Below are 54,132 nucleotides of genomic sequence, written 5' to 3'. Positions count from 1 at the left end.
ATCCTGCTGAGCCGCCTGCCCCTGCTGGAAGGGGCGGAGGAGGCGGTGACGCGGTCGCTGCAGGACAATGTCGATGTCGTCCTCGGCCTGCAGGCGTCGCTGGAACAGATCGAGCCGGACATCCTCGCCCTGCAGCCGGGCGACACGGCGCGCCTGACGCGGGTCGAAGCCGCGGTCGAGGAGGCCGACCGGCTGCTGACCCAGATCAACCTGGCCCTGCACCATGAACGGCGCCAGGCGGTGGAGCAGGCGCGCGCCAGTTCCCGCACGCTCAGCTGGTTCTTCCTGGCCAGCCTGGCCGGGCTGCTGCTCAGCCTGGTCGTGCTGATCCTGCTGACGCTGCGCGGCGCGCGCCGGGCGGCGGAGGCGGAGCACACGCTGCGCGTGCTGATGGATGCGCTGCCGGTGGGCCTGGCCGCCTACGACACGGCCGGCCGGGTGGTGCTGATGAACCGCCTGGCGCTGCGGCTGCTGGGCCTGGAGCGGGAGGCGGAGGCGATCGGGCGTCGGTCCAGCGACTTCGCCGGCATCAACGATTCCGAGGCCGAGATCGCCCGGGTGGTCGCCACCGGCCAGTCCACGCCGCCGCGGGAGACGGTGCATACGGGCGAGGATGGGCAGGAACGCACGCTGCTGATCTCCACCGGCCCGGTCTTCGGCCCGGATGGCCGGCTTTCCCGCATCGTGCGGGTGGGGCTGGATGTGACGGACCAGCGCCAGGCGGACCGCCGCATCCGCCACCTGGCGGAACACGACACGCTGACCGACCTGCCCAACCGCCTGCTGTTCGGCAGCCGGCTGAAGACCCTGCTGGGGCGGGCGGAGCCGGGGCGGATGGTGGCGGTCCACTGCCTGGACCTGGACCACTTCAAGGAGGTGAACGACAGCCTGGGCCACCCGGTGGGCGACCAGCTTCTGCTGGCCGCGACCGCGCGGATGCGCGCCGCGATGCGGGAGGGCGACATGCTGGCGCGCCTCGGCGGCGACGAATTCGCCGTGATCCAGCCCGGCCTGGCCGCGACGGCGGAGGCGGAGGCGCTGGCGCGGCGGCTGACGGAGGTGCTCGGCCGCCCCTATCGGCTGCAGGGCTACACGCTGCGCTCGGGCGCCAGCATCGGCACCGCCGTGGCGCCACAGCACGGCATGACCGCGGAGGCGCTGCTGAGCCGGGCGGATATCGCGCTGTACCGGGCCAAGGCCGAGGGCCGCGGCCGTGCCGTGCTGTTCCGCATGGAGCACGAGGCCGGGCTGCGCGAACGCCGGCGGATCGAGGCCGAACTGCTGGTGGCGATGGAGGCGGGGCAGCTCTACCTCGCCTACCAGCCGAAGTTCAGCCTGGCCAGCGGCCGGGTGAAGGGGTGTGAGGCCCTGCTGCGCTGGCAGCATCCGGAGCGCGGCCTGATCTCCCCGGGCGTCTTCGTGCCGGTGGCGGAGGAGACCGGGCTGATCCACCCGATTACCCGCCTGGTGCTGGAGCTGGCCTGCCGGCAGGCCATGGCCTGGCGCGCAGAGGGGCTGGAGATGCCGGTGGCGGTGAACCTCTCGGCCGGGCATTTCGGCGCCGAACAGGGCGTGCGGCTGGTGGAGGAGGCGCTGGCCTCGACCGGCTGTGACCCGGCGCTGCTGGAGGTGGAGGTCACGGAAGGCGTGTTCCTGCGCAGCACGGAAGCCGCCAGCCGCAGCTTCCGCGCGCTGCGGGCGATGGGGGTGCGGGTGGCGCTGGATGATTTCGGCACCGGCTATTCCTCGCTCAGTTACCTGCAGCACCTGCCCTTCGACGTCATCAAGGTGGACCGTGCCTTCATCGCCGGGCTGGACGAGCCGGGCAGCACCGGCATCGGCCCGGGCCGGCGCATCGTCGACGCCATCGTGCGGCTGGCGCATGGGCTGGGGGCGGAGGTGGTGGCGGAAGGGGTGGAAAAGCCCGGCCAGCTGGCCGTGCTGCGCGAGCTGGGCTGCGACCATGTGCAGGGCTTCCTGCTGGGCCGGCCGATGCCGGCGGAGGCGCTGGCCGAGCTGGCGCAGCGGGCGCCGGATGCGAAGCTGGCCTGCAGCGCCGCCTGAGGCGAGGGCGGGTGGCTTGACCGGAGTCCCGCCCCGTTCCAACAATGCATGCGTTAGCCGATCCATTGACGCGCCCGCGGGCGCGCCGGGCGGCACCGGAAGGCGGGCAAACCGCCGCTGCATGGGGGAGACCATCCGATGACCACCCGTCGCGCCTTGCTCGGCGCCACCCTGGCGCTGCCCGCCCTGTCCACGGCCCGGGCGCAGGATGCCTGGCCGGAACGCGCGGTGCGCATGGTGGTGCCCTTCCCGCCGGGCCAGGCGGCGGACATCTTCGCCCGCGTCATGGCCGAAGAACTTTCGAAGCGCTGGCCGCAGCGGGTGGTCGTGGAAAACCGCGCCGGCGGCGCCGGGGCCATCGGCATGGATGCCGTGGCCCGCGCCACGCCGGATGGCTACACGCTGGGCATCGGCACCTCCGGCACGCTGGGCGTGAACCCTTCCGTCATGGCGCGCCTGCCCTATGACGCGGAGAAGGATTTCGCCGCCATCACCAACATCTTCACCCTGCCGCTGGTGTTCGTCGCGCATCCGAGCTTCGAGGCCAGCGACATGGCCGGGCTGGTGGCGCTGGCCCGGGCGCAGCCGGGGATGGTGCAGTATGCCTCCGCCGGCCCGGGCACCGCGCAGCACATGACGGCGGAGATGCTGGCGCACCGGCTGGGGCTGCGGATGCAGCACGTGCCCTATCGCGGCAGCGGCCCGGCCATGGCGGACCTGATCGCCGGCAATGTGAAGGTGATGGTGGACAGCCTCGCCTCCGCCCTGCCCAACGTGCAGGGCGGGCGGGTGAAGGCGCTGGGCGTCACCGGCAGCCGCCGCACGCCGCAGATGCCGGATGTGCCGACGGTGGCCGAGACCGTCTCCCCCGGCTTCCAGGCGCTGGGCTGGTCCGGCATCGTGGCGCCCGCCGGCACGCCGCAGCGCATCATCCGCAAGGTCAACGCCGATGCGGTGGCGATCCTGCGCGACCCGGCCATCGCCGCCCGTATGGTGCAGCTCGGCGGCTTCCCCGACCCCGGCACGCCGGAGGAATACGGCGCCTTCATCCGGGCCGAGATCGCCAAGTGGCGGGAAGTGGCGCGGGCGGCGAATGTGCGGCTGGATGGCTGAGTCCGGCGCCTGAACCGGCCCGCCGGCGCCCGCTTCGCGGCGCCGGCGCGGCAAGTTCATCCCGGTGTTGGTTGACGTCATGGCGGGCCGGGCGCGTGCTGGCGGCATGCGCCTGTTCCGTCTGTTCGAGTCCGCCGTGAACCCGGTGGCGCCGCCCGGCGCCACGGCCTCCGCCTGGCTGGGCGTGGCGGTGCCGGAGACGGCACCGCCGCCGCACCTGCTGGGCTTCTACTGGCATTTCGCCCGCCAGGCGCGGGCGCTGTTCGGCCTGCTGTTCGCCAGCGGCCTGGTTGTGGCGCTGCTCGACCTGCTGATTCCCGTCTTCGTCGGCCGCGTCATCGGGCTGCTGGAGGCGCATGGGCCGCAGCGGATCTGGGCGGAGGCCGGCGGCACGCTGGCCGTCATGGCGGCGGTGCTGCTGTTCGCCCGGCCCACCGCCATCCTGATGCAGAACCTGGTGACGCAGCAGGCGATCATCCCCGCCGTCACCGCGATGATCCGCTGGCAGAGCCACTACCAGGTGATCCGCCAGGGCTGGGCCTTCTTCCAGGAGGATTTCGCCGGGCGGATCGCGACGCGGGTGATGCAGGCCGGCCCGGCGCTGCGGGAAAGCGTGGTGCAGTCCGTCAGCGCCGTCTGGTACATCCTGGTCTATGGCACCGGCGCCGTGCTGGTGCTGGCCGCCACCGACTGGCGGCTGGCGCTGCCCATCCTGTGCTGGTTCGCGCTCTATGCCACGCTGCTGCGGCTGATCGTGCCGCGGATGCGCGACCGGTCCCGCCGCGCCAGCGAATCGCGTAGCCTGCTGACCGGCCGCGTGGTGGACAGCTACACCAACATCGTCACGGTCAAGCTGTTCGCCCGCGCCGCGCAGGAGGATGGCTGGGTACGCGAATCGGTGGAACAGCTGAACCGGGACTTCGCCCGGCAGACCCGGCTGGTGACGCTGAACGGGCTGCTGCTGTCCAGCCTGAACGCCGCCATGCTGGTGGCCACCGCGGGGCTCGCCATCCTGCTGTGGTCGCGCGGCGAGATCCCGCTGGCGATGGTGGCCGCCGCCCTGCCCATGGCCTGGCAGATCGCCAACATCTCCGGCTGGGTGGCCTTCAACGTGGCCGGCATCTTCGAGAATATCGGCGTTGTGCAGGAAGCCATGGGCAGCATCGCCGTGCCGCCCACGGCGCCCGACCCGCCCGGCGCGGTGACGCTGGCCGTGCCGGCCGGCGCCATCCGGTTCGAGAAGCTCCGCTTCGGCTATGGCCGCGACACCGAAGGCGCCGCGGGGGTGCGGCGGGCCGCCGTGCTGCATGATTTCGACCTGGCGATCGCGCCGGGGGAACGGGTCGGGCTGGTCGGGCAATCCGGTGCCGGCAAGACCACGGCGATCAACCTGCTGCTGCGCTTCTTCACCCCGGAATCGGGCCGCATCCTGGTGGACGGCCAGGACATCGCCGGGGTGACGCAGGAAAGCCTGCGGGGCGCCATCGGCGTGGTGACGCAGGACACCGCCCTGCTGCACCGCTCGATCCGGGAGAATATCCGCTACGGCCGGCCGGAGGCGACCGAGGCGGCGGTGGTGGCGGCGGCGGAACGGGCGGAGGCGGCGTCCTTCATCGGCGACCTCTCCGACTGGCGCGGCCGGCGCGGCTACGAGGCGCATGTGGGGGAGCGCGGGGTGAAGCTGTCCGGCGGCCAGCGCCAGCGCATCGCCATCGCCCGCGTGCTGCTGAAGGACGCCCCCATCCTGGTGCTGGACGAGGCGACGAGCGCGCTGGATTCGGAGGTGGAGGCGGCGATCCAGGAGAGCCTGGAGCGGCTGATGCAGGGCAAGACGGTGATCGCCGTGGCGCACCGCCTGTCCACCCTGCAGCGCATGGACCGGCTGGTGGTGCTGGCGGAGGGGCGGGTGGCCGAATCCGGCACGCATGCGCAACTTCTGGCGGCTGGCGGCGTCTATGCCCGTCTGTGGCAGCGCCAGTCGGGCGGCTTCATCGGCGACTGAGGGCGGTATCCGGCCGGCCGGCCGGCCTTTCGCCGGCGTGAACCATGTTGCACCGCGTTCATTGCCTTGACACCCAGGCCCCCGCACCGTAGGAGCGGGCCGCCTTCCGGGCGGGGCAACCGCAGGGGAGAGCTTCGGATGGCGGAAGACGACGGCTTCGAGCAGCGGCTTCGGCAGGCCCGGACACGGCAGGGGATGGACCCCCCGCCGACGTCCAGCGGGGGCCTGCCCAGCGGCAGCACCTGGGGGGTCGGTTTCCGTGCGGGTGTCGAGGTCGTCTCGGCGCTCATCGTGGGTGTCGCGGCTGGCTGGTTCCTCGACCGCTGGCTTGGCACCTGGCCGTGGCTTTTCCTGTTGTGCTTCGTCTTCGGCAGCGTCGCCGGCGTGCTGAACGTCTATCGTTTGTTCACACCACGCAACGTCGCCAGGAAGTAAGGCACAGGTTCAGGCCGCCGCGCCGCGGCGAGCGGGAGATCGAGAGTGGCCGCCGAAGACAAGACGATCGACGCGCTGAGCCAGTTCGAGCTGGGCACCGTGCTGGGCCCGATCGGGGCTTCGGTCGGCTTCTCGCAGTCCAATGCGCATATGCTGCTGGCCGCCGGGCTGATCACCGCGCTGATCATGTTCGGCATGTCGGCGCGCGCCGTGGTGCCGGGCCGGCTGCAGTCGCTGGCGGAATCCTCCTACGAATTCGTGCACGATCTGGTGGTCGGCCAGGTGGGCGAGGAGGGCAAGCGCTTCTTCCCCTTCGTCTTCACGCTGTTCATGTTCGTGCTGTTCGGCAACATGCTGGGCCTGCTGCCCTATGCCTTCACCTACACCAGCCACATCGCGGTGACCTTCGGCCTGGCGGCCATCGTCTTCGTGCTGATCACGGTGGTGGCGCTGATGCTGCATGGCCGCAAGTTCTTCGGCTATTTCTTCCCGGAAGGCGCGCCGCTGTGGCTGGCGCCGATCATCATTCCGGTGGAGATCGTCTCCTACCTGTCGCGGCCGGTCAGCCTCTCCATCCGACTGTTCGCGAACATGGTGGCCGGGCACGTCATGCTGAAGGTGTTCGCCACCTTCGTCGTGCTGCTCGGCGGGCTTGGCGCCGTCGGTCCGCTGGTGGCGGTGCTGCCGCTGTCGGTCAACATCGCCCTGGTCGGGTTCGAAGTGCTGGTGGCCTTCCTGCAGGCCTATGTCTTCGCCATCCTGACCAGCATCTACCTGCACGACGCGGTGCACCTGCACTAAGGGCCACACCGGCCCGGATCGCGTCGCTCAGCTCCACCCAACCCGGTTCATACAAGACGGAAGGATTACCCAGATGGAAGTGGCTGCCGCGAAGGCCCTCGGGGCTGGCATCGCCGTGATCGCGCTGTTCGGCGTGGGCCTCGGCATCGGCAACATCTTCTCCTCGCTGATCACCAGCGTGGCGCGCAACCCGGCGGCCCGCGATGCGGTCTTCCCGATCGGCATCCTGGGCTTCGCGCTCACGGAAGCGGTCGCGCTGTTCGCGCTGCTGATCGCCTTCCTGATCCTGTTCGCCTGATCCGGCGCCGGCCCCCGCGGCCGGTCCGGTTTCGCGACGCGCGCCGGCCCCCCGCCGGCGCGTGCAGGAGAAGTTGACGAGGAACACCATGCCGCAGCTCGATTTCGGCAACCCGCTGATGATCGCCCAGATCGTCTGGTTGTTCATCATCTTCGGGGTCCTCTATTTCGTGCTCTCCGCCTATGCGCTGCCGCGCGTGGCGGAGGTGCTGGAGGATCGCCGGCGCCGCATCGAGGGCGACCTCGAAGCCGCGCAGGCAGCCAAGGCCGAAGCCGACGCCGCCATCGCCGCGCACCGGGAAGCGACTGCCCGGGCGCGCGCGGAAGCGCAGGCGGCGATCGCCAGCGCCATGCAGCAGGCCCAGGCCGAGGCGACGACCCGGGCCGATGCCCTGGCGGCGCGGCTGGCGGGGCAGATCGATGCGGCCGAGATGCGCATCGCCGCGGCGCGCGACGCCGCCATGGGCGCGCTGCGCCAGGTCTCCACGGAGACCGCGGAGGCGCTGCTGCAGCGACTGACCGGCGAGGCCGACCCGGCCGCGATCGGCGCTGCGGTCGACCGTGCGCTGGCCGCGCGCGGCCAGGCATAAGGACCCGCCGCCATGGAACACCACTACGAGCATTTCTGGCTCGACCCGAAATTCTGGGTCGCCGTGTCCTTCGTGCTGTTCGTGCTGCTGGTCGGCAAGATGGCCTGGACCCGCATCACCGGCATGCTGGACGCCCGCGGCGCCCGCATCCAGGCCGATCTGGCGGAGGCCGCCCGTCTGCGCGCCGAGGCCGAGGCGCTCCGCCAGCAGGCCGTGGCCGACCGTGCCGCAGCGCTCGCCGAGGCCGAGGACATGATCGCCCGTGCCCGGGCCGAGGCTGGCCGCGTGGCCGAGGCCGCGGCGCTGGAGGCCGAGCAGGCCGCCAAGCGGCGTGAGCGGATGGCGCTGGACCGCATCGCGGCCGCCGAGGCCGGGGCGCTGGCCGATGTGCGCAACGCCGCCGCCGAGGTCGCCGTGACCGCGGCGCGCGAGGTCCTGGCGGAGAGCATGGATGCGGAGCGCGACGCGGCGCTGATCGACCGGGCGGTGGCCGACCTGCCACGCGCGCTGCGCGCCGCCTGATCTTCATCGCGCAGGGCCGCCGCCCCGCGCATCACGGACGCATGACGGGGGGCCGCAAGGTCCCCCGTTTTGCGTGGGGGCGGTTTTGCAAACCGCCGTCCGGGCGTAGTGTGCGGCCAGATTCGTTCAGGAGATGACCTTGCGCCGCAGCCTTCTTGCCGCCGTGCTTCTGGCGGGCACTGCCCTGTCCATCCCGGCCCGGGCGGAAACCTTCCGCTGGGCCAATGACGGCGACGTCAATTCGATGGACCCCTACGCCCGGCAGGAGACCTTCCTGCTGTCCTTCAACAGCAACATCTATGAACCGCTGGTCCGCCGGAACCGTGAACTGAAGGTGGAGCCGGCGCTGGCCGCGCGCTGGGAACAGACCAGCCCGACCGTCTGGCGCTTCCACCTGCGCCAGGGTGTCACCTTCCAGGACGGCACGCCCTTCACCGCCGACGACGTGCTGTTCTCCATCGAGCGCGCCCGCGGCCCGGGGTCGAACATCGCCGGCAGCCTGGCCAGCATCAAGGAAGCCCGGAAGGTCGACGACCACACGGTGGATGTGGAGACCAACAACCCGGACCCGATCTTCCTGGAGCAGATCACCGGCTTCGGCATCATGTCCCGCGCCTGGGCCGTGGCGAACAACGCCCAGCGCAGCGCCGATCTGACGACGCGGGAGGAAAATTTCGCCACCCGCAACGCCATGGGCACCGGCCCCTTCAGGCTGGTGAGCCGGGAGCCGGACCGCCGCACCGTCATGGCGCCGAACCCCGACTGGTGGGACCGGCCGGAGCACAACCTGACGCGCGTCGAGTTCAACGTCATCTCGAACGACGCCACCCGCGTCGCCGCGCTGGTCAGCGGCGAGGTGGACATGATCTACACCGTGCCGCCGCAGGACACGGCGCGGCTGTCGCGCACCAATGGCGTGCGCATCCACCAGCAGGCGGAACTGCGCACCATCTTCCTGGGCTTCGACCAGCAGCGGCCGGAACTGCTGAAATCCGATGTGCGCGGCCGCAACCCGTTCCAGGACCTGCGCGTGCGCCAGGCCTTCGACCAGGCGATCGACCGCGCCGGCATCGTGCGCACCGTCATGCGCGGCCAGGCGCGGGCCACCGGGCTGATGATCGGCCCGGGCGTGAACGGCTTCGCCGAGGCGAATGACCGCGTCACGCCGCTGAACGTCGATGCGGCGAAGCGCCTGTTGGCAGAGGCCGGCTACCCGCAGGGCTTCGGCGTGACGATGGACTGCCCGAACGACCGCTATGTGAACGACGAGGCGGTGTGCACCGCCGTGGTCTCCATGCTGGCGCGCATCGGGGTGCGGGTGACGCTGAACGCGCAGACCCGGGCGCGCTACTTCGCCGAGATCCTGGGCCCGCGCTACAACACCAGCTTCTACATGCTGGGCTGGACGCCCAACACCTACGACGCCCACAACACGCTCTACAACATCATGGCCAGCCGCCAGGGCAACCGCGGCATGTTCAATGTGGGCAACTTCACCAATGCCCGCTTCGACGAGCTGGTCGGGCTGATCGCCGTGGAGACCGACGCCGCCAAGCGCCAGTCCATGATCAACGAGGCGATGGCCATCCATCGCGACCAGGTGGGCCACCTGCCGCTGCACCAGCAGACGGTGATCTGGGCGGCGCGCGGCAACATCGAGCTGCAGCAGCTGGCGGACAACTACTTCCCGCTGCGCTTCGTGCGGGTGAACCGCTGAACCCTGGCCGGCATCGCTCCGCCGGCTGCGAAGGCCCGCCCCCACCGGGGCGGGCCTTTTGCATGCCGAGCCTCTTACGGCAGTAATGCTGACCTTTCATGCCCCGCACGCATGGGTGCAATGTTAGCTCTGCTGGCTCCCACGCGCATTGCTGTTGCGGTAGCATCCTGGCAGACGCAATAAAAACCGAGAGCGACAGGCACCATGACCCAGTCCTTCCCCACGACCCTCACCCGCACGCCGAAGCCGCGCCAGGCGGATTCCGCCCTGTCCTTCGGCCGCAGCTTCACCGACCACATGTTCATCATGGAGTATGAGGAAGGGCGCGGCTGGCATGATGCGCGCATCGTCCCCTACGCCCCGCTGACGCTGGACCCGGCGACCACCGTGCTGCACTACGCCCAGGCGGTGTTCGATGGGCTGAAGGCCTTCCGCGGCGCGGACGGCACCATCCGGCTGTTCCGCGTGCAGCGCCATGCGGAACGCCTGGGCCGGTCCTGCGCCGGGCTCTGCATCCCGCCCATCCCCGCCGATCTGGTGCGTCAGAGCATCGAGGCGCTGGTCGCCGTGGACCATGAATGGGTGCCGTCGACCGAGGGCACCTCGCTCTATATCCGCCCGACGGTGATCGCGACGGATGTGATGCTCGGCGTGCATCCCTCGCACCGCTACACCTATTTCGTCATCTGCTCCCCGGTCGGCGCCTACTACAAGGAAGGCGTGAAGCCGGTGCGCATCCTGGCGACGGACAAGCATGTGCGCGCCGTGCAGGGCGGCCTCGGCGAAAGCAAGGCGGCCGCCAACTACGCCGCCTCCCTCTCCGCGCAGCAGGAGGCGGAGCGCCAGGGCTTCACCCAGGTGCTGTGGCTGGATGGCGTGGAGCGGCGCTGGATCGACGAGGTCGGCACCATGAACATCATGATGAAGATCGGCGAGGAGATCGTCACCCCGCCGCTGGCCGGCACCATCCTGGACGGCGTCACCCGCAATTCCATCCTGACCCTGCTGCGCGACTGGGGCCACACCGTGTCCGAACGCCGCATCAGCATCGAGGAGGTGATGCAGGCCGGGCGGGAAGGCCGCCTGACCGAGATGTGGGGTACCGGCACCGCCGCCGTCGTCTCCCCGGTGGGGGAGCTGGGCTACAAGGAGGAGCGGATCAGCATCGGCAATGGCGGCACCGGCAGCCTCACCCAGAAGCTCTACGACAGCATCATCGGCATCCAATACGGCAAGCTGCCGGATGCGCATGGCTGGACCAGCGAGGTGAAGCTGCCCGTCACCGCCTGACGGCCTGGCTGCGCCGGCGCCTCGCAATTCGCAGGGCGCCGCGCAGCTTGCGGCGACCGGCCCGGGCGGGCTGCACGCCCCGGTTGTAGCGGGGGGGCTTTTCCCGCAATTTGCATGGCACGCCGGTCGCAACGGCCTCTCCGACCCCGAATTGGAGATGGCCTTCATGATCACCCGCACCGGCACCGCGCAGCGCGACACCCTCATCGGCCAGGCCGGCGACGACCTGATGTTCGGCAATGGCGGGCGGGATCTGTTCGAGGCCGGTGCCGGCGACGACGCGATGCATGGCGGCGCGGCCTCCGACACCATGCGGGGCGGCGCCGGCAACGACGTGGCCTATGCCGGCGGCGGTGCCGACAGCGTCGAGGGTGGCGAGGGCGCCGATCGGATCTATGCCGGTTCGGGCAACGACACGGTGCATGGCGATGCGCCCGGCCTGATCCGCGCCGCCGGCGTCTCCTACGACGACCTGATCGAGGCCGGCGCGGGCGCCGACCTGGTCTTCGGCGGCTTTGGCAATGACGAGATCCAGGGCGAGGGTGGCGACGACACCATCAGCGGTGGCCAGGACGATGGCCGCCTGGTCTGGACCGGTGGTACGCCGGCCGGCGAGACCTGCCTGCCGGGCGACGACAAGGACGGCGACAAGGACGACGACAAGGACGGCGGCAAGGACGACGACAAGGACGGCGGCAACGGCGCGGAAGCCACCCGCATGCTGTCCTTCGAGATCGGCCGGACGCATGACGGCAGCAAGCCCGGCAACCCGGTTGTCGCGGTGCAGGTGACGGAAGCCGAAGGCGGCGTGCTGCACTTCACGCTGGTGGTGCAGCCGGAAGGCAAGAACGTCGCCGACCTGCGCGGCCTGTTCTTCCAGATCGACGACGAGAAGATGGCGCAGTCGCTTTCCGCCGAGGGCGACTGGGTGACGGGCTTCGCCGGCGGCGAGGACAAGATCTCCAAGCTCAGCGGCGGCGTGACGGTGGAGGGCGTGAAGTCCGGGCCCTTCGATTTCGGCCTGTCCTTCGGCACCTCCGGCATCGGCAAGGATGATGTGCGGGAAGCCAGCTTCACCCTGTCCTCATCCAAGGGCCCGATCGGGCTGGACCTGCTGGAGGACATGGACTTCGCCGCGCGCCTGACCTCCTTCGGCGCCGAGGGTGGCAAGCGGGAAGGCAGCCTGAAGCTGGTGGGCGATGCCGGCGACATCATCGAGACGAAGGACGAGGATGACGCCGGCGACGACGAGACCGGGGACGACGACGCCGGTGCGGATTGCGGCTGCACCCCGGTGCCGGAAGCCGGCCCGCTGACGCTGGCCGAGGTGGTGGTGGGCGACAACCTTTATGGCAATGGCGGTCGCGACACCTTCCTGTACGAGGCTGGCGACGGCGTCGACATGATCTGGGACTTCGCCGCCGGCCAGGATCTGCTGGTGGTGAAGGGCTATTCCATCGCCGATGTGGACGCCTTCACCTTCGTCACCACGGTGACCAATGCCGGGCGGGACGGCGCCAACCCGCTGGATGCCGGCAGCCATCAGAAGCTGGCCATCATCCTGGATGCCGGCGGCGATGCCATCCTGTTCAACGATCTGGGCGACCGCGCCAGCAGTGCCGCGGCAGTGCGCTTCGACGATGGCGCGCTTTCGGTGCAGGACCTGCTGGCCCGCGCGGCGCCAGAGACGGCGGCCACCGCCGGGCCCGCCCCGGCACCGGCGGATGAGGTGGAGGCGGTGATCGCCGTGACGAATTCCTGGTGGGGCGGCTTCCAGGGCGAGATCAAGGTGACCGCCAAGGCGGCGGTGACGGATTGGGACGTGCTGCTGGGCACGAGGTTCAATCTGACCAGTGTCTGGGGCGCGCAGCGCGGCGAGACCACGGGCGTGGCCGGTGGCAAGCTGGTGGATCTGGACGATGCCGGCTGGAACGGCAGCCTGGCGGCCGGCGGGACCGCGACCATTGGCTTCACGGCGGAAACCGGCCAGGCCGGCGTGCTCGGCGCGCAGCAGATCCTCGACGGTCTCTGGATCGGCTGAGCGCGCTGCCGGCTTCCCAAGGGGGCTACGCGAAGCGGCCATGCGAAGCGACCGTTTGGCCTGATCCGCGCGCGGCGGTTGGCATGGGGGGGCGCGGCGGGGTAGAACCCGCCGCTTCATCCTCTGCGCCGGAATTCGAGCAAATGCCCGCCTGGCAATACGTCTACGTCATGAAAGACCTCACCAAGTCCTATCCGGGCGGGCGAGAGGTCTTCAAGGGCATCACCCTGTCCTTCCTGCCCGACGTGAAGATCGGCGTGCTCGGCCCGAACGGCGCCGGCAAATCCACGCTGATGAAGATCATGGCCGGCCAGGACAAGGAATTCGGCGGCGAGGCCTGGGCCGCGGAAGGCGCCAAGGTCGGCTACCTGCCGCAGGAGCCGCATCTCGATGAGACCAAGACGGTCGGCGAGAACGTCATGGAAGCCTTCGCCGAGCTGACCGGCCAGCTCCGCCGCTTCAACGCCATCTCCGACAAATTCGCCGAGGAGATGACGGAGGACCAGATGAACGACCTGCTCGCCGAGCAGGCCGAGCTGCAGGAGAAGATCGAGGCCGCCGAGGGCTGGGAGCTGGACCGGCGCATCGAGATCGCCCTCGACGCGCTGCGCTGCCCGCCCTTCGACAGCCCCGTCGCCCATCTCTCGGGCGGTGAGCGGCGGCGCGTGGCGCTGTGCAAGCTGCTGCTGGAAAAGCCCGACCTGCTGCTGCTGGACGAGCCGACCAACCACCTGGACGCGGAATCGGTCGCCTGGCTGGAACAGACGCTGAAGGACTACAAGGGCGCCGTGCTGATCGTGACGCACGACCGCTACTTCCTGGACAACGTCACCAACTGGATCCTGGAGGTCGATCGCGGCCGGGGCTTCCCCTACCAGGGCAACTACTCGGCGTATCTGGAGCAGAAGCGCAAGCGCCTGCAGCAGGAGGAGCGCGAGGAGAGCGCCCGGCAGCGACAGCTGGCCAAGGAACAGGAATGGATGGGCCGCAGCCCCGCGGCACGCCAGGCCAAGTCCAAGGCGCGCATCGCCTCCTATGAGGAGATGCTGGCGAAAAGCCAGGAGAAGACGAGCGGCGAGGCCGAGATCGTCATCCCGCCGGCGCCCCGCCTGGGCAACACCGTCATCGTCGCCGATGCGCTGCGCAAGGGCTATGGCAACCGCCTGCTGATCGAGGACCTGAACTTCAAGCTGCCGCCGGGCGGCATCGTCGGCATCATCGGCCCGAACGGCGCCGGCAAGTCCACGCTGTTCAAGATGATCACCGGCGTCGAGACGCCCGATGGCGGCAGCCTGGTGGTGGGTGAGACGGTGAAGCTGGGCTATGTCGACCAGTCCCGCGACAGCCTGGATGACAACCGCACCGTCTGGCAGGAGATCTCCGACGGGATGGACCAGATCACCATCGGCAAGCGCACCATCCCCTCCCGCGCCTATGTCGCCGCCTTCAACTTCAAGGGCGCCGACCAGCAGAAGCGCGTCGGCGTGCTGTCGGGTGGTGAGCGGAACCGGGTGCATTTGGCAAAAATGCTGAAGCGGGAGCACAACGTGCTGCTGCTGGACGAGCCGACCAACGACCTCGACATCGACACGCTGCGCGCGCTGGAAGATGCGCTGGAGGAATTCGCCGGCTGCGCCGTGGTGATCAGCCACGATCGCTGGTTCCTCGACCGCCTGGCGACCCACATCCTGGCCTTTGAGGGCGACAGCCACGTGGAGTGGTTCGAGGGGAACTTCGAGGCCTACGAAGCGGATAAGCGACGTCGACTCGGCGCGGCGGCAGACCAGCCGCACCGCATCAAGTACCGCCCCCTGGCGAGGTAGGGAGCTGGTCGTCTCCCGCCTGGCGGAAGGCAATGGCATCACCACGCCGCGCCTTTCGCTGCGCCCGGTGGCGCCGGAAAACCTGCCGGACCTCATCGCCCTGAAGGGCGACGAGGCCGCCTTCGGCCTCATGCTCCACGGCACCCGCACCCCGGAACGGGCGCGGGAGGAGCTGGAGGACGACATGGAGTTCTGGCTGGTGCGTGGCTACGGCAGCTGGGCGGTGTATGAACGCGAGACCGGGCAGTTCCTCGGCATCACCGGGCTGATGGAACGCCCGGACGGGCGGGGCATCGCGCTGCGCTACGCGCTTTGGCCCTCCTGCCGCGGCAAGGGTTTCGCCCGCGAAGCGGCACGCGCGGCGCTGGCCTTCGGGTTCCGGCGGGGCCTCGCCCGCATCATCGCCGTGGCGTGGGAGGCGAACCAGGCCTCCCGCGACGTGGCGTGCGACATCGGCATGCGGGAATGCGACGAATTCCAGCATCGCGGCCGCCGGATGCTGGTCTTCGAGGCGCTTGCGCCGGCCGGGGGGTAGCGGGGCCGCTGAAGCATCTTCAAGCCTTGCGGCTCCGCAGATCGAGCCCGAACAATAGGCCGGCGCCGCTTCGCCGCCCTCGCCTTCGGTGCTCAGGAGCACGAACCGCGCTGAAGGAAGCGCAGAGCATGCTCCATCCCCTTGTTCCCGCGCCTTGTCCGGGTCGGCGGGCGAGCCCGCCTGACCGGCGAATGCTCTATTCCACCCGGATCCCGGCGCGCTCGATCACCGCGCCGTAGCGGGCGCGTTCGGCGGCGATGAAGCTGGCAAAGGCTTCCGGGGCCATCGGCGCCGGGATCATCACCTGGGCCTGCATCCGGGCGACGATGGCCGGGTCGCGCAGCACGGCCTGGATGGCCTGCGACAGCCGATCGACGATCGCGCGCGGCGTGCCGGCCGGGGCGGCGAAGCCGTGCCAGGGGGCGACCACGGCGTTGGGCCAGGTCTCCGCCAGGGCCGGCAGGTCGGGGGCGAAGAAGGCACGCTCCGCCCCCGTGGTGGCCAGCGCCCGCAGCGCGCCGGATTGCACATGCGGCCAGGCGACGGCGGCGCCATCCACCGCCAAGTCGATCTGCCCGCCGATCAGGTCCGTCATCATCGGGCCGGACCCGCGATAGGGCACATGGGTGGCGGCCAGGCCGGCGGCGGCCAGGAAGGCCTCCATCGCCACATGGATCGCCGTGCCGGCGCCGGAGGAGCCGTAATTGGCGCGGCCGGGATTCGCCTTCATCCAGGCAACCAGCTCCGTCAGCGTCGTCGCCGGGATCCTGCGCGGGTTCACCACCAGCACATTGGGCGTGATGGCGCCGTTCGACAGCGGCGCGAAGTCGCGCTCCGGGTCGAAGGGCAGGCGGCCCTTGTAGAGCCAGGGATTCAGCCCGAGGGTGGTCAGGCTGACGATGCCGATGGTGTGGCCATCCGGCGTGGCGCGGGCCAGCACGCCGACGCCGATATTGGCTGCGGCGCCCGGCCGGTTCTCCACCACCACCGGCCGGCCGAGGCGCGGGGCCAGGGCCTCCGCCACCATGCGGCCGATCATGTCCGTGGCGCCGCCCGGGGCGAAGGGCACGATCAGGGTGACGGGGCGGGTTGGGAAATCCTGCTGCGCCCGGGCGACCGTGGCGAAGGGCAGGGCGAGGCCGGCGGCAAGCGCGGCGCGGCGGGTGGTGCGGCTCATGCGTGTCCTCCTGGAAGGCGCCCGATCTGTCCGATGGCGTCGAGCTTGTCGTTCGAGAGATAGCCGTAGCGGTTGACGAAGACGCGGCCGCCGGAAGCGGTCCAGGCGGTGCGGAAGCGCGCCGCCACATCCGCCAGCGGCCCATAGGCATGGGCATAGGCGAGCACCGGCGTGGCGCCGGCGGCGGCGCGGGCGGCGGCGATCTTGCGCGCCTGGGCGGCGAGGCCCACCGGGTGCGCTTCCTCCGGCTCCGGGTAGCGGAAGCGGGCGGGGTCGATGGGGCCGTCCACCAGGTCCAGCGCCCCGGCCAGGGCGGCGAGCACCGCCGGGTCCTCGGCCGCTCCCAGGGCGCCGGCCCATTCCCAGAGCATCATCGGCCAGTGCATGGTGTAGAACTTCACCCCCATGGCCGGCACCAGCTTCGCCACCGCCGCGAAGTCGAAGCCGCTGGCGAAGCTGAAGGGCGGCGGGAAGGCCTGCGGGATCAGGGCGATGCGCCCCAGGCTGGCCTCGGCCAGGGTCTCGGCCATGGCGGCGAGGTAGCGGGTGGTGACGGCCGCCTTGAAGCGGGCGAGTTCCAGCAGGCCGGGCCGGGCGGCGAACAGGCGCAGCGCCGCCTGGGTGGCGCCGCCCGCCATGGCGGCGACCAGGGCGCGGGCGGCCGCGCCACTGGTGGCGTCGTCCAGCACGGCCTGCGCGTCGCGGCGCATGGCGTCGAGGTCGAAGCCCAGCCGCCGCGCCAGGTCGCAGGCCGGCGCCGAGAAGTCGAAGAACAGCGACCGGAAAGCGTAGGGCGGGTATTCCGGCCAGTCCAGGCGGATCGCATCCACCATCGGATAGGCCCGCGCCAGGTCGCGCAGCAGCGCCCGCTGGTAGTCCAGCACGGCGTCGGCGGCGAGGGAGGCGTTGAGGTCGACGCGGCCCGGCACCTCCGACCCATCCGGCAGGCGCGGCCGGTCCTCCGGCAGCGGGCCGCCGAACTGCACGCGGTAGCCGGGCGGGATCGCCGCCTGCACCTGCAGGTGCACGGCAAGCCCCCGGCGCTTCGCGGCGGCGATGGCGGCCGCCAGGCGCGGGCCTTCCGCCGCGGTCAGCGCATCGGGCTCGGCCGGCTGGTAGCGCAGGCCGCGATACAGCGCGCGGTCCGGCACGAAGGCCGGTGCGGTGCGCACCCACAGGGCGCGACGGCCCCAGAGCGGCCGGTCCAGCAGCCGCACCGCGCCCGCCCCGCCATCGATCGGCGGCTCCCGCCCGCCCTCGCCTTCCGCCGCCTGGGCCAGCACATAGGGGGAGGTGGCGATGGCGGTGGCGCCGGCACGGTGCTGGAGGTTGTCCAGCACCGCCTCCGCGCCCTCCACCTGAAGGTATTCGGGCATCACGGTGATGCCGAGCATCCGATCGGGGAAGCTCATGCCAGCCAGCCCGGATGCAGCCGGCCCAGGGCCGCCAGGTCGGCGGCATTGGCGCGGACATGGGCGGCCATGGCGGCGCGGGCGCCGGGCGGGTCGGCGGCGGCGATGCGGTCCAGGATGGCGGCATGGGCGGCGATGGCGGCCTCGGCGCGCGCCAGATCCGCCACCGCCGCGTGGTGCACACGCTCCAGATGCGCGCGGGCGGCGCGGCAGGCGGACCACATCAGCGGCAGGGCGGCGGCGGCGAAGATCTGCGCGTGGAAGGCATCGTCCAGCGCATAGACCCGGTCGCGGTCGCCTTCCGCCGCGGCGGCGCGCTGTTCCGCCAGGATCCGGCGCAGCAGCGGCAGGGTGGCGGAGCCGGGGTTGGCGGCCAGGCGGCCCACCGCCTCCGCCTCCAGTAATTCGCGCAGCGCCACCGCCTCATCCAGCTGGGCGACGCTGAGGCGGGAGACGAAGCTGCCGAGGTTGGGGAAGATGTCGACCAGCCCCTCCTCCCGCAGCCGGCGCAGCGCCTCCCGCACCGGGGTGCGGCTGACGCCGGCCTGGGCGGCGATGGCCGGTTCCGGCACCGGCGCGCCCGGCGGCAGGTCCAGCCGCAGGATGGCGGCGCGCAGCGCGCGGTAAAGCTGGTCTGGCGCCGGCCGGCTGCGGTCCGGCGGCGGCAGGTTGAGAAGCGGCGGGTCGAGGGCGGCGAGGCGGGGACGCGGCATGGCGGAAGGCTAGGCTGCGGCACGGTGCACCGCAATACCGGTGTACCGGTTTGGCGCAGGAAAGGGCGGCGCCGGGGCGTGCCCGGCGCCGCCAGGCGCTTCAGCGGCGGTTGAAGAACGCGACCACGGCGGCGGTCAGCGCGGCGCCGATGGCGCCCTTCTTCAGGTTCTGGCTGCGCAGCAGCGGCGCCAGGATCATCGCCTGCGCGGCGGTGTCGCCCATCTGGCGCATCGCGGCGTGGCGCAGCGCCAGGGCTTCCTCGGCCACCGCGTCGCGCGGCGGGTTGCGGGCGGCCAGGGCCAGACCACCGGCCAGCACCAGGTCGCCGGCAGCCACCACCAGCGCCGCGCCGATCGGCCCCAGCCCGTCCAGCAGCGCCAGGAAGGCGGCCAGGTGCAGCATCACCAGCATCAGCAGGGCGAAGACGCCGGCCGCGATGGCCAGCGTCATCTGGATGGCGTAGCCGCGGCCGCTGCGCCGGAGGTACAGGCTCTCCGCCTGCCAGGCGGCGCGGGCCAGGCTCAGCAGGCGCATGCGGCCGGCCTTTCCTTACTTGCGGTCCGGGTAGACGTAGGTGCGGTTGCCCATCAGCCGGCCCAGCACATAGCCGCCGAAGGCGGCCGCGGCGACGAACAGCAGCGGCTGCGCGCGGACCGTGTCGGCCATGGCGGTGGCGTTGTCCTCGATGCTGTGGCGGGCGCGGCGGGTGTAGTCCTCCACCGTCTCCGCCGCATTGCCGAGCGCCGGGGTCACCCGTTCCTCCATCAGCCGCTCCACCTGGCTGCGCAGACGGGCGAGTTCGGCCCGCGCATCGTCGGCCAGCCGGCCACCGGCCGCGGTCGCGTCATCGCGGATGTTCCGCATGTCGTTGCCCATCTGGGACATGATCGTTTTCCTTTCGAGATCGTAGGCTGCGGGTCGAACGCGGCAAACCCGGGCCGGTTCCAACGCGGCAGCGATTGACAGCGCCGGGCCGGACAGCCTCCGCTGGCGTCATGCAGGACGCGCTGGTGCGGTTCGAATCGGTCTCCAAGGTCTATGCGCCCGGCGGGCCGGCCGCGCTGGCGCCGCTCGACCTGACCGTGGCGCGGGGGGAATTGCTGACGCTGCTCGGCCCCTCCGGCTCCGGCAAGAGCACCACGCTGATGCTGCTGGCGGGGTTCGAGGCGCCGAGTGCCGGGCGCATCCTGCTGGAAGGCCGCGACATCGGCGCGCTGCCGCCGCACCGGCGCGGCATCGGTGTGGTGTTCCAATCCTATGCCCTGTTCCCGCACATGACCGCGGCGGAGAACATCGCCTTCCCGCTGGAAGCCCGCTTCGTGCCGAAGCCGCAGCAGGCGGCGCGGGTGGCGCGGGCGCTGGCGATGGTCCGGCTGGAGGGTCTGGGCGATCGCCGGCCGGCGCAATTGTCCGGCGGCCAGCAGCAGCGCGTGGCGCTGGCCCGCGCTTTGGTGTTCGAGCCGCCGGTGGTGCTGCTGGATGAGCCGCTGGGGGCGCTGGACAAGGCGCTGCGGGAGGAGATGCAGGCCGAGATCCGCGCCCTGCACCGCAGGCTGGGCGTGACCATGCTCTATGTGACGCACGACCAGGCGGAGGCGCTGGCGCTGTCTGACCGCATCGCCGTGTTCCGCGCCGGGCGGCTGCACCAGCTGGCGCCGCCACGGCGGCTGTACGACCAGCCGGCGGATGCCTTCGTCGCCGGCTTCATCGGTGAGAGCAACCTGCTGCCCGGCATCTGGGAGGCCGGCGGGCGGGTGCGCCTGGCGGCCGGGCCGCTGGTGCCGGCGCGGCCGGGCGAGGCGCTGGCCGATGGCGCGCCCTGCCTGCTGCTGCTGCGGCCGGAGCAGTTGGCGCTCGATGCGGCCGGGCTGCTGGCGGCCGAGGTGGCGGAGCTGGTGTTCCAGGGCGACCATGTCCGCCTGCGCCTGGTGCTGGCCGATGGCGCCCCGGTCTCGGTGAAGGCGCCGCTCGGCGCCCGCCTGCCGGCACCCGGCGAAGCCGTGCGGCTGACCTGGCCGGCGGGCGCTGCTCTGGCCTTCCGTGCCGGGGCGTTCGGGGACTAGCATCGAGGCTTCCAGGAATGAGGGAGGCCGCAGGATGCTCGGGCTTCGGGGATGTCTCGCCGCGCTGGCGCTGCTGCTCGCCGGCGGCGTGGCGCAGGCGCAAGGGGCGCGCGACCTGACCGTGGTCTCCTGGGGCGGCGCCTACCAGGACGCCCAGCGCGACGTCTATTTCCGCCCCTGGATGACGGAGCGCGGCGCCCGGATGCTGGAGGAGACCTGGGATGGCGGCGTCGGCGTGCTGCGCGCCCGCATCCAGTCCGGCACCAATACCTGGGACCTGGTGCAGGTGGAATCCGAGGAACTGCTCATCGGCTGCGAGGAAGGCCTGTTCGAGCCGATGGACTGGGCGGCGATCGGCGGCCAGGGCGCCTATATCCCGCAGGCGGTGCAGGAATGCGGCGTCGGCGCCATCTACTACGCCTTCGTGCTGGCCTGGGATCGGGCGCGTCTGGCGACGACACCGCGCGGCTGGGCGGATTTCTTCGACACCGCGCGCATCCCCGGCCGCCGGGCGCTGCGCCGCGGCCCGAAGACGACGCTGGAGATCGCCCTGATGGCGGATGGCGTGCCGCCCGACCAGGTCTATCCCCTGCTGGCGACGGAGGCCGGGGTGGACCGCGCCTTCCGCAAGCTGGACAGCCTCCGGGGCGATCTGATCTGGTGGGAACGCGGGTCCCAGCCGCCGCAATGGCTGGCGGCCGGGGAAGTGGCGATGACCAACGCCTATAATGGCCGCATCGCCGCCGCCAATGCGCAGGATGGCCGGGATTTCGGCATCGCCTGGCAGAACAACCTCTACACGCTGGACAGCTGGGTCATCATGCGCGGCAGCCCCAACCGGCAGCGGGCGCTGGATTTCCTGGCCTATGCCGGCCAGCCGGCGGTGCAGGCGCAGCTGCCACAGCGCATTCCCTATGGCGTCACCGCGCTGGGCGCCAATGCGCTGCTGCCGGCGCCGGTGCTGGCGCAACTGCCGACGGCGCCACGCCATGCGGAAACCGCGCTGCGCATCGACGACCGCTTCTGGCTGGACAACCTGGACCGGCTGAGCCAGCGGTTCAGCGCCTGGGTCGGGCGGTAGCGCCACCCGGCGGGTCGGCCCCGCGCGCGCCATGCCACGCCGCCTGGGCGCCTTCCTGCTGGTGGCGCCGCTGCTGGCCGGGCTGCTGCTGGGCTTCCTCGGGCCGATCGCCGGCTTCCTGCTGCGCGCGGTGCGGGATGTGGAGGTGGCGGCGGCGCTGCCGGCCACGCTGCGCAGCCTGCGCGACTGGGACGGCGGCACCGTGCCGGACGAAGCCTTCGCCGCGCTGGCCACCGATCTGCGTGCCGCCAGGCTGCGCGACCGCGCCACCGGCGCCGGCATCCTGGCCCGCGCCGGGGCCAGGCTGAACCATGCGGCGCCCGGCCTGCGCAGCCTGCTGCCGGCCACGGCGCGGCGGGTGGCGGAGCCGGGGGAGGATCGGGCGCGCATCCTGGCCGCCGGCGCCGCCTGGTCCAGCCCCGCCACCTGGGCCGCGATCCGTGCCGCCGGCGGGCCGCTGACCGACCTGCACCTGCTGGCCGCCTTCGACCTGCGGCGCGGCGTGGCGGGCATCGAGGCGGTGCCGGCCGAGGCCCGGCTGTACCGCCAGGTGGTGCTGCGCACCGTCGCCATCGGCGCCAGCGTGACGCTGGCCTGCCTGCTGCTGGGCTACCCGCTGGCCTGGCTGATCGCCACCGCCCCGCCGCGCGCCGCGCCCTGGATGCTGGGCGCCGTGCTGCTGCCCTTCTGGACCAGCCTGGTGGTGCGCAGCGCCGCCTGGATGGTGCTGCTGCAGCGGGAGGGGGTGGTGAACGCCACCCTGCTGCGCGCCGGGCTGGTGGAGGCGCCGCTGCCGCTGCTGTTCAACCGCTTCGCCGTGCTGGTCGCCATGGTGCACATCCTGCTGCCCTTCATGGTGCTGCCCATCCTGGCGGCGCTGCGGGAGATCGACCCGCGCCTGCCGCGCGCCGCGGCCTCGCTCGGCGCCGGGCCGGTGCGGGTGTTCCGGCGCGTGGTGCTGCCGCTGTCGCTGCCCGGCGTCGGCGCGGGCTGCCTGCTGGTGCTGGTGCAGGCGCTGGGCTTCTACGTGACGCCGGCCCTGCTGGGCGGGCCGGAGGACCAGATGCTGGCCTGGTTCATCGGCTTCAACGCCAGCCGGACCGTGAACTGGTCCATGGCCGCGGCGCTGTCGCTGGTGCTGCTGGCAGCCATCGCGCTGCTGGTCGGGCTGTATGGGCGGCTGGTGGGCTTCCAGCGGGTGGCGCCGGCATGAGGGTGCTGCTGTGGGCCTTCGGGCTGGCGGTGCTGCTGTTCCTGCTGCTGCCGGTGCTGGCGATCCTGCCGCTGTCGTTTTCCGCCGGCGGCTTCCTGCACTACCCGCTGCCGGGATTCTCGCTGCGCTGGTACCGGGATTTCCTGGCCTCCGATTTCTGGCTGCCGGCGCTGGGGAATTCGCTGGTTGTGGGGCTGGGCGCCTCGGCGCTGGCGGTGGCCTTCGGCACGCCGGCGGCCTTCGGGCTGTGGCGGGCGCGGCTGCCCTTCCAGGGCGCGATCCTGGCGGTGCTGCTGGCGCCGCTGGCGGTGCCGGGCATCGTCGTCGCCGTGGCGCTGCTGCTGGCCTTCGGGCGCTGGGGGCTGGCCAACAGCCATGCCGGGCTGATCCTGGCGCATGCCATGCTGGGCGTGCCCTTCGTGGTGGTCAGCGTGCTGGCGTCCCTCGCGCAGTTCGACCCGCTGCTGCTGCGCGCCGCGGCCAGTTGCGGGGCCACGCCGCTGCACGCCTTCCGGCGCATCTGCCTGCCGCGCATCGCGCCCGGCATCGCCGCCGGCGCCCTCTTCGCCTTCGCCACCAGCCTGGACGAGGTGGTGGTGGCGCTGTTCCTTGGCGGGCCGGGGCAACGCACCCTGCCACGGCAGATGTTCGCCGGCCTCGGCGACCAGATCAGCCTGACGGTGCTGGCCGCCGCCTGCGTGATGGTGGCGCTATCCGTGCTGCTGCTGGCGCTCGGCACGCGGTTGCGGCGGCGGTAGTGTTCTCAGCGCGGCGCGAACCAGCCCGGGGCGAAGACGGTCAGCCCGTCGCGCTGGCCCAGCAGGTCGCGCGCCGGGTCCAGCCGCGGCCGCACCAGCGCCTCGGTTGCCGCGTCGCGCAGCACGTACAGCGTGCCCGGCTCCCACCGCCCCGCGGCGAGGTCGGCCAGGGTGCGGGCGTTCAGCGCCTCGATCAGCGCCGGGTCGATGCGGGAGAGGTAGACGGCGTCGGTCGGGATGTGGCGCGGCGCGGCGAAGCGGGCGATCTCCTCCCAATGCAGCGCGAAGTTGCCGGCGGGCACGGCGCGCACCCGGCTGTAGCGCAGCGCCGCCTGCGGCCAGAACGGGTCTGGCAGCCGGTCCGCCGCCACCCGGGGCGCCTGCGCCACCAGGTCGCGGAAGCGGCCCATGCCGGCCTCGATGTCCCCCAGTTGCAGCAGCAGCGCGCCGGCCAGCACGGCGCGCGCCGGCTGCAGCGGCAGCCGCCGCGCCACCAGGGCGGCGGCGGCGAAGATCAGCGCATAGCCCAGCGGCCAGAAGAACCGTTCCGAGGCGCGCAGCATGTCGGCCAGGCGCAGCAGGGCGTGCGGCACCTCGAACAGCGGAAAGACCTGGCCGGCGATGGCCAGGCGGTTGGAGATGGCGAAGCCCAGCATGGCCAGCAGCATCGCCAGCAGCGGCAGGCGCCGCCCCAGCACCGCGCCCAGCCCGGCCGGCGCGCGCAGCGCCAGCACGCCGGCCAGCGCCATCAGTGCCAGCGACCCGGCGCCGAGATAGGACCCGCCCACCTCCCAATGCCGCAGGCCCGGCAGTTCCGGCAGCAGCCTGCCCCATTCCAGCGCGTCGAAGGGCGCCGTGAGGTCGAACTGGGAATAGCCGTAGTGCAGCCCGACCGGCATCACCTCTCCCCCCAGGGAGAAGAACCCCGCGAGCCAGAGCGAGCCCAGCGTCACCCCCGGCACCGCCACCGCCTGCACCAGGGCTGCCGGGGCACCCGGGCCGCGCCAGATGCGCCCCTGCCAGGCGCGGTTCACCCAATCCGCCGCCCAGACCAAGCCGCACATGGCGGTGATGTAGGCGTTCATCAGCGCCGCCAGCCCCAGGCAGGCCACCCACAGGGCGCCCTGCCGCCGCGGCACCGGGCGGATGGCCAGCCACAGCGCCCACAGCACCGCCCATTGCGCCACCAGCGGGAAATGCCCGCCCATGCGGTTCAGCAGCATCGGCTGGAAGGCCAGCAGCACGGCGCCGAGCCCACGCGCCACCGGGTCCTCCACCGCCTCGCCCAGCAGTTTCCAGCCGAAACCGGCCTGCAGCGCGCTGCACAGCACCATCCAGGGGCCCCAGTATTGCGGCACCTCCAGCACCGGCCGCAGCGCCTTGGCCAGGAAGGCCAGCAGCGGCACCGCATCGACGTAGAAGATGGCGCTGGACAGCTCGATCCCGTAGTCCGGGTTCAGCCCCGGCGGCCAGGACCAGGGGGAGGTCGCCAAGTATTGCCAGGCGACCAGATAGGCCACCGGGTCCGGCCCCAGCGTGCCATGCAGCAGCCAGCCCAGGTCCCTTATGTCCAGGATGCGCGGGCCGAGCGTGACGATGGCGGCCAGCGCGCCGCCCAGCAGCGCCAGCGCCAGCGCGAGGCGTCGGGTGCCGGCGGCAAAGCGCGGCGCGGCGACGTCGCTTTCCGTCACCCGGGTCAGCATCCGGGCGTCCCGATCCGGCGCCTCTTCTGCATCCGGCGCAGGCCGCAGCGCCGCGTCCGTCGCGCGGCGCGGGGCATGCGGCGTGAGCCGGCCGGATGCCCGGCGTTTTGTTGCTTTTTCCCAAGCATCCATGAAATCTTCGATCTAGCCGCACCCTACGTCGCGATTTCGTGAGCCGCAACCCGCCGCCGCCCGGTCACGTCGCCGTGCCCGGCATGGCGCCTTGGCAACGGTCCGGCTGCACGCCACCTCCCCGTCATCCATGCTCCGAGGATACCCGCCCATGCGCCTGCTTCCCCGTCGCGGCCTGCTGGCCGCCGCTGCCCTTGCCGCCGCCCTGCCGGCGCCGCGCGCCGCCCGCGCCCAGGCTGCGCCGGCCTCCGCCGGCCCGCATGTCCAGGCACCCTTGCCCTACGCCTATGGCGCGAACGAGGCGGCGATCGATGCGCGGACCATGGAACTGCACTACCGCTTCCACCATGGCGGGCAGGTGGCCAATCTGAACGCGGCGCTGCGCAACCACGGCCAGCTGGCGGAACAGCCGCTGGACCGGCTGCTGATGAACCTGTCCCAGGTGCCGGAGGCGGTGCGCAGCGCGGTGCGCAACAATGGCGGCGGCCATGCCAACCACACCATGTTCTGGGCGATCATGGGCGGGCAGGGTGGCGAGCCCTCCGGCCCGCTGGCCGCGGCCATCGCGCGGGACTTCGGCGACTTCGCCAGCTTCCGCAGCCGCTTCAACGCCGCCGCCAACGGCGTCTTCGGCAGTGGCTGGGCCTTCGTGACGGTGACGACGGCGGGCCGGCTGGCGATCGCGACGCGGCCCAACCAGGACACCCCGCTGTTCGACGGCCAGCGCGTGCTCATGGGCAATGATGTGTGGGAGCACGCCTACTACCTGCGCTACCAGAACCGTCGCGCCGACTACACTGCCGGCTGGTGGAACGTGCTGGACTGGCAGCGCATCGCCGCCCGCCATGCCGCCGCGCAGGACGGCACGCTGGGCGTCTGATCAGCCCTTCGGAAGCGCGCTGAAGAAGCCGGTGGGGCGCAGGATGCGGTTTTCCATCTTCAGCAGCAGGCCACGCGCCCCGGCCTCGGCCAGGTAGTCGCCCCAGGCGGGGTCAGCCGCCATGGCGGTGCGACGGCGTTCGCGGTCGCCCTGGTCGGCATAGCCCCACATATGCACCACGGTGTTCAGCGCGCCCTCCACCGTGGTGTACCAGCCCAGGCAATTGCCCAGGTATTGCAACTGCAGGGGCCAGGCCTTGGCCTCGTACAGCGCGACGAATTCCGGCAGCCGGTTCGGCAGCGTGGTGTAGATGCGCAGGTCGACGATCATGGCGTGGGTCCTTGTCCCGTGCAGGCTGCGGCAGGATGGGCGGCCGCGCCGCTCCCGCCAAGGGCGCGCTGCGGGCCGGCGCAGACGGCCCGCGCGGACCTGCTGCGGCGCAGCATCTGAAATCTTTTCATCATATTTGTGTCATGTAGACGTCACCCGGTGCTTGTATAGCGCGGCTAACGAAAGGCTGCTTGCATGCTGGAGCTCCAGGGGCTGACGCGGCGCTTCGGCGCCGTGACGGCGGTTAACGACGTCAATCTCTCGATCCCGGACGGGCAGATGGTGGGCGTGATCGGCCGCTCCGGCGCCGGCAAGTCCACCCTTCTGCGGATGATCAACCGGCTGACGGAGCCTTCCGAGGGCCGCATCCAGTATGGCGGGCGCGACGTGACGGGCCTGCGGGGCGGTGAGCTGCGCCGCTGGCGTACCGATTGCGCGATGATCTTCCAGCAGTTCAACCTGGTGCAGCGGCTGGATGTGCTGACCAATGTGCTGGTCGGCCGCCTGAACCACCGCCCCGGGCTGATGGGCACCGTGACCAGCCTGTTCAAGATGTTCACGGCCGCCGAGCGTGCCATGGCGATCCAGGCGCTGGACCGCTTCGATCTGGCGGAAGTGGCCCTGCAGCGCGCCGATACGCTCTCCGGCGGCCAGCAGCAGCGCGTCGCCATCTGCCGTGCCCTGCTGCAGCAGCCCCGCCTGATCCTGGCCGATGAGCCGATCGCGAGCCTCGATCCGCGCAACGCCAAGACGGTGATGGACGCGCTGCGCCAGGTGAACCGGGAAGACGGCCTGACCGTGCTGACCAACCTGCATCACCTGAACACAGCCCGGCAGTATTGCGACCGCATCGTCGCCATGCAGGCCGGCCGCGTGATGTTCGACGGCACGCCGGCCGAGCTGACCTCGGCCCGGGTGCAGGAGATCTACGGCGTCACCGAGGATGAATTCGAGGAACAGGCGCAGGAGGCGGTGAACCCTGCCGCCCGCCCGCCGCTCCGCACCAAACCCGGCCTGGCCGTCGCCTGACGGCGGCTGCGCGCCCGGCCGACCACCCCCAAGAAGCCGCCCTGGAGAGAACCCCCATGATCACCCGCCGCCTTCTGGTTGCCGGCGCCGCGATGGCGCCCTTCGCCGCCGCCGCCCAGAACGCCACCATGCCCGCCCCGGGCCGCCGCGCCTGGGCCGCGCAGGTCCCGCAGATCCGGATCGGCCTGCTGGGTGGCGAGAACGAGGCCGACCGGCTGGGCCGGTACGAGGCCTATCGCGCGCTGATGGAGACGACCTTCGGCGTGCCGGTGCGGCTGTTCCCGGCCGCCGACTACGCCGGCGTGATGCAGGCCTTCAGCGCCGGCCAGATCGAGGGCGCGGGCATGGGCGCCTCGGCCTATGCCGGCGCCTGGCTCGACACCAACGGCGCGGTGGAGCCGCTGTGGGTGGCGCGGGAGGCCGATGGCGGCATCTCCTACGTCTCCGTCATGGTGGTCCGCAGCGACAGCGGCATCACCGGCCTGCCGCAGATGCGCGGCAAGTCGCTCGCCTGGGCCGATGCCAACTCGACCTCCGGCTACCTGGTGCCGCGGTCCGAGCTGCGCAGCGCCGGCATCGACATCAACACCTACTTCTCCCGCACCGGCTTCGGCGGCGGGCATGAGCAGGCGGTGGTCGCGGTGCTGCAGCGCCAGTACGACGCGGCCGTCACCTGGGCCTCGGGCCAGGGCGAGGTGAGCCAGGGCTTCACCCGCGGCAACCTGCGCGCGATGGTGCAGAAGGGCATGCTGAACATGGCCGACCTGCGCATCATCTGGACCTCGCGCCCGATCCTGAACGGCCCGATGACCGTCCGGAAGAACCTGCCGGACGCCTTCAAGGCCGACTTCACCCAGTTCCATCTGGCGCTGGCCGCGGCCCACCCGCAGATCTACGCGCAGATCGAGCGCGGCGGTGGCCAGGGCTACGCCCAGGTGACGCACGAGATGTTCGAGCCGATCGTGCAGCTCCGCCGCGAGGAAGCGGCCGAGCGGCGTCGCCGGTCCTAAGCCGCACCATGGACACCGCGCTGCCCGGGCCCGCCTCCGCCGCCGTCCTGCGCGGAGAATCGGATTTCCAGGCGGCGCGGCGGCATCGCCGGCGTGCCAGCCTGCTGTGGCTGGTGATCCTCGCGCTGTGCCTGCTGCTGGCGGCGCGGCTGTCGGAAATGACGCCGCAGGCGCTGGCCGACGGCGTGCCGCGCATCGGCGAGTATTTCTGGCGCATCCTGCCCACCCTGCGGTGGGAGGTGCTTTTCGCGAACTGGGAGACGGACGGCAGCTTGGCCGCCTGGTTCTACCGGCTCGACAAATGGGCCTGGCTGATCTTCGAGACCAGCCAGATGGCGCTGCTGGGCACCTTCTTCGGCACGCTGATCGCCTTCTGCCTGTGCTTTGCCGCGGCGCGCAACCTGGCGCCCACGCCCTGGGTGTTCCACCTGGCGCGCCGCTTCCTGGAATTCTGCCGCACCGTGCCGGAGATCGTCTTCGCGCTGATCTTCGTCTGGGCCTTCGGCATCGGCCCGCTGGCCGGCATCCTGGCGATCATCATCCACACCGCCGGCGCCAACGGGAAGCTGTTCGCCGAGGTGGTGGAGAATGCCGAGACCTCGGCGATGGAGGGCGTGCGCGCGGCGGGCGGCAACTGGTTCCACCGGGTCCGCTTCGGCGTGCTGCCGCAGGTGGCGCCGAACTTCCTGAGCTACGCGCTGCTGCGCTTCGAGATCAATGTGCGCGGCGCCAGCGTGCTGGGCTTCGTCGGCGCGGGCGGCATCGGCGAGGAGCTCTACCACGTGATCTCGTTCAACTATTACGAGGAGATCAGCGCCATCGTCGTGCTGATCATCCTCAGCGTCGCCATGATCGACCTGGTCTCCGAACGCCTGCGCCACGGCCTGATGGCCGGCGGCGCGGCGCGGGGCTGAGCGCGATGGGCCTGCCAACCCCCACCCCCGGCCAGATCCTGCAGCTGCGCGCCCGCATGCCGGCCGCCTTCGGCATCACCGCGCAGCAGCGCGCGCTGCGCTGGGCGATGGGGCTCGGCGCCCTGGCCTGGTTCGGCTTCCTGTTCTGGTGGTTCAACATCACGCCGCTGCGGCTGTGGAACGGGCTTTCCGGCCTCGGCACCATCCTGGTGCTGATGATCCCGCCTTCGCCCGGGGCGCTGTGGGTGGATATCCTGAAGGGCATCGCGGAAAGCGTCGCGATGGCCTTCCTCGGCACCTTCATCGCCGCGGTCATCGCCGTGCCACTGGGCTTCCTCGGCGCCGGCAACGTGGTGGTGAACGCGCTGGCGCATTTCTCCATCCGCCGGGTCTTCGACGGCTTCCGCGGCGTGGACCAGCTGATCTGGGCGCTGGCCTATGTGCGCGCCGTGGGCCTCGGCCCGCTGGCTGGCGTGCTGGCCATTGCCACCGCCGACATCGCCGTGCTGGCCAAGCTCTATGCCGAGGCGATCGAGAATGCGGAGCGGCGCCAGGCGGAGGGGATCGAGGCGGCGGGCGGCGGGCTGCTGATGCGCACGCGCTTCGGGCTGCTGCCGCAGGTGCTGCCGGTGATGCTGGCGCAGGCGCTGTACTTCATGGAAAGCAACACGCGCTCCGCCAGCGTGCTCGGCATCGTCGGCGCCGGCGGCATCGGGCTCGCCATCGCCGAGCGCATCAAGGTGCGCGCCTGGGACGAGGTGGCCTTCATCATCATCCTGATGCTGCTCACCGTCGCGGCGATCGATTTTGTCTCCGCCCGCATCCGCCGCCGCCTGATCGGCGGGCGCGAGGCCGTGCCGGCGCGCTGAGCCGGTCCGGGGCGGGCGGCCTCGCCTGGCGGCGCGGAAAGCGCGCGCGCCATGACCGCCACCGCGCCAACCCGGCGCAACGTCGCGAGCGCCACGCATTCGCACCCGCGGCGCCGAAGAGGCGCCGCGGGATGCCGCTTCAGCCCTCGCGTTCCGCCTGGGACTGGGCGGCCAGGGCGCGGGCCATCTGGCTGAGCGCTTCCTGGTGCTTCTCATTGTCGATCAGCGCGAAGTTGCGGGCCAGCTCCAGGCACATCCGCTGGCGCGGCGACGCCTCGATGCCGGGACCCTCCACGGTCAGCCCTTCGAAGAACCAGGAGACGGGCACGCCCAGCACCTGGCCGATCTCGAACAGCCGCCCGGCGGAAATCCGGTTCAGCCCCCGCTCATACTTGTGCGCCTGCTGGTAGGTCACGCCGATCAGCTTGGCGAGCTGCTGCTGCGACAGGCCCATCATCACCCGCCGCTCACGGATGCGGGCGCCCACATGCCGGTCCGCCGCATTCGCGCGCTGCCCCGGCCGTTCGCCGGGCGCAGAAGCGCCGGCCTGATCCTCGGTTTCGATCGTCGACATGTCCCCGATCCCATCGCCGCCCGGCGGATAAGCCAAATCCGACCAAGGCCGCGTCACCTTTGCCCGCCGGGCGGCGTGAAGCCTCACGCGCCATGCGGTATCCCCTGTTCCGCAACGCCATGCAGGGCCAGGCCCGGCATCGCGCCCCGTCAACGGCGCCGGGCATCCTGCCCCGTCGCGCGCGTTCCGCAGCCCGGGCGCGCCGGCTGCCGCGCCCGCGTTCCCTGTCGCGCCTGGCGCGCCGGCCGCGGGTTGCCCCGGCCGCGCGCCTCGGACGCGTATCGCCGCGCCGATTCCCGGTCGCGGCGCCGTCATGACAAGCCATCCCGGCGCGATTCCCGCCTGGCAGATGGTCATGCGTTCGCCTCCTGCGCGCATGACAACGGCGTGAGTATCGCTCCCGGGGCCGCGTGGCCACCTGCCGCGGCATCACAAAGCGCGGACCGGCCCTTACCAGGCGGCGACGAGCCCAGGGTCCGGCCCCGGGCACCGGCGCCCCACGAGACTCGAGGGCTGGGGATCAGCCCTTCTCGTTCCGCGCCGTAGCGGCCTTGTACTGCTCCAGCTGCCGGCGCAGCGCCTCAAGCTCTGCCTGCAGGGCGGCGACGCGGGCGGCCTCCGGGCTGGTCTCGCTGGCGTCGGCTTTGGGCGGGAAGGGGGAGAACAGGGTCATGGCGCGTTCCATCATCGCCATGTTCTGCTTGCCCATTTCCTCCAGGTTGGTGAAGGGCATGAAGCCGCCCATGGTGTTCTCCACCGTGCGGCGGACCTGGTCGTGCTGGCGCGAGAAGGCGCCCATCATGGTCTCCAGGTAGCGCGGCACCAGCGACTGCATGCTGTCGCCGTAGAAGCCGATGATCTGCCGCAGGAAGGAGGTGGGCAGCAGGTTGCGACCCTTGGCCTCCTCCTCCACGATGATCTGGGTCAGCACGCCGCGGGTGATGTCCTCGCCCGACTTCGCGTCATAGACCACGAAGTGCCGGCCATGCCGGACCATCACCGCCAGATCCTCGAGCGTGACGTAGGAGGAGGACTCCGTGTTGTAGAGGCGACGGTTGGCGTATTTCTTTACCACCACCGGCGGCTGCGCCGGGGCATCCTGCGCCTCGCCAGGACCCGACCCTGTCTGCCCGGCACCTGCTTGGATCGTATCCTGCGCCATGCGTCTTGTTTCCCCTGGCGGCCCAGCCGCTGCCATGATGCTAACATGCGCTGCATTGCAGTGCGAAAGACCTGATTCCACGCCTCCGTCAGGTTTTTGTCACGCTGCCCCTGGCCGGCCGGCCGGCCGGCGTTATGCTCCGCGGCCGCGCTTCCGGCCGCTCGAGGATGCATGATGCAGGGGGACGACCCCAGGGAAGGCGATCCGGCCGCGGAGCTGGAACGCCTGGCGGAGGATTGGATCGCGCTATGGCAGAGCGAGATCGCCGGCCTGGCCGCGGACCGCGAGATGGCCGAGGGCTGGGCCGCGATGGGCGCGGCCTGGGCGGCTCTGGGTGCGGCGTGGCTGCGCGCCGCCGCCGCCCCGCCCTTCGGCCGCGCCCCGCCCGGCTTCCCCCCGGGCGCCCCGCCCGGCTATCCCCCGGGCGCCCCGCCCGGCTTCGCCTACGCCATGCAATCGCCCTGGTGGCCGCCCGCCGATGACCGCCCCGCTGCGCCGCCGCGGGCCCCGGCCGCTGCCGCTGCACCTGATCCTGGGGGCGAGCCGGGGGATGGCGGCGATCGCCAGCGCGGCGATGCCACGCTTGCCCGACGGGTCGCCGAGCTGGAGCAGCGCCTGGCCGGGCTTGAACGGGGCGGCGCCCCGGATCTCCCCGGCGGGGCTGGCGGAAGCGCGCCGGATCGGCGCCGCCCTCGCCGCCGCAAACCAGCCGGCTGAGGCCTTCCAGGCGGCGGTGATCCGCCGGCTTCTGCGCGCCGACCGCGCCCTGCTGGCCGGCATCGCCGCCTATCGCCGCCACCCCTACATGCGCACCCTGGCGGACCCGCCGGTGATCTGGGCGGAAGGCGGCAGCCGGCTGCTGGATTATGCATCCGGGGCGCCCGGGACGCCGGTGCTGTTCGTGCCCTCCCTGATCAACCGGGCGGAGGTGCTGGACCTGATGCCGGGCCGGTCGCTGCTGCGCCACCTGGCCGCCCAGGGCCAGCGCCCGCTGCTGCTGGACTGGGGCTGGCCCGGGGAGGTGGAGCGCGGCTTCAACCTGACCGACTACATCGCCGGAAGGCTGGAACGCGCCCTGGCGGCGCTGCCGGGGAAGGTGGTGCTGGCCGGCTATTGCATGGGTGGGCTGCTGGCCCTGGCCGCCGCGCAGCGCCGGCCGGACCGCGTCGCCGCGCTGGCACTGCTGGCCACGCCCTGGGATTTCCACGCCGAGGATGCGGACCGCGCCCGCACCGCCGCCGCACTGCTGCCGGGGTTGGAGCCGGTGCTCGCCGCCACCGGCACCCTCCCGGTTGATGCGATCCAGACCCTGTTCGCCGGTATCGATCCCTTCGGCATCCCGCAGAAATTCCGCGCCTTCGCCCGGCTGGACCCGGCCAGCGAGCGGGCGGCCCAATTCGTCGCGCTGGAGGATTGGCTGAATGACGGCGTGCCGCTGGCCGCCCCCGTGGCGCGGGAGGCACTGGGCGGCTGGTATGGCGCCAATGCGCCGGCCCGCGGCGCCTGGCGGGTGGCGGGGGCGGCGGTGGATCCGGCGGCGCTGGCCATGCCAAGCTTCATCGCCATGCCCGCCCGCGACCGCATCGTGCCCCCCGCTTCCGCCCGTGCCCTGGCCGAGCGGCTGCGTGCGCCCACGCTGCATGTCGCCGCCGCCGGCCATATCGGCATGGCCGCCGGCAGCAGGGCGGAGGCGGCGCTGTGGCGGCCCCTACTGACTTGGCTTCGCCGCTTGTAGGCTTTGCCGCGGCGCACCACACTCCGGCCAACCTCCAGTCCACGAGCCAAGGAGCCCCAGGGCCCATGTCTGCCAGCACCTCCGACATCGTCATCGCCTCCGCCGCCCGCACGCCGGTCGGCTCCTTCAACGGCGCCTTTGCCAGCCTGCCGGCGCATGTTCTGGGCACCGTCGCCATCCAGGCGGCGCTGTCCCGCGCCGGGCTGACGGGCGCGGAGGTGGACGAGGTGATCCTCGGCCAGATCCTGACCGCCGGCGCCGGCCAGAACCCGGCCCGCCAGGCGGCGGTGGCCGCCGGCATCCCGGTGGAACGCACCGCCTTCGGCATCAACCAGCTCTGCGGCTCCGGCCTGCGGGCGGTGGCGCTGGCGGCGCAGCAGGTCGCCTGCGGCGACGCGTCCATCGTCGTGGCCGGCGGGCAGGAGAGCATGACCCAGGCGCCGCACGCGGCCAATCTCCGCGCCGGGCAGAAGATGGGCGACCTCGCCATGGTCGATACCATGATCAAGGACGGGCTGTGGGACGCCTTCCACGGCTACCACATGGGCACCACGGCGGAGAATGTGGCGCAGAAGTTCCAGCTGACGCGGCAGGAACAGGACGAATTCGCCGCCAACAGCCAGCGCAAGGCCGGCGAGGCGATGAAGGCCGGCCGCTTCAAGGACGAGATCGCGCCGGTCACCGTGAAGGGCCGCAAGGGCGACGTGGTGGTGGCCGAGGACGAATACCCCCGCCCGGAGACCACCTTCGAGGTGCTGGCCAAGCTGCGCCCGGCCTTCAGCAAGGATGGCACGGTGACCGCCGGCAATGCGTCGGGCATCAATGACGGCGCCGCGGCGGTGGTGGTGATGAGCGCGGCGGAAGCCGAGAAGCGCGGCATCACGCCGTTGGCGCGCATCGTTTCCTGGGCCACGGCGGGGGTCGATCCCGCCATCATGGGCACCGGGCCGATCCCGGCCAGCCGCAAGGCGCTGGCCAAGGCGGGCTGGGACGTGGCCTCGCTGGACCTGATCGAGGCGAACGAGGCCTTCGCGGCGCAGGCCTGCGCGGTGAACAAGGATCTCGGCTGGGATCCGGCGAAGGTGAACGTCAATGGCGGCGCCATCGCGCTGGGCCACCCGATCGGCGCTTCCGGCGCGCGGGTGCTGAACACGCTGCTGTTCGAGATGCAGCGCCGCGACGCCAAGCGCGGCCTGGTGACGCTGTGCATCGGCGGCGGCATGGGTGTGGCCATGTGCGTCGAGCGCGGCTGAGCCGCGCCGCGGGGGAAGCCGGCGCGGCTGAGCCGCGCCGCGGGGCGTCCCGCGACACCGTGTTTCGAGCCCGCAATCTTCGGCTTTACGGGCCACGCAGCCGGATTAATCTTATCCCGCCACCAAGCAAGGGCCGCCGTGGCGGGGAGACGACGTCATGGCGCTGTTTCGGATCAATCCGCTGACGGGCGGGCCGCTGCTGCTTGATGGCAGCGAGACCGCGGATGTCTTCGTGACGCTCGGCACCGGCGATCTGATGGCCCCGGGGCTTTCGGTGCAGGCCGGCGGCGGGGCGGATACGCTCCGCATCCTGGACTCCGGCCCGCTGGCCGTGCTGGACGCCGCCTTCACCGGGCTGCGGGGCTTCGAGGCCGTGGTGCTGCGCGCCACCGGCAGCGCCAGCCTGGCGCTGGGCGGCCTGGCGGAGGCCGCGCTCGGCCCCGCCGCCACCATCACCCTGGCCAAGGTCGCCACCGCCGACCTGACGGTGCAGGCTGAGGGCCTCGCCACGGCCTTGCGCCTGGTCGGCCGCGCCGGAGACGACCTGCTTGCCGGCGGGCTGGGCAACGACACCATCCTCGGCGGCGCCGGCGCCGATACGCTGTCCGGCGGCGGTGGGCTGGACCGCCTGACCGGGGGCGAGGGTGCCGATGTCTTCCGCCTCGGCCCCGAGGCGGGGGAGGTCGTGGTGGTCGACTTCACCGCCGGGGAGGATGTGCTGGATTTCACGGGCTTTGTCGGCCTGACGGCGGCCGGACTGCTGGGCGCGGCACGGCAGATCGGCAGCGTGGTGCGCCTCGACCTCGGCGGCGTGCGGGTGACACTGCGGGAGACGATGCTGGCCGACCTCGCCGCCGGCGCCCTGCTGTTCGGCCCCGCCGCGGAGCCGCTGCTGGTGGAGGAGGATCGGGAGCGGATCGGCGCCCAGGGGGCGGCGGGCGCGGCGGGCGAATCGATCGACGCGCTGCTGTTCGGCGCCGCCGACCTGCTGACCGGCAGCCTGGGCAGCGACGTGGTGGAATACTTCGGCTTCGTGGAGGGCGGCGCCGGCGGTGCCGGGGCGGATGGCGCGGCGGGAATGGATGCCGAGCCCACCCTGCTGTTCCGGGCGCCGCAGAATATCCGCACCACGCTGCCCGGCGGCGATGGCGCGGCGGGCCAGGCGGGTGGCGCGGGGGGCGATGCCGCGGCGCGGGCCGAGGGCGCCGGCGCGCGGCTGCTGGGCGCGGTGGCGACCCCGGATGAGTCGACGCTCGCCCTTGAAGCCGTCGGCGGCGAGGGCGGCTCGGGCGGCCGCGGCGGCGATGGCGGCAACTCCGCGCTGCAGGCCAGCAGCGCGGTGCTGGATGGGGAGGGCCAGCCGGTCTCAGGCCTGATCGACACGGCCAGCCCGGGCGGCGCCGGCGGCGCCGGCGGGGCGGGCGGCGAGGGTGGCGAGGCGCTGGCCAGCATCCTCGACTTCATCGCCGATCGCTCCCCGGGCGCGGTGCTCTGGCTGGACACCAACGCCGAAGCGGGCGCGGGCGGTTTCGGCGGTGACGGGGGGGATGGCGGCGACGGCATCTTCGATGCGGATTTGTCGGATGGGCCGGATGGCGGGGAAGGCGGCGCGGGCGGGGCCGGTGGCGCCGGCGGGGCGGCCGCCGCGCGGATCAGCTTTCTGGTCGCCACCTCCGCGTTCGCGGAGCTGGACCTGGCCGTGGTGGCGGCTGGCGGCGAGGGCGGGGCGGGTGGCGCCGGCGGCGCGGGCGGCTTCGGCAGCACCGGCAGCGTGGAGGAGTTCGACGGCATGCTCAGCGGCTTCCGCGACGAGCGCTGGGACCGGGGCGGCGCCGGCGGCGCCGGCGGTGCCGGCGGTGATGCGGTGGCGGAGATCAGCGGCAACCGAATCGAGGCGGCGGGGGAGGCGGCGACCCTGGTCAGCCTGGACGCCGAGGCCACGGCCGGGGCGGGCGGCCTCGGCGGTGATGGCGGCCTGTCCGGGGAGGCGGTGGAGACCGGGACCTTCGAGGAGGGGGGTGTCCTTGTCACCGTCCATCCCGGCCAGGATGGGCCGGCGGGCGCGGCGGGCGCGGCGGGCACCGCGCGGATCATCCTGCGCGACAATCTGGTGGCCCTGGGCGGCGGCGATGATGCGCTTCAGCTCTCGCTCTTCATGGAAGGCGCCGCGACGCTGCTGGATTTCGCCGATAACCGCCTCGATGGCGAGGCGGGGCGGGACACGCTGGACCTGACCGGGGTGGATCTCTCCGGCGCCGTGGTGGATGTGGCGGCCGGGCTGCTGACGCTTGGCGGCCAGGCGGGCGCCACCATCGCGCGCTTCGAGGACTTCGTCGGCACCGAGCAGGCGGACCGCTTCGTCGATGGCGCGATGGAGCAGGTCTATTTCGGCGGCGGCGGCGCCGATGTCTTCGTCTTCGCCCCCGGCCATGGCCAGGACAGCATCAAGGATTTTCAGCGGGGCGAGGATCTGCTGGACCTCAGCGCCTTCGGCTATGCGGATTTCGCGGCGCTGGAGCTCGCCGGCAGCCCGCCGGACTATGAATTCCCCTATGTCGTGGTCATCACCTCCGGCGGCAGCGGCATCAGCCTGAGCTTCGCCGAGCCCACCATGCTGACGGCGGCGGATTTCATCCTGTAGCGCGGCTCAGAAATCGTCCAGCAGCGCATCGATGGCGGCCTGGGCCAGGTCGCCGCCGGCCGGGGTCTCGACGGTGCGGATGGTGGTCGCCACCCGCACCTGGGTGCGCTGGACCTCGGGCAGGGCACCATCCGGGATCATGGTCTCCAGCATCGTCTCCACCTGCTGCAGGTGCTGGATGGCGCGGCGGATGCGCTGGCCGGTCACGTCCTGGAAGCTGCAGGCCTCGAAGATGGAGTTCACCCGGGCGGCGATGGCGGCGACCGCATCCTTGTCCTGGCCGCCGCTGGCGATCCATTCCTGGATTGCCTCCGCCGCTTCCATGATGGTGTTGGCCGCCGCCTCCGTGGCCTGCACCACCGCCTCCAGCTCCAGCCCGCTGTTGCGGGTTGCGGCGGCGGGCATGGCGACCAGCTGACCGATCTGGTCGTGGATCCGCGCCAGCTCGGCCCGCATCTGCTCCTCGCCCATGTCGGCGATCTCGACGCTGGCGCAGAGCTCGGCCGACAGCTCCGCGATGCGGCGGTCGACAAAGGCATGCAGATCGGCCAGGGCGGGCCGCAGCTCCGCCCGCACGGCCTCGCGCATCGTCTCGATCGGGCTGGTCGTGTCGGCCATGCGCCATGTTCCCCGGCACCGCCCGCACCGCGCGGCCGGCAATCCGCCGGATCATGCCTGCGGCCGGTGAACGTTCCGTTGCGGTGAGGCCGCCTGGGGAAGCACCGACCCGCGGCCCGCCGCCGCTGCGGCGAAGCCAGGCCGGCGCCCAGGGGCCGGGAACCGACCTCAGGCCGGCAGCACCATGCGGCGGCGCAGCGCCGGGGCGCCGGCCGGCACCGCCGCCAGCAGATCCTTCCGCGCCTCCACGATCGCGACGCCGGCCAGGCGGGGGCACAGCGCGCGGCCTAGCCGCTCGCACGGGGCGGCGGTGGCGGCCAGGAAGCGCAGGCCGAGCGGCGGCAGGAACAGCGCTGCCTCCCGCCGTTCGGCCATGAACAGGTGGCGTGCCAGCAGCCGGGCGATCTGGCCGGCGGAATAGGGCTGGCCATGGCCGAAGGGCGTGCGTTCCAGCTGCGCCCACAGCCCCAGGCGGTTCGGCACCACGACGATGATGCGGCCATCGTCGCGCAGCACGCGCCAGGCCTCCCGCAGCAGGCGCCGGGCATTCTCCGCCGCCTCCAGCCCGTGCACCAGCAGCACGCGGTCGAAGCTGGCATCGGCGAAGGGCAGGGTGTCCTCCTCCGCCAGCAGGGCGGCGGAGCGGGGCGGCGGGGCGCCGGGCGCCGCGGGCGGCCAGGGCGCCGCCTGCGCGGTGCCGCCCTGGGAGGGCGTCAGCGCGATGCAGCGCGCCGCCTCCCGCTGCCACAGGCCGAGATAGGGCGCGGCATGGCCGATGCCGAGCACGGACTGCCCGGGCAGCAGCGGCCACAGCACGGCCAGCCGGTCCCGCACCAGCCGCGCCGCGACGGCACCACCGGGCGAGGCGTAGAACGCCAGCAAAGCATGGACCTCGACCGTCATGCCGGGGATATAGGGTGGATCGCCCCGGTTTGGACCGGGGCTGTGCTGGGGAAGGTGGCGCGCATGTCGGTGAAGGTGGAAGCGGTTCCCTGCCTGGAGGACAACTACCTGTGGCTGCTGCGGGACGGGCCGACGGGTGCCATCGGCATCTGCGACCCGGGCGAGGCCGCACCGGCCATCGCGGCGGTGGAGGCGGCCGGCGGCAGGCTGGACGCCATCCTGCTGACCCATCACCATGGCGACCACATCAATGGCGTGGCGGAGCTGCAGGCCCGCTTCCCCGGCGCGCGGCTGATCGGCGGCGCACCGGACGCGCATCGGCTGCCGAAGCTGGACGAAGCGGTGGGGGAGGGTGACACCGTCGCCTTCGGCGCCGCCCAGGCCAAGGTGATGCACCTGCCCGGCCACACCACCGGCCACATCGCCTTCCACTTCGCCGCCGACCATTTTCTTCTCTGCGGCGACGTGGTGTTTGCGCTGGGCTGCGGCCGGCCGCTGGAGGCGGGGGGTATGGAGGCGCTGTACAGGTCCTTCCAGCGCCTGGCCAAGCTGCCGCCGAACACGCGCTTCTGCTGCGGCCATGAATACACGGAAGCCAATGCCCGCTTCGCCCTGACGGTGGAGCCGGGCAACAAGGCGCTGCGGGCGGAAGCCGAGGCCGCCGGCGCGCTGCGCGCCGCGGGCCGCCCCACCGTGCCCACCACGCTGGCGCAGGAACTGGCGGCCAACCCCTATTTCCGCGCCCGCGACCTGGCCGAATTCACCGCGCGGCGGGAGGCGAAGAACCACTTCCGCGGCTGAAGGCGCCGCGCAACATTTCCCCGGCCGACCGATCCTGCCATGCTGCGCCGCACAGGGCGCCGGGATCGGTCGGGCCCGCCGCCAGGGAATTCGCGCCATGAAACTGCACTTCGCCCATGCCAGCCCCTTCGCCCGCAAGGTCCTGGCCTGCGCCATCCTGCGCGGCATCGAGGGCCGCATCGACCTCGTCATCACCGACCCGCACGCCTCGCCCGAGGCGCTGCTGCAGGACAACCCGCTGTCCAAGGTGCCGGCGCTGGTGACGGATGACGGCCGCCCGGTCTTCGACAGCCGGGTGATCTGCGAATACCTGGACACGGTCGGCGAATTGCCGCCGCTGTTCCCGCCCACCGGCAGCCTGGCCCGCCTGGCGGCGCAGATCCGCCACGCCCTGGCGGATGGCATCATGGACGCGGCCGTGGCGCGGCGGATGCGCTTCGGCAAGCCGATGGACGACACCCGCCTGGCCTTCGTCGCCCGCCAGAAGGCCGCGGTGGAGCGCGGCCTGGCGGCGCTGGAAGCCGACCCGCCGCAGGGCCTTGCGGATGTGGGAGAGGTCGCGGTGGCCTGCGCCCTGGGCTACCTGGATTTCCGCTTCCCGGACGAGCCCTGGCGCGGCCAGCACCCGCGCCTGGCGGACTGGTTCACCGAGGTCTCCCGCGCCCCGGCCCTGGCCCGCACCGCACCGCCGGGCTGAGCGTTTCTGCGTTGGAGCGACCCCATGGACCTGAGTGACCCCCGGCTGGGCGCCGCCGACCTCGTCGCCGCGCTCGGCCTCGCCCCGCATCCGGAAGGCGGGCATTACCGGGAGATGTGGCGGGATGTGCCGGCGGAGGGTGGCCGGGGGGCCGGCACCGCCATCCACTTCCTGCTCGATGCCGGGCAGCGCAGCCACTGGCACCGGGTGGATGCGGCGGAATGCTGGTTCTGGCAGGCCGGCGGGCCGCTGGTGCTGGCCCTGTCGCGGGACGGCACGGCGGTGGATGCCGAGATTCGGCTTGGCCCGGGCCTCGGTGCCGGCCAGGCGCTGATGGGCGTGGTGCCGAAGGGCTGGTGGCAGGCGGCCTGGCCGGCGGCGGATCGCTGGTGCCTGGTTTCCTGCACCGTCTCCCCGGCCTTCGACTTCGCCGGCTTCGAACTGGCCGCGCCCGGCTGGCGTCCGGGCGCATGAGCACGAGCCTGGCCTGGGACGAGCGCTACGCCGGCGGCAGCTTCCAGTTCGGGGAGGCGCCGAACCGCTACCTCGAAAGCCTGGCGCCGCGGCTGCGGCCGGGGATGCGGGCGCTGGCGATCGGCGATGGCGAAGGCCGCAACGGCGTCTGGCTGGCCGAACGCGGGCTGCGGACCACGTCGCTGGACTGGTCGCCGGTGGGCCTGGCCAAGGCCCGGGCGCTGGCGGAGCGCCGCGGCGTGGCGCTGGGGACGGTTGCCGCCGATGCCGCCGCCTGGGCCTATCCGGCGGCCGGTTTCGACCTGGTGGCCTGGATCTTTGTGCATTTGCCGCCCGAGGATCGCGCCGCGGCCGCGGCCGGGGTGGTGCGGGCGCTGGCGCCGGGCGGGCTGCTGGCGCTGGAATGTTTTTCGCCGGCCCAGCATGGGCGGCGCAGCGGCGGGCCGAAGCTGCCCGAACTGCTCTGGACCCGCGCCATCGTCGAGGAATTGTTCGCCGGGCTGGCGGTGGAGGAATTGCTGGAAGGCACCGTCGCGCTGGACGAAGGGCCGCGCCACCAGGGCCAGGCGGAGGTGGTGCGGGCGCTGCTGCGCAAGCCGTAGGCGCCGGCTTTACCGCGCCCGCGCCGCCGCGAACCCGCCACCGGCGACCAGCGCGGTCGCCAGCACCACCTTGGCGCTGAAGGCGCCCTCCCCGGCCAGGATCAGCAGCAGGGTGGAGGCGACGGGCACCGCATAGGCCAGGGTGCCCAGCAGCCGCGGGTCGCCGCGCTTCATGCCGACATCCCACAGGAAGAAGGCGGCGCCGACCGGGCCGAGGCCCAGCAGAACCACCGCCACCCACTGCCCGGCATCCGGCACCACCGTCGCCTCGAAGGCCAGATGGGCGACCGCCGCCAGCAGGGCCGCCGCCAGGCAGAAGCCGGCCACCGCCTCGGTCGGCACCCGCACCAGCCGGCGCGTGCCGGCGGCCACGGAATAGACGGCCCAGACCACCGCGGCCCCCAGCGCCGCCAGGAAGCCCGGCACCGCTTCCGGCGGGAAGGCCGCGCCGGTGCCCACCAGCAGGGCGCAGCCGGCGAAGCCCATGAACACCCCGGCCAGCCGCGCCGGCCCCAGCCGCAGGCCGCGCAGCGGCGCCGACAGCAGCACGATCAGCAGCGGCCACAGGTAGTTGATCAGATTGGCTTCCACCGCCGGCGCCAGGGCCAGCGCGGCGAAATACAGCGCGTGGTAGCCGAACAGCCCGCCGGCACCGTGCAGCCAGGCGATCGGCGGCTGGCGCAGCAGGGCCAGCCGCCCCTGCGCCGCCACCACCGCCAGCCCCACCGTGCCGCCCACGGCAAAGCCCATGGCGGTGATCTGCAACGGCGGCAGCCCGGCCGAAAGCCGGGACAGCAGGGCCAGGAAGGCCCACAGCGCCAGCGCGCCGCAGCCGGCCAGGGTAGCGGGCGTCACTGGAACTGCGGGTCGATCGGCACGCGCAGCGCCTCCGCCAGCCGGTTGGTCTCCGCCGCCATGCCGACCACCGCCAGCAATTCGCCGTACTGCGCCGGTGTCATGCCGCGGGCGCGGGCGGCGGCGGTGTGGCTGGCGATGCAATAGGCGCAGCCGCTGGTCATGGAGGCGGCGAGGTACAGCATCTCCTTCACCAAGGGGTCCAGCGCGCCGGGTGCCATGACGGCGGACAGGCTCTCCCAGGTCCGGCGCAGCAGCACCGGGTCCACGGCGAGCGACTTCCAGAAGTTGTTCACCTCCGGCACCCCGCGCGCGGCCTTGATCGCCTCGAAGACGGCCAGCGCCTCCGGCGCGAAATCCTCAGCCATTGGGCAGCGGCCGGTAGGGCAGGGCGCGGAAGGCAGTGGCGTGGATGGCGATGTCGCGCCAGACATCGCCGGTGACATAGGGGTCCGCCTCCAGCCAGGCCCGGGCCTCGGCATGGCTGGTGTGGCTTGTGGCGGCCAGCGAGCCCACCATCCGGCCGGCGTCATCCAGCAGCGCGCCGCCGAACAGCAGCGTGCCGTCCGCTGCCATCGGCCCGACGCGGGCGAAATGCGCCGGCCGGGCCGCCAGGCGGCGGTCCAGCGCGCCCGCATCGGTGCCGTCCCAGCCGATCAGCACGGAATGGGTGCGGCCCGCGGGCGGCGGTGCGTCCGGCGGCGGCCAGGGAAGGTAGGGCAGGGGGGCGATGCGGAAGCCATGTGCCGCCACCCGCTGCCAGACGCCGGCGGTGGCGAAGGGCTCCGCCGCCAGATAGGCGTCGCGCGCCGTCGCATCGCCCGCCACCAGCATCAGCGAGCCCAGGCTGTGCCCGGCCTCGTCCTGCAGCGGCAGGCCGAGCAGCAGGCGCCCGGCCGCGGCTTCCGCGGTGATGAAGGCCAGATGCGCTTCCCGCACGGCAGCGCGGCGCCCCGGCGCCGCCGCATCCGTGCCGTCCCAGCCCAGGATCGCCCAGGTCATGGCCCCGCGTCCTCCCGTAGCGTCCTTCAGTACATGTGCTGCCCGCCATTGATCGACAGCGTCGATCCGGTGACGAAGTCGGCCTCATCCGCCGTCAGGAAGGCGACGCCGCGGGCGATGTCCTGCGCCGTGCCCAGCCGGCCGCGCGGGATGCGGGCGATGATCTTCTCCAGCACGTCCGGCGGCACGGCGCGCACCATCTCCGTGTCCACATAGCCGGGGGCGACGGCGTTCACCGTGATCTGGTTGCGCGCGCCTTCCAGGGCCAGCGCCTTGGTGAAGCCGTGGATGCCGGATTTCGCGGCGGCGTAGTTCACCTGGCCGAGCTGCCCGGCCTGGCCGTTGATGGAGCCGATGTTGACGATGCGGCCGAACTTCCGGGCGCTCATGCCGTCCCAGACCGCCTTGCACATGTTGTAGCAGGAGCCGAGGTTGGTATCGATGACGTCGTCCCACATCTGGCGCGTCAGCTTGCGCATCATGGCGTCGCGGGTGATGCCGGCATTGTTCACCAGGATCTCGATCGGGCCCTGCTCCGCCTCGATCGTCTGCACCGCGGCGACGCAGGCCTCGAAATCACCGACGTCGAATTTATAGCAGGGGATCCCGGTGCGCTCGGTGAAGGCCTGCGCCGCCGCCTCGTTCCCGGCGTAGGAGGCGACGACCTTGCGGCCGGCGGCCTGCAACGCCTCGCTGATCGCGGCGCCGATGCCGCGCTGGCCGCCTGTCACCACTGCAACTCGTGCCATTTCGGCGTCCTTCCCTGTTGGCGCGCCACCCCGGCGGGCGCCGCCCATCCTCGCTTGCCCAACCGATACGCGCAATTCCCGCCCATGCGGTGCCCGGGCCGACCGGGGCCCCCGCGCGTTTCGGCCGATTGCATCGGGCGGCGCGGAAAAACCGGAGGTTGAACGCTTCGCGTTACGATTGCATCTTCACGGAACCGTGAGTGACGTGGCATAGCATGGGGTGAGGTCCAGCCTCGTCGCCAGGAACGCCAACCATGTCCCGAATGCCCGTCGCCCCGACCGTGCCCGATGGTCAGCAATCCGCCGCCGATGCCCAGGCGACGGATCGCAACGCCCTGGTGCTGATCCTGGAATATGTCGAGGCCGAGTGTCGCCGTCTCGGCGCCGAAGGTGCGGCGCGTCATGCGGCGCTGGCGGCGGCGCTGATGCCGCAGGACCGCGCCCCGGCCGGCATCCGGCTGAACTGAAGCGCGCCCCGCCTCAGCCGCGGCGCAGCAGGAACAGCGCCTGTTCGCCGAACAGATTGGCCAGCCAGGGGGAGCGCTTCCAGGGGGAACGCAGGCCCTTCTCGTCCACCGCCAGCCAGCGTTCCACCACATAGCCTTCCATGGCGCACAGCGCGAAGAAGTCGCGGATGGTGCAGGGATGGATGTTCGGCGTCTCGTACCAGGGCCGGCTCCAGGTCTCGTTGTCCGGCATCCGCCCGGACAGCAGCAGCCGGCTGCGCAACTGCCAATGGCCGAAATTGGGGAAGGAGACGATGGCCCGGGCGCCGATGCGCAGCATCTGGCGCAGCACTTCCCGCGGCCGTTCCACCGCCTGCAGGGTGCGGGACAGCACCACATAGTCGAAGGCGCTGTCGGGGTAGAATTCCAGGTCGGCATCGGCATCGCCGTGGATCACCGGCAGGCCGGCCGCCACCGCCTCCGTCGCCTCCGCCATGTCGATCTCGATGCCGCGGGCATCGGCCCGCTTCTCCCGAGTCAGGTATTCGATCAGCGCGCCATCGCCGCAGCCGATGTCCAGCACCCGGGCGCCCGGGGCCACCATCTCCGCGATCAGCCGCAGGTCCAGCCGCATGTTCTTGGCGACGAAGCGCACCTCGACCGCGTCGGGCACCGGCACCCCTCCCAGCAGGACAGGCGGCCCCTCTAGCCGCCGCGCCGCCCCGCCGTCCAGTGCGGGCTTCCGCGGCCGGCCGCCTTGCAGTGCAGTGCCGCAACTGTGCGCGGCCGCGACGGCGGGGGCGGCTTTGTTTTTGTGCGCAGTCGCAGGATAAGACGCACCGCGTGAGACGACGGAGTTGCATGTGCGCCTTGTGATGATCGGTGCCGGCTATGTTGGGCTCGTATCCGGTGCGTGCTTTGCTGAATTTGGCATGCAGGTTCATGTGGTGGATGCGGACCCGGCGAAGATCGCGGCGCTGCATGCCGGCCGGATTCCGATCTACGAGCCTGGGCTGGACCAGCTTGTGGCGGACAATGCGCGGGACGGCCGGCTGGTGTTCGGCACCGATCTCGATGCGGCGATGGAAGGGGCGGATGCGGTTTTCCTGGCCGTCGGCACGCCTTCCCGGCGTGGCGATGGGCATGCCGACCTGTCCTTCGTCTTCGCCGCGGCCGAGCAGGTCGCGCGCGCGGCGCGCGGGCCGATCGTGCTGGTGACGAAATCCACCGTGCCGGTCGGCACCGGCCGGCAGGTGAAGGAGATCGTCACGCGGGTGCGGCCGGACCTGCAGATCGCGGTGGCGTCGAATCCGGAATTCCTGCGCGAGGGCAACGCCATCGGCGACTTCATGCGCCCGGACCGGGTGGTGGTGGGGGTGGAGGAAGGGCCGCTGGGGCAGCGGGCCCAGGAATTGCTGCGGCGCATCTACCGGCCGCTGTTCCTGATGGAGACGCCGATCGTCAACACCTCGCTGGAGACGGCGGAGCTGACGAAATATGCGGCGAATGCCTTCCTGGCGATGAAGATCTCCTTCATCAACGAGATTGCCGACCTGTGCGAGAAGGTGGGCGCGGATGTGCACGACGTGGCGCGCGGCGTCGGGCTGGATGGCCGGATCGGCCGCAAATTCCTGCACCCGGGGCCGGGTTATGGCGGGTCCTGCTTCCCGAAGGACACGCTGGCGGTGGCGCGGACGGCGCGGGACTATGACAGCCCGCTGACGCTGATCGAGACGACGATCGCGATCAATGATGCGCGCAAGGCGCAGATGGCGGACCGGGTGATCGCGGCCTGCGGCGGCAGCGTGGCGGGCAAGACGATCGCGGTGCTGGGGCTGGCGTTCAAGCCGGAGACGGACGACATGCGGGACGCGCCGTCGCTGGTGGTGCTGCCGAAGCTGGTGGAGGCGGGGGCGCTGATCCGCGCCTATGACCCGGTGGCGATGGCGCATGCGAAGCAGATGCTGCCGGCGGGCATCGCCTATGCGACGGGCGCGCTGGATGCGGCGGAGGGCGCGGATGCGCTGGTGGTGCTGACGGAGTGGAACGAATTCCGGGCGCTGCCGCCGGCGCGGCTGAAGGCGGCGATGCGCGGCGTGGTGATTGAGGATCTGCGCAACGTCTATGACCCGCAGGCGATGCGCGAGGCCGGCTTCCGCTACCGCAGCATCGGCCGGCCCTGACGCCGGCCGGGGTTGCCCCCCGCCCTGCGCCGGCCGCCAGCGGCCCCCTTGGCGGGTGAGGCGGGTGGCAGGGACCGGCGGATTGCCGAAGGCCGCCCCTGACCCTACTCGTCGCGGCGGGGGCGGGCGAGCAGCCGCCCCATGGCCTCGCCGACCGAAAGCGACCCGGCGAGCAATTCCGCCACCGCGGCGCAGATCGGCAACTCCACCCCGGCTTCCGCCGCACGGGCGACGATGGCGGGCGCCGTCTCCACCCCCTCCGCCACGCTGACACGGCCGGCCAGCGCGGTGGCGAGCGGCGTGCCGCGGCCGAGTTCCATGCCGAGCGAGGTGTTGCGGCTGCCCGGGCCGGTGGTGGTCAGCAGCAGGTCGCCGAGGCCGGAAAGCCCCGCCGCCGTCTCCGCCCGCCCGCCCAGCGCCACTGTCAGGCGCGACAATTCCGCCAGGCCCCTCGTCACCAGCGCGGCGCGGGCATTTTCGCCCAACCCGGCTCCGATCACCGCGCCGGCGGCGATGGCGATGACGTTCTTCGCCGCGCCGCCCACCTGCACCCCCATCGGGTCGTCGCCGCCATAGAGCCGGAAGCCGGCGGTGCCCAGCACCTCGCCCGCCAGGCGGCGCAAGGCCGCGTCGCGGCTGGCCAGCACGGCGGCGGCCGGCAGGCCGCGGGCCACCTCATGCGCGAAATTCGGCCCGGAGAGCACGGCGGCGGGGGCGGCGGGGCGCACTGCCTCGAGGATTTCCAGCGGCAGGCGCAAGGTGCCGCGCTCCACCCCCTTGGCGCAGACCACCAGCGGACAGCCGGTGGCGGGCCAAGCCTGCAGCATGCCGCGCAGGTGCTGCACCGGCACCACCAGCAGGGCAAGAAGCGCGCCCTCCAGCGCGGTGGCGGCATCGGCGGTGACGGTGATGGCCGGCGTCAGCGGCAGCCCGGGCAGGTAGAGGGCATTCTCCCGCGATTGGTCGATGGCTGCGGCACGGGTCCCGTCCCGTGTCCACAAGGCCACCGCATTGCCGGCACGCGCCGCCTGCAGCGCCAGGGCCGTGCCCCAGGCCCCGGCGCCCATCACGGCGATGCGACGGCGTGCGCGTGGCGCCATGGAACCCCCTATTCGGCCGTGATGCGGGTGAGGCCGGCGGCGGCGCCGGGCTCGCCGGGGGCCAGCAGCGGCACCAGCGCCTGCAGGATGGCCTCGGCCTGTGCGGCGAAGCCGAAGGGCGCGTTCACCACCAGCAGGCCGCAGCCATTCAGCCGGGTCGGGTCCATGGGCTCGCGCAGCAGCAGTTCCGCGGCGATGGCATCCGCCACCGGCGCCTCCCGCAGCGCGGTGTGGAAGGCGCGCACCGGGGCGCGGTGCTTGATGGGGTACCAGGCGGCGACGATGCCGGCCCGGAAACGGTGGCGCAGCCGGGCCAGCGCGGCGGCGCAGCGCTCGAACTCGCCGGGCTGCTCGAAGGGCGGGTCGATCAGCACCAAGCCTCGGCGCTCGGGGAAGGGCGTCAGCGCCTCCACCGCCTCCCACGCATCGCGGTGATGCACGGCAACCTGACGGTCCCGCGCGTAATGGTGGCGCAGCGTCGCGTGGTCATCGGGGTGCAGCTCGCACAGCACCAGGCGGTCATCCGGCCGCAGCAGGGCGCGGGCGAGCTCCGGAGAGCCGGGATAGATGTCCGGGAAGCCGGCGGCGCGGACCAGCCCGGCATAATCCGCCAGGGGCCCTGCCATGACATCGGCGACGCGGCCGATGCCCTGGCGCCATTCGCCGGTGCGTTCCGCCTCGGAGGAGGCGAGGACATAGCTGCCGAGGCCCGCATGCGTGTCCAGCACGCGGAAGGGCTTGTCCTTGGCGGCGAGCGCCCGCAGCAGCGCCACCAGCAGGGCATGCTTGGCGACGTCGCAGGCATTGCCGGCGTGGAAGGCATGTCGGTAGTTCACGCCGCAGCGGGTAGCGCCGCCGGGGTGGCGGCGCAACCCGCCGGGCGGTCAGCGGGCTGTCGCGGCGCCGCCCACCGCACCGAGGCCGCCGCCGATCAGCGCGCCGGTGCCGGCATCGCCGGAGAGCGAACCCACCGCCGCGCCCGTGCCGGCGCCGAGCAGGCCGCCGGAGACGGCCCGGCTGCCAGGGGAACTGCCGCAGGCGGCGACGGCGAGCGTCAGGACCAGCGCCGCGGCCAGCCGAGGAAACACGGTCATTGTAACGTCCTCCATTGCGTGCGGTCCGAAAACGCGGGAGGCGGCCATTGGTTCAGGCGCCAATCTCCGACAGGGGCCAGCGCGGCCGCGGTGCGTGGTCCAGCGCGTCCACCAGCCCGGCGCGCAGCCGCTCGATCCCGGCCCAGGCGATCATCACGGCATTGTCGGTGCAGAGCCGGATCGGCGGCGCCACCATCGGCAGCCCGGCGCGCGCCGCGACGCCCGCCAGCGCCGCGCGCACCCCCTGGTTGGCCGCGACCCCACCCGAGACCACCAGCGCCGTCGCCCCCGGCGCCATCGCCAACGCATGCGCCGCGCGGTTCGCCAGGGTGGCGGCGACGGCGGCCTGGAAGCCGGCGGCGACATCGGCGCGGCCCTGCTCGTCCAGCCCCTTGGCGACGATGTTCGCCACCGCCGTCTTCAGCCCGCTGAAGGAGAAATCGCAGCCCGGCCGGCCGAGCAGCGGCCGCGGCAGGGTGAAGCGGGTGGCGTCGCCACCTGCCGCCAGGCGTTCCAGATGCGGCCCGCCCGGCCAGGGCAGGCCGAGCAGCTTGGCGGATTTGTCGAAGGCCTCGCCCACCGCATCGTCCAGCGTGGTGCCCAGCCGCCGGTGCCGGCCCACCCCCTCCACCAGCACGCATTGGCAATGTCCGCCGGACAGCAGCAGCAGCAGGTAGGGAAAGGCGAGCCCGCCCGGATGCACCCCCGGCAGCCGCGGCGTCAGCGCATGGCCTTCCAGGTGGTTGACCGCCACATAGGGAATGCCCTGGCTGATGGCGATGCCCTTGCCCAGCGTGGCGCCGACGATCAGCCCGCCGATCAGCCCCGGCCCGGCGGTGGCCGCCACCGCCGCCAGCCCGGCCGGCGTGGTGCCTGCCGCATCCAGCACCCGCCGCACCAGGGCGGGCAGATGCGCCAGGTGCGACCGGGCCGCAATTTCCGGCACCACGCCGCCATAGGGCGTGTGTTCCGCAAGCTGGGACAGCACGGCTTCCGCCAGGATGGTGCCGTCGGCGCGCAGGATGGCGGCGGCGGTCTCGTCGCAGGAGGATTCGAGGCCCAGCACCAGCGCCCCCTGGTCCAGACCCTGGTCCAGACCCTGCTGGCCGGTCGCGCCGGCCCGAAACTCTGCCATTCCCGCACCTTTCATACGCGCATCGCGGGGCCTAATAGGCGCCCATGTCCGCCGCACATCCCGCCGCGCCCTATCCGCGCCGCCCCGGCCCGCACGCCCCCACCGGCGCGATCCGCCCGCATTTCCGCAGCCTGCCCCTGCGCGTCGGCACGCGCGGCTCGCCGCTGGCGCTGTGGCAGACGCGGCACTTCCTGTCGATCATCACCCGCTTCTGCCCGGTGCTGCGCGACGCCAAGGCCTTCGAGGAACACGCCATCGCCACCTCCGGCGACCGCATCCAGGACAGGCGGCTGGCGGATATCGGCGGCAAGGGCCTCTTTGCCAAGGAAATCCACGAGGCGCTGCTGGATGGGCGGATCGACTTCGCCGTGCACAGCCTGAAGGACCTGGAGACGGAACTGCCGCCCGGCATCGTGCTGGCCTGCACCCTGCGGCGGGAGGATGCGCGGGATGCGCTGATCCTCGGCCCCGCCTGCGGCGTGCCCGATCCCTCCGATCCCTTTGCGGCGCTCCCGGCCGGCGCCGTCATCGGCACCGCCTCCGTCCGTCGCCAGGCGCAGATCCTGCATGCGCGGCCGGACCTGCGGATCGAGATGATCCGCGGCAATGTGCAGACCCGCCTGTCCAAGCTGCAGGCCGAGGGCGGTCCGGCGGCGACTCTGCTGGCCCTGGCCGGGCTGCGCCGGCTGGGGCTGGAGGAGCGCGCCTCCGTCGTGCTGGACCCGGATGCCATGGTGCCGGCGGCCGGGCAGGGGATCGTCGGCGTCACCGTCCGCGCCGACGATGTCGAACTGCACGAACTGCTCTCCGCCATCGAGGACCGGGAGGCGGCGGCGGTCAGCCAGGCGGAGCGGGCGCTGCTGGCGGCGCTCGATGGCTCCTGCCGCACGCCGATCGGCGGCCATGCGCGGCTGCTGTCGGATGGAAGGCTGCATCTGACCGGCCTGGTGGCCCGCGCCGACGGGTCCTTCCTGCTGAAGCGCAGCGCGCTGGGCGCGGTGGGCGAGGCGGTGGCGCTGGGACGCGATCTGGGCGCAAGCCTGCGGCGCGACAGCCCCGCCGACCTCTTCGCCTGAGATGCCGCCCCCGGTCCCCGGGGTGTTGGTGACGCGACCGGAGCCGGGCGGCGGGGAAACCGCCGCCCGGCTTCTGGCGCTTGGCTTCCGGCCGGTGCTGGCGCCAGCCCTGGTGCTGGTGCCACGACCCTTGCCGCTGCCACCCTGCCAGGCGGTGCTGGTAACCAGCCGTGCCGCCGCCCGCGCCCTGCCGGCGCCACCCCCTGGCCTGCCCCTGCTGGCGGTGGGCGAGGCGACGGCGGCGGCGGCCCGCGCCGCCGGCTGGCCTGCCTTGGTCGCCGCCGGCACGGCGGCGGATCTGGCCCGGCTCGCCGCCGCGCGGCTGGACCCTGCCGCCGGGCCGCTGCTGCTGGCGGTGGGCCAGGGCTATGCGCAGGATCTGGCGGCGGCGCTGCGCGGCGCCGGCTTCCGCGTGCTGCGCCGCATCGCCTATGCCGCCCACCCGGCCACCACCCTGCCGTCGGACGCGGCGGCGGCGATTGGCGGCGTGCGCTTCATCCTGTTCCACTCGCCTCGCTCCGCGCGCTGTGCCATCACTCTGTTCCGGGAGGCCGGCCAAGCCGCGACGCTTGCGGGGATGGAGGCGTTGGTGCTCAGCCGGCGGGTCGCGGAAGCGGCGCGTGCGGCCCTTGCCCCTGTGCGGTGGCGCGCCCTGCGCGTGGCCGCGCGGCCCACCGAGGACGCCTTGCTGGCGCTGCTCGGCCCCGGGGCTTTCCCGGGACCGGGCGCCGGGGAGGGCGGGCCGGAACAGGACGGGCCCCAGGATCACGGGCCCGAAGATGGGGGCCCGGACGATGGGGCCCCGGACGATGGGTCCGTTGAGTTGCGACACCGAGGAGAGCCATGAGCCAGACCCCTCCCCCCTCCCTCGCCGAACGGCTCCGCCGCTTGCGCATGGACCCGGCCGCGCTGCCCATCCTGGTGGCCGCGGTGGTGCTGGTCGGCGCCGTTGCCTGGCTGCTGGCCCGGCCGCTGCCGACCGAGCAGGCCGCCGCGCCCGCTGATGCGGCGCTGGAGGGCCGGCTGGCGAGCCTGGAAGGCCGCCCCGCGCCGAACCTGGCGCCGCTGGAAGCGCGGCTGGCCGCGCTGGAAGGCCGCGCCGCGCCGGACCTCGCCCCGCTTGAGGGCCGCATCGCCGCGCTGGAAGGCCGCCCGGCGCCCGACCTCGCCCCGCTCGACCAGCGGCTGACCGCGCTGGAGGGTGCGACCCGCGAACTCGGCGCGCGCCCCGTGGTCGATCCCGCCACGCTCGCCCCGCGCGCGGGGCTGGAGGCGCTGACGCAGCGGGTCGATGGCCTGGCACAGCGGCTTGAAGCGGCGATCCGGCAGGAGGAGGCCCGCGCCACCGCCAGCTCCGCCCGGATCGAGGGCGTGGCCCAGGAAGCGGCCGCCCGCCTCGCCAATGCCGAGCAGGCGCAGTCGCGCGGCGCGGAGCGCCTCGGCGCGCTGGAGACGACGCTGACGCAGCGGCTGGCCACGCTGGAACAGCAGCTGGCCGAACGCCGTTCCACCGCGGAGGCGCAGGCCGCCCGGATTGCGGAGCTGGAGGGCCAGGCGCAGCGCCTGGCGGCGCTGGAAGGCCGCGCCGGCAGGATGGCGACGCTGGACCAGCTGCGCGCGGCACTGGAAGCCGGGCAGCGGCTGGGCGGCGCGCTGTCCACCCTGCGCGACCCACCCTCCGCCCTGTCCCGCTTCGCGGAGACCGCGCCGCCCACCGAGGCCGGTCTGCGCCTGCGCTTCGAGGAGGCGGCGCGCGACGCCATGGCGGCAAGCGATCCAGGCCGGCAGGGCCAGGGCGTGGTCGACTCGGCGCTGGCACGCCTGTCCGGGCTGGTGACGGTGCGGCGTGGCGAGGCGGTGCTGTGGGGCGACGCGGCCGCGGCCGAGATCGAGAAATCCCGCCGCGCCCTGGAAGCCGGCGACCTGGCCGGCAGCCTGCCGCCGCTGCGGCGGCTGTCGCCGGAGGCGCAGCAGGCGATGGGCGACTGGATAGCCCAGGCGGAAGCGCTGATCGCGGCCCGCGCCGCGCTGCGCAGCCTGGCGGCGGGGTAGGATCGGCACCATGCGCAGCGCCCTTCTCTACCTGGTTCTCCTGGCCGCCGGCGTGGCCGGCATCCTGTGGGTCGCCCAGCTCGGCGGCGCGGTGGAAATCCGCGTCGGCGAGGCCGAGGTGCTGGTCGGCCTGCCGGTGGCCCTGCTGCTGCTGGCGGTGCTGTTCCTCGTCCTGCACCTGCTGCTGGCGGCGCTGGCCGCGCTCGGCCGGCTGCCGGCGCGGATGCGTGCCCGGCGCGCCGCGCGGCGGCGCGGCGAGGGCGATGCGGCGCTGACCCGCGCCCTGGTGGCACTGGCCGCCGGCACGCCGGATTCGGCGCGGATCGAGGTCCGCCGCGCCCGCAAGGGGCTGGGCGACACGCCGCAGACCCTGCTGCTGGCCGCCGAGGCGGAACGCCTCGCCGGGCGCGAATCGGCGGCCACCGAGGTGTTCCGCCAGTTGGCGGCGATGCCTGAGGCGCGGTT

Annotated in this window: 56 protein-coding genes (1 of these 56 only partly in view); 36 read left to right on the top strand and 20 right to left on the bottom strand. The window is 72.6% G+C overall.

The window, feature by feature from the left end; genetic code table 11:
* From HEQ75_RS19120 to HEQ75_RS19060, 13 genes are all read left to right on the top strand, one after another.
* Positions 1 to 2,064, top strand: the 3' portion of a protein-coding gene (locus HEQ75_RS19120; protein WP_168033677.1) for a putative bifunctional diguanylate cyclase/phosphodiesterase. It extends 219 nt beyond the left edge of the window; 2,064 of the gene's 2,283 nt are visible here — the last part of the coding sequence; its start codon lies beyond the left edge, outside the window; the stop codon is at positions 2,062 to 2,064.
* A 138-nt stretch (positions 2,065 to 2,202) separates the two neighbouring features.
* On the top strand, positions 2,203 to 3,177 hold the full coding sequence (locus HEQ75_RS19115) for a Bug family tripartite tricarboxylate transporter substrate binding protein (RefSeq protein ID WP_168033675.1): 975 nt from the start codon (positions 2,203 to 2,205) through the stop codon (positions 3,175 to 3,177).
* A 106-nt stretch (positions 3,178 to 3,283) separates the two neighbouring features.
* Complete coding sequence (locus HEQ75_RS19110; protein ID WP_328734423.1) at positions 3,284 to 5,179, top strand: ABC transporter ATP-binding protein; 1,896 nt, start codon at positions 3,284 to 3,286, stop codon at positions 5,177 to 5,179.
* Between the two features lie 138 nt (positions 5,180 to 5,317).
* Positions 5,318 to 5,614 carry an AtpZ/AtpI family protein gene (locus HEQ75_RS19105; RefSeq protein WP_168033673.1) on the top strand — a complete coding sequence of 99 codons (297 nt, stop codon included), beginning with the start codon at positions 5,318 to 5,320 and terminating at the stop codon, positions 5,612 to 5,614.
* 45 nt (positions 5,615 to 5,659) lie between these two features.
* Entirely contained in the window at positions 5,660 to 6,415 is a 756-nt protein-coding gene (locus tag HEQ75_RS19100; protein ID WP_168033671.1) for a F0F1 ATP synthase subunit A, read from the top strand.
* Between the two features lie 73 nt (positions 6,416 to 6,488).
* Positions 6,489 to 6,713 (top strand): ATP synthase subunit C family protein, encoded by a 225-nt coding sequence (locus HEQ75_RS19095; protein WP_131546781.1) that lies wholly within the window; start codon positions 6,489 to 6,491, stop codon positions 6,711 to 6,713.
* Positions 6,714 to 6,774: 61 nt separating this feature from the next.
* Positions 6,775 to 7,302, top strand: coding sequence for a F0F1 ATP synthase subunit B family protein (locus HEQ75_RS19090; protein WP_328734418.1), 528 nt, complete (start codon positions 6,775 to 6,777; stop codon positions 7,300 to 7,302).
* 12 nt (positions 7,303 to 7,314) lie between these two features.
* Positions 7,315 to 7,824 carry a F0F1 ATP synthase subunit B family protein gene (locus HEQ75_RS19085; RefSeq protein WP_168033667.1) on the top strand — a complete coding sequence of 170 codons (510 nt, stop codon included), beginning with the start codon at positions 7,315 to 7,317 and terminating at the stop codon, positions 7,822 to 7,824.
* Between the two features lie 139 nt (positions 7,825 to 7,963).
* Entirely contained in the window at positions 7,964 to 9,541 is a 1,578-nt protein-coding gene (locus HEQ75_RS19080) for an ABC transporter substrate-binding protein (protein ID WP_209318645.1), read from the top strand.
* 204 nt (positions 9,542 to 9,745) lie between these two features.
* A complete protein-coding gene (locus HEQ75_RS19075; protein ID WP_168033664.1) occupies positions 9,746 to 10,831 on the top strand; it encodes a branched-chain amino acid aminotransferase in 1,086 nt (361 codons plus the stop codon).
* A gap of 166 nt (positions 10,832 to 10,997) precedes the next feature.
* A complete protein-coding gene (locus tag HEQ75_RS19070) occupies positions 10,998 to 12,872 on the top strand; it encodes a cellulose binding domain-containing protein (RefSeq protein WP_168033662.1) in 1,875 nt (624 codons plus the stop codon).
* Between the two features lie 143 nt (positions 12,873 to 13,015).
* Entirely contained in the window at positions 13,016 to 14,695 is a 1,680-nt protein-coding gene (ettA, locus tag HEQ75_RS19065; protein WP_168033660.1) for an energy-dependent translational throttle protein EttA, read from the top strand.
* Positions 14,696 to 14,699: 4 nt separating this feature from the next.
* Positions 14,700 to 15,230 (top strand): GNAT family N-acetyltransferase, encoded by a 531-nt coding sequence (locus tag HEQ75_RS19060; protein ID WP_168033685.1) that lies wholly within the window; start codon positions 14,700 to 14,702, stop codon positions 15,228 to 15,230.
* A 196-nt stretch (positions 15,231 to 15,426) separates the two neighbouring features.
* Here the strand turns inward: HEQ75_RS19060 and HEQ75_RS19055 are convergent, their stop codons facing one another.
* From HEQ75_RS19055 to HEQ75_RS19035, 5 genes are all read right to left on the bottom strand, one after another.
* On the bottom strand, positions 15,427 to 16,407 hold the full coding sequence (locus tag HEQ75_RS19055; RefSeq protein ID WP_168033658.1) for a Bug family tripartite tricarboxylate transporter substrate binding protein: 981 nt from the start codon (positions 16,405 to 16,407) through the stop codon (positions 15,427 to 15,429).
* Complete coding sequence (locus HEQ75_RS19050) at positions 16,404 to 17,819, bottom strand: hypothetical protein (protein ID WP_168033656.1); 1,416 nt, start codon at positions 17,817 to 17,819, stop codon at positions 16,404 to 16,406. Before HEQ75_RS19050 ends, HEQ75_RS19055 begins: the two co-directional genes overlap by 4 nt.
* Positions 17,816 to 18,532 carry a GntR family transcriptional regulator gene (locus HEQ75_RS19045; protein ID WP_168033654.1) on the bottom strand — a complete coding sequence of 239 codons (717 nt, stop codon included), beginning with the start codon at positions 18,530 to 18,532 and terminating at the stop codon, positions 17,816 to 17,818. The genes HEQ75_RS19050 and HEQ75_RS19045 overlap by 4 nt, the downstream gene beginning before the upstream one ends.
* A gap of 100 nt (positions 18,533 to 18,632) precedes the next feature.
* The gene (locus HEQ75_RS19040) at positions 18,633 to 19,067 is read right to left on the bottom strand and encodes a hypothetical protein (RefSeq protein ID WP_168033652.1); all 435 of its coding nucleotides are present in this window, start codon (positions 19,065 to 19,067) and stop codon (positions 18,633 to 18,635) included.
* 15 nt (positions 19,068 to 19,082) lie between these two features.
* Positions 19,083 to 19,418, bottom strand: coding sequence for a hypothetical protein (locus tag HEQ75_RS19035; protein WP_168033650.1), 336 nt, complete (start codon positions 19,416 to 19,418; stop codon positions 19,083 to 19,085).
* A gap of 110 nt (positions 19,419 to 19,528) precedes the next feature.
* On the opposite strand from HEQ75_RS19035, the gene HEQ75_RS19030 reads away from it, so the two are divergent.
* The 4 genes from HEQ75_RS19030 to HEQ75_RS19015 are packed head-to-tail and all read left to right on the top strand — an operon-like array spanning position 19,529 to position 23,648.
* Positions 19,529 to 20,596: an ABC transporter ATP-binding protein gene (locus tag HEQ75_RS19030; protein ID WP_168033648.1), complete on the top strand. Its 1,068-nt coding sequence runs from the start codon at positions 19,529 to 19,531 to the stop codon at positions 20,594 to 20,596.
* 34 nt (positions 20,597 to 20,630) lie between these two features.
* On the top strand, positions 20,631 to 21,677 hold the full coding sequence (locus HEQ75_RS19025; protein ID WP_168033647.1) for an ABC transporter substrate-binding protein: 1,047 nt from the start codon (positions 20,631 to 20,633) through the stop codon (positions 21,675 to 21,677).
* Positions 21,678 to 21,708: 31 nt separating this feature from the next.
* On the top strand, positions 21,709 to 22,890 hold the full coding sequence (locus HEQ75_RS19020) for an ABC transporter permease (protein WP_168033645.1): 1,182 nt from the start codon (positions 21,709 to 21,711) through the stop codon (positions 22,888 to 22,890).
* Complete coding sequence (locus HEQ75_RS19015; protein WP_168033643.1) at positions 22,887 to 23,648, top strand: ABC transporter permease; 762 nt, start codon at positions 22,887 to 22,889, stop codon at positions 23,646 to 23,648. The genes HEQ75_RS19020 and HEQ75_RS19015 overlap by 4 nt, the downstream gene beginning before the upstream one ends.
* Before the next feature lie 5 nt (positions 23,649 to 23,653).
* Here the strand turns inward: HEQ75_RS19015 and HEQ75_RS19010 are convergent, their stop codons facing one another.
* Entirely contained in the window at positions 23,654 to 25,351 is a 1,698-nt protein-coding gene (locus HEQ75_RS19010) for a DUF6311 domain-containing protein (protein ID WP_168033641.1), read from the bottom strand.
* A gap of 283 nt (positions 25,352 to 25,634) precedes the next feature.
* Between HEQ75_RS19010 and HEQ75_RS19005 the strand changes: the two genes are divergently transcribed.
* Positions 25,635 to 26,363: a superoxide dismutase gene (locus HEQ75_RS19005; RefSeq protein WP_168033639.1), complete on the top strand. Its 729-nt coding sequence runs from the start codon at positions 25,635 to 25,637 to the stop codon at positions 26,361 to 26,363.
* Here HEQ75_RS19005 and HEQ75_RS19000 read toward each other — a convergent pair whose 3' ends face one another.
* Positions 26,364 to 26,693: an NIPSNAP family protein gene (locus HEQ75_RS19000; RefSeq protein WP_168033637.1), complete on the bottom strand. Its 330-nt coding sequence runs from the start codon at positions 26,691 to 26,693 to the stop codon at positions 26,364 to 26,366.
* A 195-nt stretch (positions 26,694 to 26,888) separates the two neighbouring features.
* On the opposite strand from HEQ75_RS19000, the gene phnC reads away from it, so the two are divergent.
* From phnC to phnE (HEQ75_RS18980), 4 genes are read left to right on the top strand one after another with little or no spacing between them, the layout of a single operon-like run.
* Positions 26,889 to 27,722, top strand: coding sequence for a phosphonate ABC transporter ATP-binding protein (phnC, locus tag HEQ75_RS18995; protein ID WP_168033635.1), 834 nt, complete (start codon positions 26,889 to 26,891; stop codon positions 27,720 to 27,722).
* A gap of 56 nt (positions 27,723 to 27,778) precedes the next feature.
* A complete protein-coding gene (gene phnD / locus HEQ75_RS18990; RefSeq protein ID WP_168033633.1) occupies positions 27,779 to 28,732 on the top strand; it encodes a phosphate/phosphite/phosphonate ABC transporter substrate-binding protein in 954 nt (317 codons plus the stop codon).
* Positions 28,733 to 28,740: 8 nt separating this feature from the next.
* On the top strand, positions 28,741 to 29,646 hold the full coding sequence (phnE, locus tag HEQ75_RS18985) for a phosphonate ABC transporter, permease protein PhnE (protein WP_168033631.1): 906 nt from the start codon (positions 28,741 to 28,743) through the stop codon (positions 29,644 to 29,646).
* A gap of 5 nt (positions 29,647 to 29,651) precedes the next feature.
* Positions 29,652 to 30,515 carry a phosphonate ABC transporter, permease protein PhnE gene (gene phnE / locus HEQ75_RS18980; RefSeq protein WP_168033629.1) on the top strand — a complete coding sequence of 288 codons (864 nt, stop codon included), beginning with the start codon at positions 29,652 to 29,654 and terminating at the stop codon, positions 30,513 to 30,515.
* Positions 30,516 to 30,654: 139 nt separating this feature from the next.
* On the opposite strand, the gene HEQ75_RS18975 is transcribed toward phnE (HEQ75_RS18980), so the two are convergent.
* Together HEQ75_RS18975 and phaR are read right to left on the bottom strand one after the other, a co-directional pair.
* Positions 30,655 to 31,089, bottom strand: coding sequence for a helix-turn-helix domain-containing protein (locus HEQ75_RS18975; RefSeq protein ID WP_168033627.1), 435 nt, complete (start codon positions 31,087 to 31,089; stop codon positions 30,655 to 30,657).
* Between the two features lie 520 nt (positions 31,090 to 31,609).
* Positions 31,610 to 32,251, bottom strand: coding sequence for a polyhydroxyalkanoate synthesis repressor PhaR (gene phaR / locus HEQ75_RS18970; protein ID WP_168033625.1), 642 nt, complete (start codon positions 32,249 to 32,251; stop codon positions 31,610 to 31,612).
* Between the two features lie 174 nt (positions 32,252 to 32,425).
* Between phaR and HEQ75_RS28345 the strand changes: the two genes are divergently transcribed.
* The 4 genes from HEQ75_RS28345 to HEQ75_RS28835 all read left to right on the top strand — a co-directional run bounded on the left by HEQ75_RS28345 (position 32,426) and on the right by HEQ75_RS28835 (position 37,880).
* Positions 32,426 to 32,968 (top strand): hypothetical protein, encoded by a 543-nt coding sequence (locus HEQ75_RS28345; RefSeq protein WP_235961957.1) that lies wholly within the window; start codon positions 32,426 to 32,428, stop codon positions 32,966 to 32,968.
* Positions 32,969 to 32,984: 16 nt separating this feature from the next.
* Positions 32,985 to 33,986: an alpha/beta fold hydrolase gene (locus HEQ75_RS18965; protein ID WP_328734396.1), complete on the top strand. Its 1,002-nt coding sequence runs from the start codon at positions 32,985 to 32,987 to the stop codon at positions 33,984 to 33,986.
* 65 nt (positions 33,987 to 34,051) lie between these two features.
* Positions 34,052 to 35,239 (top strand): acetyl-CoA C-acetyltransferase, encoded by a 1,188-nt coding sequence (locus HEQ75_RS18960; RefSeq protein WP_168033621.1) that lies wholly within the window; start codon positions 34,052 to 34,054, stop codon positions 35,237 to 35,239.
* A gap of 157 nt (positions 35,240 to 35,396) precedes the next feature.
* Complete coding sequence (locus HEQ75_RS28835) at positions 35,397 to 37,880, top strand: calcium-binding protein (RefSeq protein ID WP_168033619.1); 2,484 nt, start codon at positions 35,397 to 35,399, stop codon at positions 37,878 to 37,880.
* A 6-nt stretch (positions 37,881 to 37,886) separates the two neighbouring features.
* Here HEQ75_RS28835 and HEQ75_RS18950 read toward each other — a convergent pair whose 3' ends face one another.
* Complete coding sequence (locus tag HEQ75_RS18950) at positions 37,887 to 38,498, bottom strand: hypothetical protein (RefSeq protein ID WP_168033617.1); 612 nt, start codon at positions 38,496 to 38,498, stop codon at positions 37,887 to 37,889.
* A 168-nt stretch (positions 38,499 to 38,666) separates the two neighbouring features.
* Positions 38,667 to 39,401 carry a class I SAM-dependent methyltransferase gene (locus HEQ75_RS18945; RefSeq protein ID WP_168033615.1) on the bottom strand — a complete coding sequence of 245 codons (735 nt, stop codon included), beginning with the start codon at positions 39,399 to 39,401 and terminating at the stop codon, positions 38,667 to 38,669.
* Positions 39,402 to 39,464: 63 nt separating this feature from the next.
* On the opposite strand from HEQ75_RS18945, the gene gloB reads away from it, so the two are divergent.
* From gloB to HEQ75_RS18925, 4 genes are all read left to right on the top strand, one after another.
* Positions 39,465 to 40,202: a hydroxyacylglutathione hydrolase gene (gene gloB, locus HEQ75_RS18940; protein WP_168033613.1), complete on the top strand. Its 738-nt coding sequence runs from the start codon at positions 39,465 to 39,467 to the stop codon at positions 40,200 to 40,202.
* A 97-nt stretch (positions 40,203 to 40,299) separates the two neighbouring features.
* Positions 40,300 to 40,899, top strand: coding sequence for a glutathione S-transferase N-terminal domain-containing protein (locus HEQ75_RS28830; protein ID WP_168033611.1), 600 nt, complete (start codon positions 40,300 to 40,302; stop codon positions 40,897 to 40,899).
* A gap of 24 nt (positions 40,900 to 40,923) precedes the next feature.
* Entirely contained in the window at positions 40,924 to 41,373 is a 450-nt protein-coding gene (locus HEQ75_RS18930) for a cupin domain-containing protein (RefSeq protein ID WP_168033609.1), read from the top strand.
* Positions 41,370 to 41,975 carry an SAM-dependent methyltransferase gene (locus HEQ75_RS18925; RefSeq protein WP_168033607.1) on the top strand — a complete coding sequence of 202 codons (606 nt, stop codon included), beginning with the start codon at positions 41,370 to 41,372 and terminating at the stop codon, positions 41,973 to 41,975. Before HEQ75_RS18930 ends, HEQ75_RS18925 begins: the two co-directional genes overlap by 4 nt.
* 9 nt (positions 41,976 to 41,984) lie before the next feature.
* On the opposite strand, the gene yddG is transcribed toward HEQ75_RS18925, so the two are convergent.
* Genes yddG through phbB form a run of 4 tightly spaced genes read right to left on the bottom strand, consistent with a single transcriptional unit; the run spans position 41,985 to position 44,581 of the window.
* Complete coding sequence (gene yddG / locus HEQ75_RS18920; protein ID WP_168033605.1) at positions 41,985 to 42,830, bottom strand: aromatic amino acid exporter YddG; 846 nt, start codon at positions 42,828 to 42,830, stop codon at positions 41,985 to 41,987.
* On the bottom strand, positions 42,827 to 43,198 hold the full coding sequence (locus HEQ75_RS18915; RefSeq protein ID WP_168033603.1) for a carboxymuconolactone decarboxylase family protein: 372 nt from the start codon (positions 43,196 to 43,198) through the stop codon (positions 42,827 to 42,829). The genes yddG and HEQ75_RS18915 overlap by 4 nt, the downstream gene beginning before the upstream one ends.
* A complete protein-coding gene (locus HEQ75_RS18910) occupies positions 43,191 to 43,832 on the bottom strand; it encodes a YciI family protein (protein WP_235961953.1) in 642 nt (213 codons plus the stop codon). Before HEQ75_RS18910 ends, HEQ75_RS18915 begins: the two co-directional genes overlap by 8 nt.
* 26 nt (positions 43,833 to 43,858) lie before the next feature.
* Entirely contained in the window at positions 43,859 to 44,581 is a 723-nt protein-coding gene (gene phbB, locus HEQ75_RS18905) for an acetoacetyl-CoA reductase (RefSeq protein ID WP_168033601.1), read from the bottom strand.
* 254 nt (positions 44,582 to 44,835) lie between these two features.
* On the opposite strand from phbB, the gene HEQ75_RS18900 reads away from it, so the two are divergent.
* A complete protein-coding gene (locus HEQ75_RS18900) occupies positions 44,836 to 45,048 on the top strand; it encodes a hypothetical protein (protein ID WP_168033599.1) in 213 nt (70 codons plus the stop codon).
* 13 nt (positions 45,049 to 45,061) lie between these two features.
* Here HEQ75_RS18900 and metW read toward each other — a convergent pair whose 3' ends face one another.
* The gene (gene metW, locus HEQ75_RS18895) at positions 45,062 to 45,661 is read right to left on the bottom strand and encodes a methionine biosynthesis protein MetW (protein ID WP_168033681.1); all 600 of its coding nucleotides are present in this window, start codon (positions 45,659 to 45,661) and stop codon (positions 45,062 to 45,064) included.
* Positions 45,662 to 45,890: 229 nt separating this feature from the next.
* On the opposite strand from metW, the gene HEQ75_RS18890 reads away from it, so the two are divergent.
* On the top strand, positions 45,891 to 47,210 hold the full coding sequence (locus HEQ75_RS18890) for a UDP-glucose dehydrogenase family protein (protein WP_168033597.1): 1,320 nt from the start codon (positions 45,891 to 45,893) through the stop codon (positions 47,208 to 47,210).
* A gap of 104 nt (positions 47,211 to 47,314) precedes the next feature.
* On the opposite strand, the gene HEQ75_RS18885 is transcribed toward HEQ75_RS18890, so the two are convergent.
* The 4 genes from HEQ75_RS18885 to tsaD are packed head-to-tail and all read right to left on the bottom strand — an operon-like array spanning position 47,315 to position 50,539.
* Positions 47,315 to 48,310, bottom strand: coding sequence for an NAD(P)H-dependent glycerol-3-phosphate dehydrogenase (locus HEQ75_RS18885; protein WP_168033595.1), 996 nt, complete (start codon positions 48,308 to 48,310; stop codon positions 47,315 to 47,317).
* 8 nt (positions 48,311 to 48,318) lie between these two features.
* Complete coding sequence (locus tag HEQ75_RS18880; RefSeq protein WP_168033593.1) at positions 48,319 to 49,146, bottom strand: 23S rRNA (adenine(2030)-N(6))-methyltransferase RlmJ; 828 nt, start codon at positions 49,144 to 49,146, stop codon at positions 48,319 to 48,321.
* A 48-nt stretch (positions 49,147 to 49,194) separates the two neighbouring features.
* Positions 49,195 to 49,404: a YMGG-like glycine zipper-containing protein gene (locus HEQ75_RS18875; RefSeq protein WP_328734389.1), complete on the bottom strand. Its 210-nt coding sequence runs from the start codon at positions 49,402 to 49,404 to the stop codon at positions 49,195 to 49,197.
* Positions 49,405 to 49,456: 52 nt separating this feature from the next.
* Complete coding sequence (tsaD, locus tag HEQ75_RS18870) at positions 49,457 to 50,539, bottom strand: tRNA (adenosine(37)-N6)-threonylcarbamoyltransferase complex transferase subunit TsaD (protein WP_168033589.1); 1,083 nt, start codon at positions 50,537 to 50,539, stop codon at positions 49,457 to 49,459.
* Positions 50,540 to 50,583: 44 nt separating this feature from the next.
* Between tsaD and hemC the strand changes: the two genes are divergently transcribed.
* The 4 genes from hemC to HEQ75_RS18850 form a co-directional block, all read left to right on the top strand.
* The gene (hemC, locus tag HEQ75_RS18865; RefSeq protein WP_168033587.1) at positions 50,584 to 51,615 is read left to right on the top strand and encodes a hydroxymethylbilane synthase; all 1,032 of its coding nucleotides are present in this window, start codon (positions 50,584 to 50,586) and stop codon (positions 51,613 to 51,615) included.
* Position 51,616: 1 nt separating this feature from the next.
* Complete coding sequence (locus tag HEQ75_RS18860) at positions 51,617 to 52,462, top strand: uroporphyrinogen-III synthase (protein ID WP_168033585.1); 846 nt, start codon at positions 51,617 to 51,619, stop codon at positions 52,460 to 52,462.
* Positions 52,459 to 53,667 carry a hypothetical protein gene (locus HEQ75_RS18855; RefSeq protein ID WP_168033583.1) on the top strand — a complete coding sequence of 403 codons (1,209 nt, stop codon included), beginning with the start codon at positions 52,459 to 52,461 and terminating at the stop codon, positions 53,665 to 53,667. Before HEQ75_RS18860 ends, HEQ75_RS18855 begins: the two co-directional genes overlap by 4 nt.
* 10 nt (positions 53,668 to 53,677) lie before the next feature.
* Positions 53,678 to 54,132: heme biosynthesis protein HemY (locus HEQ75_RS18850; RefSeq protein ID WP_168033581.1), on the top strand; the 455-nt coding region annotated here is incomplete at its 3' end.

It is taken from the genome of Falsiroseomonas selenitidurans (genome assembly GCF_012103215.1).
Classification (GTDB): domain Bacteria; phylum Pseudomonadota; class Alphaproteobacteria; order Acetobacterales; family Acetobacteraceae; genus Falsiroseomonas; species Falsiroseomonas selenitidurans.
This window is presented reverse-complemented; position numbering and strand designations above follow the sequence as displayed.

What these genes read in the sequence shown, in the direction of transcription:
- HEQ75_RS28835 (WP_168033619.1), top strand. Translation starts at nt 35,397, where the DNA reads ATGGCGCTGTTTCGGATCAATCCGCTGACGGGCGGGCCGCTGCTGCTT.
- HEQ75_RS18875 (WP_328734389.1), bottom strand. Translation starts at nt 49,404, where the DNA reads ATGACCGTGTTTCCTCGGCTGGCCGCGGCGCTGGTCCTGACGCTCGCC.
- HEQ75_RS19045 (WP_168033654.1), bottom strand. Translation starts at nt 18,532, where the DNA reads ATGCCGCGTCCCCGCCTCGCCGCCCTCGACCCGCCGCTTCTCAACCTG.
- HEQ75_RS28345 (WP_235961957.1), top strand. Translation starts at nt 32,426, where the DNA reads ATGCAGGGGGACGACCCCAGGGAAGGCGATCCGGCCGCGGAGCTGGAA.
- HEQ75_RS19040 (WP_168033652.1), bottom strand. Translation starts at nt 19,067, where the DNA reads ATGCGCCTGCTGAGCCTGGCCCGCGCCGCCTGGCAGGCGGAGAGCCTG.
- hemC (WP_168033587.1), top strand. Translation starts at nt 50,584, where the DNA reads ATGTCCGCCGCACATCCCGCCGCGCCCTATCCGCGCCGCCCCGGCCCG.
- HEQ75_RS19010 (WP_168033641.1), bottom strand. Translation starts at nt 25,351, where the DNA reads ATGCTGACCCGGGTGACGGAAAGCGACGTCGCCGCGCCGCGCTTTGCC.
- HEQ75_RS19095 (WP_131546781.1), top strand. Translation starts at nt 6,489, where the DNA reads ATGGAAGTGGCTGCCGCGAAGGCCCTCGGGGCTGGCATCGCCGTGATC.
- metW (WP_168033681.1), bottom strand. Translation starts at nt 45,661, where the DNA reads ATGCGGCTGGACCTGCGGCTGATCGCGGAGATGGTGGCCCCGGGCGCC.
- HEQ75_RS19105 (WP_168033673.1), top strand. Translation starts at nt 5,318, where the DNA reads ATGGCGGAAGACGACGGCTTCGAGCAGCGGCTTCGGCAGGCCCGGACA.
- ettA (WP_168033660.1), top strand. Translation starts at nt 13,016, where the DNA reads ATGCCCGCCTGGCAATACGTCTACGTCATGAAAGACCTCACCAAGTCC.
- phnC (WP_168033635.1), top strand. Translation starts at nt 26,889, where the DNA reads ATGCTGGAGCTCCAGGGGCTGACGCGGCGCTTCGGCGCCGTGACGGCG.
- HEQ75_RS19005 (WP_168033639.1), top strand. Translation starts at nt 25,635, where the DNA reads ATGCGCCTGCTTCCCCGTCGCGGCCTGCTGGCCGCCGCTGCCCTTGCC.
- HEQ75_RS18960 (WP_168033621.1), top strand. Translation starts at nt 34,052, where the DNA reads ATGTCTGCCAGCACCTCCGACATCGTCATCGCCTCCGCCGCCCGCACG.
- phbB (WP_168033601.1), bottom strand. Translation starts at nt 44,581, where the DNA reads ATGGCACGAGTTGCAGTGGTGACAGGCGGCCAGCGCGGCATCGGCGCC.
- HEQ75_RS19055 (WP_168033658.1), bottom strand. Translation starts at nt 16,407, where the DNA reads ATGAGCCGCACCACCCGCCGCGCCGCGCTTGCCGCCGGCCTCGCCCTG.
- HEQ75_RS19050 (WP_168033656.1), bottom strand. Translation starts at nt 17,819, where the DNA reads ATGAGCTTCCCCGATCGGATGCTCGGCATCACCGTGATGCCCGAATAC.
- HEQ75_RS18950 (WP_168033617.1), bottom strand. Translation starts at nt 38,498, where the DNA reads ATGGCCGACACGACCAGCCCGATCGAGACGATGCGCGAGGCCGTGCGG.
- phnE (WP_168033631.1), top strand. Translation starts at nt 28,741, where the DNA reads ATGGACACCGCGCTGCCCGGGCCCGCCTCCGCCGCCGTCCTGCGCGGA.
- HEQ75_RS18925 (WP_168033607.1), top strand. Translation starts at nt 41,370, where the DNA reads ATGAGCACGAGCCTGGCCTGGGACGAGCGCTACGCCGGCGGCAGCTTC.
- HEQ75_RS28830 (WP_168033611.1), top strand. Translation starts at nt 40,300, where the DNA reads ATGAAACTGCACTTCGCCCATGCCAGCCCCTTCGCCCGCAAGGTCCTG.
- phnD (WP_168033633.1), top strand. Translation starts at nt 27,779, where the DNA reads ATGATCACCCGCCGCCTTCTGGTTGCCGGCGCCGCGATGGCGCCCTTC.
- HEQ75_RS18910 (WP_235961953.1), bottom strand. Translation starts at nt 43,832, where the DNA reads ATGACCTGGGCGATCCTGGGCTGGGACGGCACGGATGCGGCGGCGCCG.
- HEQ75_RS18900 (WP_168033599.1), top strand. Translation starts at nt 44,836, where the DNA reads ATGTCCCGAATGCCCGTCGCCCCGACCGTGCCCGATGGTCAGCAATCC.
- HEQ75_RS18885 (WP_168033595.1), bottom strand. Translation starts at nt 48,310, where the DNA reads ATGGCGCCACGCGCACGCCGTCGCATCGCCGTGATGGGCGCCGGGGCC.
- HEQ75_RS18930 (WP_168033609.1), top strand. Translation starts at nt 40,924, where the DNA reads ATGGACCTGAGTGACCCCCGGCTGGGCGCCGCCGACCTCGTCGCCGCG.
- HEQ75_RS19070 (WP_168033662.1), top strand. Translation starts at nt 10,998, where the DNA reads ATGATCACCCGCACCGGCACCGCGCAGCGCGACACCCTCATCGGCCAG.
- HEQ75_RS19025 (WP_168033647.1), top strand. Translation starts at nt 20,631, where the DNA reads ATGCTCGGGCTTCGGGGATGTCTCGCCGCGCTGGCGCTGCTGCTCGCC.
- gloB (WP_168033613.1), top strand. Translation starts at nt 39,465, where the DNA reads ATGTCGGTGAAGGTGGAAGCGGTTCCCTGCCTGGAGGACAACTACCTG.
- HEQ75_RS19030 (WP_168033648.1), top strand. Translation starts at nt 19,529, where the DNA reads ATGCAGGACGCGCTGGTGCGGTTCGAATCGGTCTCCAAGGTCTATGCG.
- HEQ75_RS19015 (WP_168033643.1), top strand. Translation starts at nt 22,887, where the DNA reads ATGAGGGTGCTGCTGTGGGCCTTCGGGCTGGCGGTGCTGCTGTTCCTG.
- HEQ75_RS19020 (WP_168033645.1), top strand. Translation starts at nt 21,709, where the DNA reads ATGCCACGCCGCCTGGGCGCCTTCCTGCTGGTGGCGCCGCTGCTGGCC.
- HEQ75_RS19000 (WP_168033637.1), bottom strand. Translation starts at nt 26,693, where the DNA reads ATGATCGTCGACCTGCGCATCTACACCACGCTGCCGAACCGGCTGCCG.
- HEQ75_RS19085 (WP_168033667.1), top strand. Translation starts at nt 7,315, where the DNA reads ATGGAACACCACTACGAGCATTTCTGGCTCGACCCGAAATTCTGGGTC.
- HEQ75_RS18945 (WP_168033615.1), bottom strand. Translation starts at nt 39,401, where the DNA reads ATGACGGTCGAGGTCCATGCTTTGCTGGCGTTCTACGCCTCGCCCGGT.
- phnE (WP_168033629.1), top strand. Translation starts at nt 29,652, where the DNA reads ATGGGCCTGCCAACCCCCACCCCCGGCCAGATCCTGCAGCTGCGCGCC.
- tsaD (WP_168033589.1), bottom strand. Translation starts at nt 50,539, where the DNA reads ATGGCAGAGTTTCGGGCCGGCGCGACCGGCCAGCAGGGTCTGGACCAG.
- HEQ75_RS19035 (WP_168033650.1), bottom strand. Translation starts at nt 19,418, where the DNA reads ATGTCCCAGATGGGCAACGACATGCGGAACATCCGCGATGACGCGACC.
- HEQ75_RS19110 (WP_328734423.1), top strand. Translation starts at nt 3,284, where the DNA reads ATGCGCCTGTTCCGTCTGTTCGAGTCCGCCGTGAACCCGGTGGCGCCG.
- HEQ75_RS18975 (WP_168033627.1), bottom strand. Translation starts at nt 31,089, where the DNA reads ATGTCGACGATCGAAACCGAGGATCAGGCCGGCGCTTCTGCGCCCGGC.
- phaR (WP_168033625.1), bottom strand. Translation starts at nt 32,251, where the DNA reads ATGGCGCAGGATACGATCCAAGCAGGTGCCGGGCAGACAGGGTCGGGT.
- HEQ75_RS19075 (WP_168033664.1), top strand. Translation starts at nt 9,746, where the DNA reads ATGACCCAGTCCTTCCCCACGACCCTCACCCGCACGCCGAAGCCGCGC.
- HEQ75_RS18860 (WP_168033585.1), top strand. Translation starts at nt 51,617, where the DNA reads ATGCCGCCCCCGGTCCCCGGGGTGTTGGTGACGCGACCGGAGCCGGGC.
- HEQ75_RS18855 (WP_168033583.1), top strand. Translation starts at nt 52,459, where the DNA reads ATGAGCCAGACCCCTCCCCCCTCCCTCGCCGAACGGCTCCGCCGCTTG.
- HEQ75_RS19115 (WP_168033675.1), top strand. Translation starts at nt 2,203, where the DNA reads ATGACCACCCGTCGCGCCTTGCTCGGCGCCACCCTGGCGCTGCCCGCC.
- HEQ75_RS18915 (WP_168033603.1), bottom strand. Translation starts at nt 43,198, where the DNA reads ATGGCTGAGGATTTCGCGCCGGAGGCGCTGGCCGTCTTCGAGGCGATC.